31 protein-coding genes, 2 tRNA genes and 2 pseudogenes are annotated in these 57,671 nt (G+C 25.8%); 29 read left to right on the top strand and 6 right to left on the bottom strand.

Annotated elements, in window-relative coordinates; translation table 11 throughout:
- The first annotated feature begins 335 nt into the window (after positions 1–335).
- The 12 genes from NSA50_RS09590 to NSA50_RS09535 all read left to right on the top strand — a co-directional run bounded on the left by NSA50_RS09590 (position 336) and on the right by NSA50_RS09535 (position 29,042).
- Positions 336–3,533, top strand: coding sequence for an immunoglobulin-like domain-containing protein (locus NSA50_RS09590; RefSeq protein WP_257444701.1), 3,198 nt, complete (start codon positions 336–338; stop codon positions 3,531–3,533).
- A gap of 230 nt (positions 3,534–3,763) precedes the next feature.
- Positions 3,764–8,866 (top strand): M60 family metallopeptidase, encoded by a 5,103-nt coding sequence (locus tag NSA50_RS09585; RefSeq protein ID WP_257444699.1) that lies wholly within the window; start codon positions 3,764–3,766, stop codon positions 8,864–8,866.
- Positions 8,867–8,890: 24 nt separating this feature from the next.
- Complete coding sequence (locus NSA50_RS09580; protein ID WP_257444697.1) at positions 8,891–9,808, top strand: membrane-attack complex/perforin family protein; 918 nt, start codon at positions 8,891–8,893, stop codon at positions 9,806–9,808.
- 225 nt (positions 9,809–10,033) lie between these two features.
- Positions 10,034–12,520, top strand: a complete 2,487-nt coding sequence (locus NSA50_RS09575) for a DUF5011 domain-containing protein (RefSeq protein ID WP_257444695.1) — start codon at positions 10,034–10,036, stop codon at positions 12,518–12,520.
- 36 nt (positions 12,521–12,556) lie between these two features.
- A complete protein-coding gene (locus NSA50_RS09570) occupies positions 12,557–12,757 on the top strand; it encodes a hypothetical protein (RefSeq protein ID WP_257444694.1) in 201 nt (66 codons plus the stop codon).
- Positions 12,758–13,106: 349 nt separating this feature from the next.
- Positions 13,107–18,197: an immunoglobulin-like domain-containing protein gene (locus NSA50_RS09565; RefSeq protein WP_257444692.1), complete on the top strand. Its 5,091-nt coding sequence runs from the start codon at positions 13,107–13,109 to the stop codon at positions 18,195–18,197.
- 273 nt (positions 18,198–18,470) lie between these two features.
- Positions 18,471–21,569 carry a cell wall-binding repeat-containing protein gene (locus NSA50_RS09560; RefSeq protein WP_257444690.1) on the top strand — a complete coding sequence of 1,033 codons (3,099 nt, stop codon included), beginning with the start codon at positions 18,471–18,473 and terminating at the stop codon, positions 21,567–21,569.
- 302 nt (positions 21,570–21,871) lie between these two features.
- Positions 21,872–24,382, top strand: coding sequence for a bifunctional lysylphosphatidylglycerol flippase/synthetase MprF (mprF, locus tag NSA50_RS09555; RefSeq protein ID WP_257444688.1), 2,511 nt, complete (start codon positions 21,872–21,874; stop codon positions 24,380–24,382).
- A 364-nt stretch (positions 24,383–24,746) separates the two neighbouring features.
- Positions 24,747–24,896: a hypothetical protein gene (locus tag NSA50_RS09550; protein ID WP_257444686.1), complete on the top strand. Its 150-nt coding sequence runs from the start codon at positions 24,747–24,749 to the stop codon at positions 24,894–24,896.
- A gap of 501 nt (positions 24,897–25,397) precedes the next feature.
- Entirely contained in the window at positions 25,398–26,351 is a 954-nt protein-coding gene (locus NSA50_RS09545) for a polysaccharide deacetylase family protein (RefSeq protein ID WP_257444684.1), read from the top strand.
- Positions 26,352–26,979: 628 nt separating this feature from the next.
- Positions 26,980–27,531: a C40 family peptidase gene (locus tag NSA50_RS09540; RefSeq protein WP_257444682.1), complete on the top strand. Its 552-nt coding sequence runs from the start codon at positions 26,980–26,982 to the stop codon at positions 27,529–27,531.
- Between the two features lie 584 nt (positions 27,532–28,115).
- Positions 28,116–29,042, top strand: coding sequence for an alpha/beta hydrolase (locus tag NSA50_RS09535; protein WP_257444681.1), 927 nt, complete (start codon positions 28,116–28,118; stop codon positions 29,040–29,042).
- A 335-nt stretch (positions 29,043–29,377) separates the two neighbouring features.
- Here NSA50_RS09535 and NSA50_RS09530 read toward each other — a convergent pair.
- Positions 29,378–29,452, bottom strand: a tRNA-Lys gene (locus NSA50_RS09530).
- Between the two features lie 299 nt (positions 29,453–29,751).
- Positions 29,752–29,826 (bottom strand) — tRNA-Lys (locus NSA50_RS09525).
- A 274-nt stretch (positions 29,827–30,100) separates the two neighbouring features.
- On the opposite strand from NSA50_RS09525, the pseudogene NSA50_RS19930 reads away from it, so the two are divergent.
- The 5 genes and pseudogenes from NSA50_RS19930 to NSA50_RS09500 form a co-directional block, all read left to right on the top strand.
- Positions 30,101–30,429: pseudogene (locus NSA50_RS19930) on the top strand (IS5/IS1182 family transposase); the annotation flags it as partial.
- 278 nt (positions 30,430–30,707) lie between these two features.
- A complete protein-coding gene (locus NSA50_RS09515; protein ID WP_257444680.1) occupies positions 30,708–31,622 on the top strand; it encodes a glycosyltransferase family 2 protein in 915 nt (304 codons plus the stop codon).
- 21 nt (positions 31,623–31,643) lie between these two features.
- Positions 31,644–33,125: a murein biosynthesis integral membrane protein MurJ gene (murJ, locus tag NSA50_RS09510; protein WP_257444679.1), complete on the top strand. Its 1,482-nt coding sequence runs from the start codon at positions 31,644–31,646 to the stop codon at positions 33,123–33,125.
- Positions 33,126–33,139: 14 nt separating this feature from the next.
- A complete protein-coding gene (locus NSA50_RS09505; RefSeq protein ID WP_257444677.1) occupies positions 33,140–34,240 on the top strand; it encodes a polysaccharide pyruvyl transferase family protein in 1,101 nt (366 codons plus the stop codon).
- Positions 34,241–34,464: 224 nt separating this feature from the next.
- A complete protein-coding gene (locus NSA50_RS09500; RefSeq protein ID WP_257444675.1) occupies positions 34,465–35,403 on the top strand; it encodes an LCP family protein in 939 nt (312 codons plus the stop codon).
- Between the two features lie 168 nt (positions 35,404–35,571).
- Here the strand turns inward: NSA50_RS09500 and NSA50_RS09495 are convergent, their stop codons facing one another.
- Positions 35,572–35,757, bottom strand: a complete 186-nt coding sequence (locus NSA50_RS09495; protein ID WP_257444673.1) for an IS3 family transposase — start codon at positions 35,755–35,757, stop codon at positions 35,572–35,574.
- Between the two features lie 578 nt (positions 35,758–36,335).
- On the opposite strand from NSA50_RS09495, the gene NSA50_RS19925 reads away from it, so the two are divergent.
- From NSA50_RS19925 to NSA50_RS09440, 12 genes are all read left to right on the top strand, one after another.
- Positions 36,336–36,452 (top strand): XdhC family protein, encoded by a 117-nt coding sequence (locus NSA50_RS19925; protein WP_374940971.1) that lies wholly within the window; start codon positions 36,336–36,338, stop codon positions 36,450–36,452.
- Between the two features lie 486 nt (positions 36,453–36,938).
- Positions 36,939–38,234 carry a glycosyltransferase family 4 protein gene (locus NSA50_RS09490; protein ID WP_257444671.1) on the top strand — a complete coding sequence of 432 codons (1,296 nt, stop codon included), beginning with the start codon at positions 36,939–36,941 and terminating at the stop codon, positions 38,232–38,234.
- Positions 38,188–39,516: a glycosyltransferase gene (locus NSA50_RS09485; protein WP_257444669.1), complete on the top strand. Its 1,329-nt coding sequence runs from the start codon at positions 38,188–38,190 to the stop codon at positions 39,514–39,516. Before NSA50_RS09490 ends, NSA50_RS09485 begins: the two co-directional genes overlap by 47 nt.
- A 2-nt stretch (positions 39,517–39,518) precedes the next feature.
- Positions 39,519–40,322: an ABC transporter permease gene (locus NSA50_RS09480; RefSeq protein ID WP_257444667.1), complete on the top strand. Its 804-nt coding sequence runs from the start codon at positions 39,519–39,521 to the stop codon at positions 40,320–40,322.
- A 16-nt stretch (positions 40,323–40,338) separates the two neighbouring features.
- A complete protein-coding gene (gene tagH, locus NSA50_RS09475; RefSeq protein ID WP_257444665.1) occupies positions 40,339–42,801 on the top strand; it encodes a teichoic acids export ABC transporter ATP-binding subunit TagH in 2,463 nt (820 codons plus the stop codon).
- 127 nt (positions 42,802–42,928) lie between these two features.
- Positions 42,929–44,365 carry a hypothetical protein gene (locus NSA50_RS09470; protein ID WP_257444663.1) on the top strand — a complete coding sequence of 479 codons (1,437 nt, stop codon included), beginning with the start codon at positions 42,929–42,931 and terminating at the stop codon, positions 44,363–44,365.
- A gap of 22 nt (positions 44,366–44,387) precedes the next feature.
- Positions 44,388–45,614: a nucleotide sugar dehydrogenase gene (locus NSA50_RS09465; RefSeq protein ID WP_257444661.1), complete on the top strand. Its 1,227-nt coding sequence runs from the start codon at positions 44,388–44,390 to the stop codon at positions 45,612–45,614.
- Between the two features lie 15 nt (positions 45,615–45,629).
- Positions 45,630–48,335 (top strand): bifunctional glycosyltransferase/CDP-glycerol:glycerophosphate glycerophosphotransferase, encoded by a 2,706-nt coding sequence (locus NSA50_RS09460; protein WP_257444659.1) that lies wholly within the window; start codon positions 45,630–45,632, stop codon positions 48,333–48,335.
- Positions 48,336–48,667: 332 nt separating this feature from the next.
- Positions 48,668–51,334 carry a CDP-glycerol glycerophosphotransferase family protein gene (locus tag NSA50_RS09455; protein WP_257444657.1) on the top strand — a complete coding sequence of 889 codons (2,667 nt, stop codon included), beginning with the start codon at positions 48,668–48,670 and terminating at the stop codon, positions 51,332–51,334.
- A gap of 55 nt (positions 51,335–51,389) precedes the next feature.
- Positions 51,390–53,420 carry a CDP-glycerol glycerophosphotransferase family protein gene (locus NSA50_RS09450; protein WP_257444655.1) on the top strand — a complete coding sequence of 677 codons (2,031 nt, stop codon included), beginning with the start codon at positions 51,390–51,392 and terminating at the stop codon, positions 53,418–53,420.
- Positions 53,417–55,354, top strand: coding sequence for a hypothetical protein (locus tag NSA50_RS09445; RefSeq protein ID WP_257444653.1), 1,938 nt, complete (start codon positions 53,417–53,419; stop codon positions 55,352–55,354). Before NSA50_RS09450 ends, NSA50_RS09445 begins: the two co-directional genes overlap by 4 nt.
- Positions 55,355–55,381: 27 nt before the next feature.
- Positions 55,382–56,197, top strand: coding sequence for an acyltransferase (locus NSA50_RS09440; RefSeq protein ID WP_257444652.1), 816 nt, complete (start codon positions 55,382–55,384; stop codon positions 56,195–56,197).
- A gap of 229 nt (positions 56,198–56,426) precedes the next feature.
- Here NSA50_RS09440 and NSA50_RS19920 read toward each other — a convergent pair.
- From NSA50_RS19920 to NSA50_RS09430, 3 genes and pseudogenes are all read right to left on the bottom strand, one after another.
- A pseudogene (locus NSA50_RS19920) lies at positions 56,427–56,564 on the bottom strand (hypothetical protein); the annotation flags it as partial.
- A 56-nt stretch (positions 56,565–56,620) separates the two neighbouring features.
- Entirely contained in the window at positions 56,621–57,064 is a 444-nt protein-coding gene (locus tag NSA50_RS09435) for a cohesin domain-containing protein (RefSeq protein ID WP_257444650.1), read from the bottom strand.
- 411 nt (positions 57,065–57,475) lie between these two features.
- On the bottom strand, positions 57,476–57,671 hold a 196-nt coding region (locus NSA50_RS09430; protein ID WP_257444648.1), incomplete at its 5' end, for a transposase.

The following is a 57,671-nucleotide window of genomic DNA, read 5'->3' as shown; positions in this document are numbered from 1 at the left end:
TTGAAAAATATAAATTTACCTAAGCCATAATTATAATAAATTTAGTAATATATAATAATTAAATTTTATGGTATTTAAAATAATATTATCTAAAAATATTTAGAAAAATATATTATTTAATTTAAATTATTTATTAAAAAATAATATATATTTTCATTAAAGATATGCTTTGATTTTGAAAATAGATTATGAATAGATTTTAAGAAAAAAAACAGCTATTTAACGAAAAATATGGAAAATAGAATTGATTAGTAAGTATAATGAATTTAATGGTTTAACTATAAAAGTTGGACTCAATTAAAGTGAAACTAATTTAAAATTGGGAGGTAAAAATAATGAATAAAAGAAAAGTAGCAGCTATGTTAGCTGGAATGTCGGCAGTTGGAATAGTTAGTAATGCAACTACTACTGCGCATGCAACTGAACTTGATAGTTCAATGAGAAGTATGCAAGGGATTTATGAGCACACTTCTAATGGAAGTGTTACTATGAGTAAAAGGTTTTATGAGTATACTGAGTCTTATATTTGTAAAAATACGAGTACTGGTAATGAGTGGATTAGTTTGGGAAATTCGGATGATGAGAATAATCGTATTAGGTTTACAGGAGCAGTATCTAGAGAGATGTATGACGGTACAGTGAGCCTTTATCTTGTAGAAGATGGATATATTAAGAAATCTGGAAATACTGTAAAAAGTAGATATGTTGATAAGTGGATTAATTTAGGAAATCAGACATATTACGTAGATAAGGACACTAGCTATGAATATGTATGGCATTCAACAGGGTATAAGAAAATAGATGGTAAGCTGTATTATTTTAATGAGATGAGGCAAAGTCTAGATTATGCTACTTTATATAAGACACCTGGTTGGGTAGATAACTTAGGAGGAATAACTGGGAGATTTTATGCTTACTCATCAGGTGAACTTGCAACAGGTACAAAGATTATAAATGGAGTAAGATATGAATTTGATAATTATGGGCGTCTTCAAACTAGAACTATAACATTAAATGTTCCAAGTGCTAATGTAACTATAAATGAAGGACAAGCTTATGATGTTATGACTGGTGTTGCTTCTACAGATACAGCTGGTAGAAATGCAAACAATAAAATTACTACTAACTTAAATGGTTTTAACCCTGATAATCCTAAACCAGGAACATATACTATTGAATACACATTATCAGAAGCAGGACAAACAAAAACAGCAAGAAGAACAATTGTTGTTACACGTTTAGTTGATACAGAAAAACCAGTAATTAATGCACCAGCTATATCAGTGGTTAGGGGAACAGCAGATTTTGACTTAAAGCAAGGTGTAACTATAAGTGATAATGTAGATTCACAAGCTGATTTATTAGGAAAATTAGTTGTTGATAAAGGTAATTTTGATATAAATCAAGCTGGAACATATCAAGTAACATATAAGGTTACAGATTCAGCTGGAAATGAGTCAGATACTGTAACTAGAACAATTACAGTAACACCAAAAACTACAGCTAAGCCAACTATATCAGGGGCTAATGCAGTATCAATAGTACAAGGTACATCATTTAATTCAAAGTCAGGGGTAACAGCTACTTCAGCTGAAAATGAAGATTTAACTTCAAAAATTACTGTTAGTGGAACTGTTAATACAAATACTCCTGGAACTTATGAATTAACATATACAGTAACGGATAGAGACAATAATACAACAACAGTTAAAAGAGTTGTAACAGTAACTGCAAAACCAGCAGCAAATACTCTACCAACAATAAATGTTAAGATGGAACACGAAATATTTGTAGGAGATAAATTTGATCCGTTAGCGATAGCAACAGCTACAGATAAAGAAGATGGAGATGTAACTTCAAAATTAAAAGTAATTACAAATAAAGTAAATGTAAATAAACCAGGGAAATATGATGTTAAGTATGAAGTAATAGATAGTGCTGGTGGAAGAAGAACAAAAGTAATAACTGTAATAGTTAAAGAAAGACTTGTTACAAGTAAGAAACCTGTAATAAGCTTCCCAGAAACTACAGTAATTCAAACAGGTTCAACTTTTGATCCGTTAGCAGGTGTAACAGCTAAGGATTATAAAGGAAATAATATAACTTTAACAAAAGCAAATGTAGCATGGAATAAAGTAAATACAAATAATGCTGGAGAATACCAAGTTAAATATACAGTAACAGATTCAGAAGGAAATAATAAGATTGTTTATAGAACTGTAAAAGTTGAAGGACAAGCTACAGTTAAACCACCAGTAACAAGTAAGAAACCTGTAATAAGCTTCCCAGAAACTACAGTAATTCAAACAGGTTCAACTTTTGATCCGTTAGCAGGTGTAACAGCTAAGGATTATAAAGGAAATAATATAACTTTAACAAAAGCAAATGTAGCATGGAATAAAGTAAATACAAATAATGCTGGAGAATACCAAGTTAAATATACAGTAACAGATTCAGAAGGAAATAATAAGATTGTTTATAGAACTGTAAAAGTTGAAGGACAAGCTACAGTTAAACCACCAGTAACAAGTAAAAAGCCAGTAATAAACTTCCCACAAACTGAATTACAAGTTGGAGATACATTTGATCCGTTAGCAGGTGTAACAGCTACAGATTACAAGGGACAAGATATTAAATTAACTTCATCAAATGTAGAATGGAACAAGGTAAATACAAAGACAGCAGGAACATATCAAGTTAAATATAAAGTAACAGATTCAGAAGGAAATTATAAAATTGCTTACAGAGATGTAGTTGTAAAAGGCTTTACAGGACTAAAGGGTGATGCATCTGTAAGTGCAGTAGTTATGAATAATAATACAAATGAAATTACTGTTAGAGGACAAGTTGATAATTTAACTAGTATAGTAAATGGTACTGAAAGTGATGTATCAACTATAGATAGTAGAGTTAAATACTATTTAGTAGCAAAAGATGCTAATGGAAAAGAAGTATTTAAAAACTATATGGTAAGAGTTAGTAATAATGGATCTTATTCAGGATTTAAAACTAATTTATCTTTAGATGAGTTAGAAAAGATTCAAGATTCAGTAACATTAAGCTTAGTAGTTGAAACGTTAAATACTTCTGGAGAGCTTGAATTAGGAGCAACAGGTTTAAATATAGTTGGAGAAGTTCAAGATACTGCAAATAATGCTAAATATACTTCAACTGTAGAAAATGGAAAATTAAAAATAACTAAATCTCAAATAACAAGAACCTCAACTAATGAAGAAACTGTAACTAATAATGAAGAAAATAAGGTTACAGAAGAAACTAAAGTTGATTCAAATATAGATAATTCAATAGAAAATAATGAAGTTAATAAGGTTGAAGAAATTGTAGTAGAAGAAACTATAGTTGAAGAAACTGTAGTAGAAGAAATTACTACAGAAAATAAGGGTGAAGCTTCAGATGAAAAAGTTGATTCTTCTAATATACAAAATGAAGAATTAACAGAAGATAGCAATATTAAAACTTCAGAAGAAGTTAAAGAGAATATCGATATAAATGAAGTTTTAGAACAAAACTAATTATTAAAAATAATAAAGCTTGAAAAACTTATATGTAAAACATCATTAAGTAATGTGCTTTATAAAATTTAAATAAGATGTATATCAAATTAGAATATATATAATTATGGTAGGAGGAAAATAAATATATCTATTTTCCTCCTACTTATGATTAAATATATTAGGATATGGAAGGTATATCTTAAAAGAAAGTTTTTAGTTAATATAAATAGCGATTGGAGGAATAATTAGTGAAAAGAAAGGCTTTAGCTATTTTAATTGCAACTATGATGGTAACTGAAACATCATTAGCTCAAGTACTACCTGTTTATGCTACAACAAGAAATAGTCAAATAGATAGTAATGTCAAAGGAAAAGGAACACTAGAAGTAAGGTTAAAGTTTGATGTACCACTAAAATTTAGGAAAACAGAAGAAAATAGACTTTATTTAAGTTTAAAATCAGGTAAGGAAGAAATATTAAAAATTCCTGTATTTAATAATGAAGAAAAAGTTAATGCTGGAGAAATTTCATATAGAACAGTAGCTTTAAATGATTTATTAAAGGAAACTTATGATAATGATGTTTATTATTACAATACATTAATTGAGAATCTACCTCAAGGAAAATATACTTTAGAGGTTAATGGAGAAGGCTTTGCACCAATAGTATTAGAAGATAAAATTGAAATAGATAATTACTCTAAAAGAGTTTATATAGGTAATGATAGAGCTATAGCTTTAATTTCAGACTTAGATGGAGATGGTTTTACAACAGAAAAAGATTATCAGCTTCTTTTAGAGAATATAGGAACGAATAACCTATTATATGATTTAAATAGAGATAATGTAGTTGATATTGCTGATTTAGCAATTGTTCATAATAATTTAAATGGAGATAATGAAGCTAAAAAAGATAGTATTTATGATACAAAAGCAATAGTTAATTCAGATAAAGTAACAGTCATTGAAGACAAAAAGATTGGAACAATATCTGGAGAGGTAAAGGACCTTTTTAATGATTCAGAAAAAGGTATTACAATTGAACCAAGTAATATTCCAGAATTAGATGAAAATGGAGAAGAATTAATTGGAAGATTTATTATTGAAGTTCCTGAAATAAAGGCTGAAGAAGTAGTAGTTGATCTTAAAGGGATTACAGATGGCTCTATATTAGTAGAAACTGTAGATGGTGAAATTATTACATATAAGCTTAATGATAGTGCAAGACTTGCTAAAGCAGTTGAAAACAATATAGCAGATAGAGTAGTTATTAATTTAGAAAAGCAAGTGGCTGTAAAGAGGATTACTATAAAGGTTAATTCGGTAGATCCAACTAATAATAATTTAGTTCAAATAGGAAAGGTTGAATTTCTAAATGATGTTTATCAAGAAATTCCTACTGCTGAAAATACTGCACCTACAATTTTAGAGGTTGAAACTGATGATAGTAAGATTAAAGTAAAATGGTCAGAGCAAGCAAATATTGATGGATATGAAGTATCATATAAGAGCTTAACTGGAAAGGATACTTCAGAGAAGTTAACTAAAGTCGGAGCAAATTCTATAGAATTATCGAATCTTGAAAATTTTGAAGAGTATGAAATAAAGGTAAGAAGCTATAGTGGAGAAACTTGGAAGGGAAATTGGTCAGAAACTATAAAGGCGACACCTGCACCAAAGAAAGCACCAGATGCTCCAGAAGATATAAATGTAGTAGAGGATTATAGACAACTTAAAATATCTTGGAAGAATATGAAGGGAGCAGAAGGGTATAATCTATTCTATAGAGTTAAAGGAGAAAGTGATTTTAATAAAGTAGCTAATATATCAGGAGCTTCTTATGTTTTAACTGGACTTCTGGATAATGCTACATATGAAATTTATTTAACTTCATATAATAGTTTTGGTGAAAGTTTAAATTCAAAAACATATACAGGCACTACACTTTCTTTATTAGCTCCAGAAATACCAAATTATAAGCTTCTAAACACAGTTAATAAATTGGGAGAAGTTACAAATCATATTATAGATGTAACATATCCTAGAGGTGGAATAGATGGAGAAGAAGTAACTGATGAAAATAAATTTGCAATAGTTGATGGAGATTTTATATCTTCTTGGGTTCATAATGATTGGGATACTTCAATGTATAGCAAATCAGGTCCAATAGTTGAATTTGATAATGTTTATGAGATGGATACTATAATGTTTTCACCTAGATTTGATAAGCATAATAGAGAGTTTTATAATTATGTAATTAGATATTGGGATGCTGAAGGGAATGTTCATCAAATAGAAAATTCAGATATAAAGTCAGCGAAGAAAGTAAGTAATGGAAAGCCATATTATACAGTTAAATTACCAGAAGCTATTAATGCTAAAAAGATTCAATTAAATTTAAGTGTATATGGTGGAGGAATAGTAACACTTTCAGAAGTTAAATTCTATCATTATGATTCTATTGAGCATGATATAAGAAATTTATTTAAAGATGATTTATTAATAGAATTACAAGATAACGTAACTCAAGATAAAATTAACGAATTAAGAGAAAGGGTAAATACTGCTGATGCAGTAAGTGGAGAGTATCATCCAAATCAAAGTAGTCTTTTAAATGAGCTTAAGCTTGCAGAAGATATATTAAATGATAAAAATATAAGTAAAGCTACATTTACACTTAATCAAAATATAAATAATAGTGGTAATAATCTAGGGCTTTCAAATGATTATCAAGCCTTAGGCTATACAGCAAAAGCTGGGGATGAAATTGTGGTTTATGTAGGTACTGAAGGTAATATATTACCTGAACTTGCATTTACTCAGCATTATGGTGAAAGTGGAAAATTCATTAAAACAGTAAAGCTTCAAAAGGGTAAAAATGTAATAGAGGTACCAGAAATACATAATTTAGATGTAGAAAAAGGTGGAGCTATATATGTTAGATATCCAAATGCAAATCCTTCTAATAATGATATAAAAATAAGAGTAAGTGGTGCTAAAGAAATACCACATTTAAATGTATATGAAAATATAAATGATGAGAGCAAAGAAGATGAAATTAAAGAAAAAATTAGAGAATATATAAGAAACTTAAAATCTCATGTAGCTACTATGGATGATGACTATCCAAAGTTATTTACAAATAAGTCAAAGAATAAGTATAGATATGATGAAAGAACAAGTATTATAAATTCTACAGATATAGAAACTACTAAAGCTACTTTAAATTTACCTGCATCAGCTATATTAAATGGAATAACAGCAGGCCTTACAACAGAAGATGAAGAAGTTGATAGACTTTATGATAGTCTTAAAGCTTTAGAGCAAATAATGGAATTAGTATATGCACAAAGAGGCGTAAGTGAAAATCCTGATTATAATAATGATGGAACACTTGATGCAACAGAGAAGAAACATTTACAACCAAGAACAAGAGTGAATATAAAATATCAAAGAATGTTTGCAGGTGCCTTTATGTATGCATCTAGCCACCATGTTGGAATAGAATTTGATTCTGCAGCGGGCTTAGTAAATGGAAAACCTTATGTTTTAAATGCAGATGGTACTGTTAAAGAAGCTGGCTCATTATTTGGCTGGGGAATTGCTCATGAAATAGGTCACGTAACTGAAATGAATGGCTTAGTTAAAGCAGAGGTAACTAATAATATTATAGCATTACTTGCTCAAACCTTAGATGATACAGCTAAATCAAGATTAGAATTATCAGATAAGTATAAAGAAATATATGAAAAGGTAACTTCTGAAACTATAGGTTTACCTGGAAATGTATTTACAGAACTAGGAATGTTCTGGCAATTACATTTAGCATATGATGAGAATAAAACATCAGTAATGCTTCTTACAGATAGAGATAGTGATTTAACTAATGATTCTTTCTATGCAAAAATGTCTCGAAGAGCAAGAGAAGCTTCAGCAGAGGATTCTAAATTATCTTATGAGCAAAAGATTGTTAGATATGCATCTGATGTAGCTGGAAAAGATTTAACTGATTTCTTTAGAGCATGGGGAATAATTCCTTCTGATGAAAATATAGCTTATATGGCTGAAAAGGGATATGAAAAAGAAATAAGAAATATTCAATATCTTAATGATGAAGCAAGAAGACAAAAGCTTGCAGGAACTGCTCCTATGTCAAAGGATACAAAGGTACAAGCATCATTATCATATGATGATAGTAATAAAGCAAAGAGTGTAGAATTAACACTTGGAACTAACAAGGATTCAGATAAAATATTAGGATATGAAATTTATAGAAATGGAAAAGTAATAGGTTTTACTACTGATTCTAATTTCACAGATTATGTTTCACTAAATAATAGAGTATTAACTTATGAAGTTGTAGCTTATGATTATTACTTAAATAAAACAGAAAAGTTAAGCTTAGATTCAATAAAGATATCTCATGATGGAAGCTTAACTAAGAAGGCATGGGAAGTTGAAACTAATACTTCATCAAATGAAGATATTAATGATGAAAATAACACAACAGGCCCAGTAGATAATCCATCTATAAATAGAATTAAAGATAATGATATATCTACAATATTTAAAGGTGATAAAGAGAATGGCCAAGATCCTCATATAATTGTAAATTTAAATGAAGTTCAAAATATAGTTGGATTAAGATATACAGCAGGGGTTGAATCTGGAGAATTATCTAATAATTCAATTACAAATTATGAAGTATACGTAAGTAAGGATAAGGAAAATTGGACATTAGCCAATATTGGTAGATTTAATTTAAGTTCAGAGAATAATTCTGAAACTGTATACTTTAATAAAGAAGATTCTATAGGTGGAAAACAATTATGGTCATATGAAGCATCATATGTGAAGATAGTTGCACCAAAGGCAAATGGAATATCAATAGCAGAAATTGATATAATTGCACCACCAGGAGATAATGTTGATCTTAAGGAAACTGGTATAGGGATACTTTCTGAAGAGTTTGTTTATGGAAAAAATGATGGGGATGTTATTCCAATGGGTTCAGTTGTATTTACTGGAGAATATAGAGGAAACCCAGCATTTAATGCAGTACTTTTAAGAGACAAAAATGATAATGTAATTGAAGGGGAACAAATTCTTCTAGCAGAAACTCCTGAAAATGGTCATCTTGGAGAAATAAGCAGTGGTACATGGATATTTTATTTAACTCCAGATAAGTTATCTACACTACCAAAGCAAATAAGAGCTGAATTATATAGAGTAAATAATGCTGAAACTTTAGAGGGGCAAAGATTAGTAAGTGATACACTATATGTAAATATATCTGATTCATTACCTGAAATAAAATTTGAAGGTGGAATAGTTCCAGAAAATAACAGATAAATAAAGCTTTATAAGGAGGTCACAATGATAAGCATAAAAAAAGTATTTGGAATTTTTATGTTAGCTTTATTGATGTTAGTCATGCCCTATAAGGTAACCTCTGCATCAGTAGAAACTAATATAAAAAGAATTGAAGAGAAAGCAAACACTATAGAAATATCGGTTGATAAAATAAATTATGAAATTAAATCCTTTAGTATTAGTTTAAAGATAAAAGGAGATGTAACTCTTGATACTTTAACATGGAGTGATACTTTAAGTGACCAAAGTATAAAAAAGAATTATAAATATAATGCTTCGGAAAATATAATAGATATCTATATAACTTCAAAGAAGAATTTGGTTGAATATAGTAATCTTAAAGTAGCCTCTATTACAGTTAAAGGAGATGGGGATACTAACTATAGTATAGATAGTAATGGTAAATTTAAATTTATCTATTCTGATAAAAATAAAAGTGCTGAAATGAACAATTTAAAATCAAATAATAGTGATGAATTTAGATTTATAAAGATGAATAATATTCCAGATAATGATAATAGTTCAGAAAAAGAAGAAGATAAATCAGATGGTGAAAGTAACTCAACTAATACTGAAAATAATGGAACTAACAATGAGAATATAGCAAATAATTCTGGCAATAAGCAAGATAAAGATAATAGTTCTAATAAAACAGAAGAAGTAGCAAAAAATGATGGAAGTAATAACTTAGCAAGCAGTGAAAGTGGAGCAACTAATTCTGATAATAATCAATCTAAAGATAATAGTTCTGGTGGTAGTGAAGATAAGTCTGTGGCTGAAAATAATCAAAGTAAAGAGGAAAATTTATTATCTAATCAATCTAAAGCAAAGGGATTTTTATGGGGAAGTATTTTAGTTATTGTAATTATACTTTCAGCTGGAATTGCATTAATATATAACTATAAAAGGAAGAAATCTTAACTAAAGTGAAAATATAAAGAGTTTCTTTGTGAGAAAGTTACATCTATAAATAAAGCTTTGAAGTAGAGTAGAGTTTTTCTGCTCTACTTTTTCTAGTTATAGTTACTTATGAGATTAGAGTTTAGGAATAATTAAATATACTTTAAGAACTAAAGCTACTATTTTTCTTGTGTAGTATTATTATAGAAGAAATTGCTTATAAAATGGAGTGTTAGGAGGAAGCTTATGAGAATAACTAAAAATATCATAATATCAATTTTATGTTTAATAATTTTCAGTTTTAATATGACAGTTAGTGTATTTGCTGAAAATATAGTAATGGATGAAACTATAAAGTCTAATAGTATAGTGTTTGTAACAGAGGGGCAAGGAGGTGAAAGTGCTGGAGATGGATCTATGAATAACCCTTATAGAAATATTAAAACTGCTCTAAAAAATGTAAAGCCAGGAGGAACTATTAAAATTATTGGACTTTTAAATTTTTGGAAATATGAAGAGCATGTAACTTTATTACCAAAACCATTAATTATAAATAAAGAAGTTACTATAGAAGGGATAGATAGTAATTCAGTTTTTAGAACAAGAGCGCCAATTCAATTAGCTGCAAATGTTACTTTTAAAAATATAAAAATGGAGTTTTGGGCATCTAATGAATTAATGCCAGGGGTACCAGATTCAGGGTTACCTGGAGCGCCTGTAGATACAGGAACAGAATTTAGAAGTGGAAGATCTATTTATTTAGCAGGGCATAGCTTAACCTTAGACAATGTAGATACACGTATTAATACTGTTTCTTTTCAAAAAGCTTATAGACCTTATATCAGTGGCGGGGCATTTTTAGGTGAAAACTCTACAGGTAATAATGCAGTGCTTAATGTAATAAATCCTAATGTAGGAACAGAGCTTGCGGGGATATATGCAGGTGATTATTGGGTTGAGAGAGATTATCCAGTAGAACTTAATATTAGAGGAAAAGTTTTGGATACAACTGTTTATACAGGAGGAATAACAAAGCCTTTTAATGGTAATGTTGTAGTTAATATCTATAGTAAAACAGGAGTGGCAGGAATTGATAAGAGTAATCATACTGGTATTGTTGATGTAAATATAAAGGAAAATACAACTGTTATTAATGGAAAGTTTGATGGCGTAAGAAATTTAACTTTGGAAGATGAAGCAGATGTAAGTATTGGAGATAGTAAAGACTTTACAGTAGAAAAGCTAACTATAAACAGTAAAGCATTGTTAGATTTAAGAAAAGTTACTAGAAATGCAATAGTAAATGATGATTTTATTGGGTATACTGGTAATGCTGATAAGGATACTTCATTATTAGGAGCCATATTTTTACATGATAACCAGACTCTTGATGTAGGAGGTGATGTTAAAGGAGTAACTAAATTAAATAGTAAAAATAATATTAACAAAGTCAGATTAAAAGAAAATCATATATATATTAAAGCTAAAGAAAATGCAACTGGTAATTTTATAATAGAGCCAGATAATTCACAATCTGATTATGTATTAGAGAAGGATAGCAATAATTTACAACGAACTACTTGGACAACTATCAGAAATAAAGCTATTTTTAAAGATTTAATGTGGAGTGGGAATATAGATAATACAATTATAGACCCAGGAAATACTTCAGAAGTTACATATCCTATTGAGTATATCAATGAGAAGGATGAAGTATATACACCATTTGGGGAAGATTGGATTGACTTTGCAGCAACGCTTGAAAAGCCTGATGGAACTATATTAGATAGTAATAATAATAATAATAATAATAATAATAATAATTGGGATATGGATTTAGGAGTATATCTAGATGAAACTGGAGCGATAATAGAGATTATTAATACTAGCTTTTCAGGTGAAGTTATATTAACAGTTACTCATAAAAGTGGGAAATCTATTACAAAAAAAATTCAAATAGGTCAAGGTCAAGTAGCTAATACACTTCCAACAATACATGTTAAGTTAAGACATGAGATATATAGTGGAGATAGTTTTGACCCATTATCTATAGCTACAGCTACAGATAATGAAGATGGAGATATAGCTTTAACAGATAAAAATGTAGTTATAAATAAAGTAAATACAAAAAAAGCTGGAGAATATACTGTTAAGTATGAGGTAATAGATAAGAATGGTGGAAGAAGAACAAAGACAATTACTGTTGTAGTTAAAGAGCGTCCTATTACGAATAAGAAACCAGTAATAACCTTCCCAGAAACTACAGTAATTCAAACTGGATCAGTTTTTAATCCATTAGATGGAGTAACAGCTAAGGACTATAAAGGACAAATATTATCATTAACAACATCAAGTATTGCTTGGAATAAAGTAAATACTAATATAGGGGGAGAGTATCAAGTTAAATATATAGTTACAGATTCAGAAGGAAATAGTAAAATTGCTTATAGAACTGTGAAAGTTGAAGGACAAGATATAGTTACACCTCCATTTACAAGTAAAAAGCCAGTGATAACTTTTGAAACTACTGAATTACAAGTTGGAGATGTCTTTAATCCATTAGATGGAGTAACGGCTATAGATTATAAAGGACAAGCTATAATAATGATATCAGCACATATAGCTTGGAATAAGGTAGATACAAGCAAAGTAGGAACATATCAAGTTAAATATAGAGTTGAAGACGCAGAAGGAAATTATAAGATTGCTTATAGAGACGTAATTGTAAAATAAAATTACTATAATTAGGATAGGTGTGAAAATAAAAATATGTTTGATAATATAGGAATAGTAAGAGAAGCAATAAGTGATACCGAATTAAAAGTATTAAGCTTTGGTGAAGGAAAAGATATCGTGGTAAAAGCTTCAAAAGAGTATATAGCATCAGTAAAATCAGAGTTAGATGATGAAGATGGAGAGGCTATATTATTGGAGTACGATTTAAAAACTAGAGTCGTAAGTGAAAATTAAACTCAAAATATGCTCCGAATATTAGTAGTATATAGTGATATGAAGTATTAATATGACTTTTATTCACAATATTATCTAAAGTTTTATTAAAATAGTACTTAGTATAAACTAGGTACTATTTTTAATTTTCTATTAAAGAAAATTAAAAATAGTGAAATATTTATACGTACTAGAGAATTTGATCTGATTAATAGCAGAGTTTAATTTTGCAATAATAGGAATAATTAAATATATTTCATGAATTTCATTAGCATATTATTATTAAGTATGTCAAAATGAATTATTAGTAGATTTTACTTTAAAAAAGTATATAACTAATATAATTAAAATAAAGTAGGAGGAATATATTTTGAATTGTAAGAGAAAAATTGCACTGTATTCATTAACATGTGGAATGGCAGTTAACATAGTTTCAACAAATAGTGTTAAAGTTATGGCGGAGACAAATGATGAGTTAAATTCTTTAACAATGGAAAAACAAACAAATAATAGTAAGTATATTTATCTATCAGATTTGGACTATATTAGCAATATGTCTAATACTTCTTGGGGATCAATAAAAAAAGATACTAATCTAGATGGAAGAACAATAACTCTTAATTTTGATGGAGAAATTTTAGAATTTGAAAAAGGAATAGCAGCACATGCTACATCAAATGTTGTTTATGATGTTTCAGCATATTCTAATGATTATTCGAGGTTTACAACATATGTTGGAGTAGATAGAAGTCAAGGGGGGAATGGAAATGGCGTAAAGTTTAGTATTTTAACTTCTCAAGATGGAAATGAATGGGAAAAACGTCTTGAAACAGAGCCTTTGAAGGGAAATAGTAATTCTGTTTTTGTAGATATAGATATTAGTAATGTTAAATATATAAAGTTGCATGCACATGATAATGGAAGTAATGGAAATGATCATGCTGTCTATGGAGCGCCAAGAATTATGAAGCCTGACTACGATATATCAACTGAATATATAGTACAGCTTAAGACGGTTCAAGAATATGATGAAATAATTAAAAATACATATAGTATTAATGATTCTATTGTTGGAAATTATGAAAAGCTATTATTGCAAAGAACTTTTGTAAAAAGAGTAGGATTTAATACTATACAAGCAGTTGCAAAGATGGATGAAAAATATGCAAAAGCAATTAATTGGCTTGTTAATGATGAAAAAGTACTTAAGTTATATGTAACTGGAGGAGAAATTGAGAGTGCAGGTAATTATCGAAATTCTCTTAAAGCCATAGGAGATATTTATGATGCGCATAAAGAAGACTTTAATGATTTTGCAAATGGTGAAGTTTATTTAAAAATGGCAATTTCTACAGCACTAAGTCATGCAAAAGATATTAGGCTTTGGACAGGTAATGCAGAGATTTCAAATCCAAGAGTTAGATATGAAATTTATAAGGATCTTTATACTAACGGAAAGATGGCATCAGGTGGAAATACAGAATTGTTTAAAAACTTACCTATTGAGTTAATGAGATGGGTAATGGATAATAAAATTGATGATGAAGAAATTAATTGGTTAGTTGATAATGCTTTGGATAGAAAAAATAAGGGGCAAAACTATTTAGATGCATACACTTACATAGAGTATACTTCAGGATTTGACTATAATAAAGATAAATACTATGATCAAGCTAGATATGATGAGTGGAATCAAAAATATAATATAGATAGTTTAAGTGGATATGGAACAAGAGGAATTCATAAATTATGGATGGTTTTTGAAGAAGGTTCAGTTTGTGGAGGTCTTGCAAAGACTTATGCTAATCTATCACAAGTTTTTGGTATTCCAGCAGGTGGTATAGGACAACCGGGTCATGCTGCAACTTTAACTTATAGTCAAAATGAGCAAGGTAAAGGAATTTGGAGTATAAAAAATGATATATCAGGATGGACAGAGTCTGAAAAAGGAGAAAGATTACCTCTTGGTTGGGGGTCAAAGGATTGGGATTCCTACTATAATGTAAGCTATATTCTTTTAGCTCAAAAAGCACTAGATGATTATGATAATTTAATAAAATCTCAATATTATAACTATTTAGCAGATGTATATAAAGGAGATACAGAAAAGCAAATAGAAATATATAATAAATCACTTGCTATTCAAAGCTATAATCTTGACTCTCTAGTTGGATTAATTGATTCTTATAAGAGTGCTGGAAATAAAACAAGTAAGGACTTTTTAAGTCTTGCAAATAGAGTTGCTGATGCCTTAACTTTTTTCCCATTGCCATTTGTTGATGTAATGAAACTAATAGAGCCAAATATAACTGATGATACTGATAGAGTTATGTTTGACATGTTAAGAACTAAAACACTTAAAAGAGCAACAGAAGCAACAGAAGCAGATACTCTTCAATATGGAGCATGTATTTCTATGGCGAGATATCTTTTAGGAGAGAATAGTGTTGATACTGCAACTTTTTCTTTTGATGGTGAAAATGCAGGAAAAATTATGATGAATGATAGGTATGCTGATTCATCTATCAGATGGGAATATAGCTTAGATGGCTGGAAAACAAAAAAAGAAACTGATTCTAAGGAAGTAACTTTAACAAAAGAGGAGTTAGAAAAAATAAATCCTGAAAATGATATCCAGATATCATTAGTTGGAACTTCTGAAATTTATACTATAGATATAACAAAATTTGAAACACCTTCAAATTTATATTTGAATGATTTAGAAAATCAATTTAGAGGGGTTGAAGGAATTTTAGAATATAGTGATGATGATGGAAATACTTGGTGTAAATATAGTCCGGAAAATACGCGATTTACTGGGGATAAGAAAGTTATTGTAAGGTATTCTGCTTCAGGGACAAAGATGCAAAGTGACCAAGTTGAGTATAACTTTACAGAAGATAACCAGCCAGAGAATAGAAAGTATATTCAATTAAAAAATATAAGCCTTCATGAATATTCTTCACAAGAAAATAATACAAATTCAGCAGCAATTAATATGATAGATGGTAATATAAATACTATGTGGCATAATACATGGAGTGGAGAAGAAGATAAATATTATTCTGTAGAATTTGATAAACCTAGATATATAACATCAATAGAATATAAGCCAAATGGAGGCAATGGAACTTTAAAAAATGCTAAGATATATACAAGTATGGATGGAGTAGAATGGACAGAGTCTGGAGCAGTAAATAATCTTGCAAATAACGTAGAGTTAAAGGTATTAAATTTAGATAAACCAACATTAGCTAAGTATGTAAAGATAGAAGCTGTAAATACCTATGGATATCCTAATGATGTATTTTTTACTGGAAAAATGTTTAACTTTTTTGAAGATAGTACTTATAAGGATACTTCTGTCAATACATTACCAACAATAAATGTTCCGTTAAGACATGAAATATATGTTGGAGATACCTTTGATCCATTAGCAATAGCAACAGCAACAGATAAAGAAGATGGAGATATAATTTTAACAGATAAAAATGTAATTATAAATAAGGTAAATACAAATAAAGCTGGTGAATATACTGTTAAATATGAAGTAATAGATAGTGACGGTGGAAGAAGAACAAAGTCAATTATTGTTGTAGTTAAAGCTGTTACCAATAAAAAGCCAGTAATAAGTTTCCCAGAAGATACAGTTATTAAAACAGGGGCAACTTTCAATCCGTTAGAAGGAGTAATAGCTAAGGATTATAAGGGAGAAAATATCACATTAACAACATCAAATGTAGCATGGAATAAAGTAAATACAAATAAGGCTGGAGAGTATCAAGTTAAATATACAGTAACAGATTCAGAAGGAAACACTAAGATTGTTTATAGAACTGTAAAAGTTGAAGGTGAATCTATAGTTACGCCACCAGTTATAAGCAAGAAACCGATAATAAGCTTCCAAGAAACTACAATAATTAAAACTGGTTCAAATTTTGATCCGTTAGAAGGAGTAGCGGCTAAGGATTATAATGGGGAAAATATCAAATTAACAACAGCAAATGTGCTAAGAAATGAAGTGGATACAACTAAAGAAGGCACATATCAAGTTAAATATAGAGTTGAAGATTCAGAAGGAAATTATAAGATTGTTTATAGAACTGTAAAAGTTGAAGGAGCAACTGTAGTTACTAGTAAAAAACCAGTAATAACTTTCCCACAAGTTACTGAATTACAAGTTGGAGATACATTTGACCCATTAAAAGAAGTTACAGCTAAAGATTATCATGGAAAAGATATTAAATTAGATGCTTCAAATGTAGCATGGAATAAAGTAGATACAAATAAAGTTGGAACATATCAAGTTAAATATAGAGTTGAAGACTCTGAAGGAAATTACAAGATTGTTTACAGAGATGTAGTTGTAAAAGGATTTACAGGACTAAAGGGTAATGCTTCTGTAGGTACAGTAGTTATGGATACAGCTAAAAATCAAATTACTGTTAGAGGACAAGTTGATACTTTAACTAGTATAGTAAACGGAACTGAAAGTAACGTAATAACTATAGATAATAAAGTTAAATACCATTTAGTAGCAAGGGATTCTGATGGACAAGAAGTATTTAGAAACTATATGGTAAGAGTTGATAATAGTGGATCTTATTCAGGATTTAAGACTAATTTAGATTTAGCTGAATTGTCAAAGATTCAAGATTCAGTAACATTAAGCTTAGTAGTTGAAACATTAAATACTTCAGGTGAGCTTGAATTAGGGGCTACAGGCTTAAATATAGTTGGAGAAGTTAAAGATGATACAAATAATGTTAAATACACTTCAACTGTAGAAAATGGGAAATTAAAAATAACTAAATCTCAAATGACAAAAACTTCTATTGAAAAAGAAACTATAGTTGATAATAAGCTAGAAAATGAAGTTAATGAAATTATAGAAGAAAATAAAATAGATATTGATTTAAATACAGATAATTCAATAGAAAATAATGAAGCTAATAAAGTTGAAGAAGTAATAGTAGAAGAATTTCCTGCAGAAAATAAAACTGAATCTCTAGAATCAGAAATTTCTAATGGTAAAAAAGAAATTAAAGGAACTATAGAAAAAGTTAAAGTTGATACTGATAAGAACTTAATTAAATTTGAAGGACTATTAGAAGCAAGTGATATTTATAGTGAAGGTAAGAATTACTTAATAGCAAAGGATAGTGAAGGAAAGGAGTTATTTAAAGCTGAAAAAGAAATAGAATTAGATTCTGATGGAAAGAAATTTAATGCTAATTTGACTTTTGAAGAATTAGAAAAAATAACTGAAGAAAAAGAAGCTATACTAAGCTTAGTAGTAGAAAAAGAAGGTAAGTCAGTTGAAGTAGAATTAAAAGCTGATAAGTTAGCTAAGTTTGATAAAGTTGTAGATTCAACAAATAAATTTGAATATACACTTATAGTAGAAGATGAAACAATAAAAATAATTAGAGCTTTAATAGAAGATAAAAGTATTGAATAAAAAAGCTATTATAGATAAAAATTAGATATTATCAGAATATAATTAGCAAGTAAGTTTAATTTGAGTTATTTAATTTTATTATAAATATAAAATTAAATAACTCTTATATGTATGATTATCATAGAAGTTATATTGAGGATAATGATTTATAAGTTAGTCTTGAAAGAGATATTAGGAGTAACTTTTATTAGGGAGAAAAGCCTAATAATAAAGAAAGTAAATATTTATTAAAATTAAAAGGTAAGAGTAAAATAGTTTGTTAGGAGGAGGATTATGAGAAATGGTAAGAATGTTATAATATCTTTTCTGTGTGTAATAATTTTAATCTTTAATTCTACAGTTAGTTCATTTGCTATTAATAAATCTAGTGATGAGAAAGAAAAATCAAAGAAAGTTATTTTTCTTACTAAAGGGCAAGGAAGCGAGAGTGCTGGAGATGGGTCAGAAAATAATCCTTATCTAAATATTAAAACAGCACTTAAGAATGTAGATGTAGGCGGGACTATCAAAATTATTGGAACTCTTAGTTATTGGAAGTATGAAGAGCATCCAAGTTTATTACCACTTCCACTTATTATAAATAAAGAAGTAACTATTGAAGGGGTAGATGATAACTCGGTATTTATGACAAGAGCTCCAATTCAGCTAAGTGAAGATGTTATTTTTAAAAATATAAGAATGGAGTTTTGGGCATCTAATGAATTAATGCCTGGAGTACCTGATCCAGGATTACCTCAAACTCCTGTAGATGAAGGAACAGCATTTAGAAGTGGAAGAACTATTTATTTGGCAGGAAATAAATTGACATTAGATAATGTAGATACACGTATTAATACTGCTGCTTTTCAGCGTGATTATAGACCATATATTTGTGGAGGAACATTTTTAGGAGAGGATACTGTAGGACCTAAGGCTATTCTTGAGGTGAAAAATCCAAATAATGGAACAGAATTTGCAGGAGTATATGTAGGAGATTATTGGGTGGAAAGGAGCTACCCAGCAGAAATTAATATTAATGGGACAGTGATTGGAAATACTATTTACGCTGGTGGGATAATGAATTCTTTTAATGGTGATGTTGTAATTAATATTTATAATAAGAGTAATGTTAGAGAAGTTGATACTAAGAATAATAATGGTAATGTTGATGTAAACATAAAAGAGAATACTGATAGAGAAAATTGCCTATTTGATGGAGTGAGAAATTTAACTTTGGAAAGTAATGCAAGAATATCGCTTAGAAATAGTAAAGATTTTAGAATAAATAATCTTATTATTAACAGGGGTGCTCTATTGGATTTTAGAAAAGTTAATGGGAATGTAGAAGTAAAGGGCGAATTTATTGGAGATATTAATAAAAACTATAGTGAGGATTTAGTAGGCGGAACTGTATTTTTACATGATAAGCAGATGCTTGATATAAGTGATGATGTTAAAGGTATAACAAGATTAAATAGTCAGAGTAATATTAATAAAGTTCCTTTAAAAGAAAATCATGTATATATTAAAGCAAAAGAGAATGCAACAGGTAATTTTGTAATAAATCCTTCATATTCACAATCAGATTATAAATTACAGAAGAATATTAGCGATTCATATAGAACTACTTGGACAGCTATTAGGGAAAAGAATATTTTTAAGGATTTTAGATGGACTGGAATAACAGAGGATAAAATTTTAGTACCTGAAGAAGATAAAGATTATATATATCCGATTGAGTATATTAATGAAGAAGATAAAGATTATATACCATTTGGTGAAGACTGGGGAGATTTTACAGTAACTCTTAGAAAGCCAGATGGGACTATTTTAGATAGTAATAATAATTGGGATATGGATTTAGGAATTTATTTAGAGGAACAAGGAGTGGTATTAAATATTTATAATACTAGATTTTCTGGAGAAATTACTATGACGGTTACTCATAAAACTGGAAAAGTTATTTCGAAAAAAATTCAAATTGGACAATTAATAAATTCAAAGCCTCCAGTTATAGAAGGTGCAAATGATATTATAATAAAAGTTAGTGAAGTTGATAAGTTTAATAAAAATTTATTAGACGGGATAACAGTAAAAGATGATAAGGATATAATAGATGAAACAAAGATAAAAGTAGTAGGACAGGTAGGAAAACCTAAACCAGGATATGATGAGAAATATAAAATAAAATATGAAGCAATTGATAGTGATGGAAATATTACAGTTGTTGAGAGAATTGTAACGGTGACAAATAGGTTACCAGAGATATCTGCAAATAATGTAACAATAGTAGTAGGAGAAAAATTAAATTTATTAACAGATTCAAGAATTGATTTAAATGCGATAGATTATGAGGATGGTAATATAAAATCTAATATAACTATAGAAAGTACAGGAGGTTTAAATCAAATAAATCCATTAGAAGGAATATATAGTGTCAAATATGAAGTTATTGATAGTGATGGAAATAGAGCTACTAAGACTATTAATGTAACTGTGAAATCACAAAGTATGACAATAAGCAGATTAGGTGGAAGGACTAGATATGAAACTGCAGCAATAATAAATAATAAAATGAAGTCAGATACACTTATATTAGTAACAGGGAAGGATTTTGCAGATGCATTAAGTGCAACAGCATTGATAAAACATCATAATGCTGAAATACATTTAGTAAATAATGAATTAGATAGAAATACAATAGATTCACTAAATAGTGGAGAGTTTAGTAAAGCAATAATAGTTGGAGGTACAGGAGTAGTATCGAAAGGAATTGAAGATAATGTTAAAAGTATTTTGGGGAAATATAATGTAAAAAGAATTGGTGGAAGAACTAGATATGAAACATCAACAATGGTAGTAGCTTCAATTTCTACAAACAAATACCCTTATGCTTTTGCAGTTACAGGAAAGGATTTTGCAGATGCGTTATCTGTAGCACCAATAGCTGCACTGACAGGATCGCCTATAGTTTTAACAGAGGGAGATAGTATTAGTGATTCAGGGGCTTTAGGATTATTAGGAGCACAAGAAGGATGCTATAAGATAGGCGGGGATAAAGTCGTAGGTAATGAAATAGATAAAATAATTGGAAATAGATATAAAAGACTTTCAGGAGCTAATAGATATGAAACGAATGCAGCTGTAATAAACGAATTTGAAAAGTTATTTACTGGAAATAGTGTATATGTAGCAACAGGACTAGATTTTCCAGATTCATTAGCAGGAAGTGCATTAGCAGGAAAAAATAAATCACCAATAGTATTTGTAGGAAATAGGATAGATAAATCGACTAAAAAAATAGTAAGTAGATTAAATAAAACTAATCTAATTGCATTAGGTGGGATAGGCGTTGTACCAGACTCTATATTGAATGAATTAAATCAAAAATAATTTATATAAAAGTAGATTGGACTGCAATGTGAAAATGATAGTCTAGATAATATAGGAATGAAAAGTGATAGGAGTTTTTTATTAAGGAAGTATTATTTTTATTAGAATAAAGAAGAAAAGAATTATAAAAATATTTATTTTATAAGGAAAAACTGTTAACAAAATATATTAGTAAGGAGTGGAAAATAAATTATAGAGTTTTTATATGTTTTTACTAATCTTTAAACTATAAGAAAATAAAAAATTTAGTATTTGTGTCTATGTATAAAATAAAATACTAATTTTAGAAAGGTGTTAAATTAATGAAAATAAATAAAAAAGTTGTAAAAGTTATTCAAATAGTAGTTATTAGTGTTATTTTATTTTTTGCATTTAGAGAATTATATATGATTTTTAAGAATATAGATAAGGAGTTGTTTTATACATATTCAGATAGACTTAAAAATTTTAACATATTTACTATTGCTATATTAGGAATAATATCGTATGTACCATTAACCTTTTATGATTTATTAATTAAAAAGAAAGTAGGTATCAAATTAAGTTGGAAACAAGTTTATAAATATTCATGGATTGCGAGTTCTATAGCAAATATAGCTGGTTTTGGGGGAAGTACAGCTATATTTTTAAAAAATTATTTTTATAGAGACTATGTGGAAGATTCATCAAAATTAGTTAAAGAAGTATCAAAAGTTGTTGGATTAAATTTGTCGGGATTTTCGTTAGTGTGTTTAATATATTCTATTTGGAATATATTTGGTGAAAGAAAACTTGATATTGTTTTTGGGATATCAACTGCAATAGGATTATATATACCAATAATTTTATGTTGGGCAACATATATATTATATAAAAATAGAAATAAAGAAAATTATTTTTTTATATTAAAAATAATGTCTATTTCAATTTTAGAATGGTGCACGACAATAGTGTTGATTTATGGGTTAATTAAAATTTTAAAAATAAATATAACAATAACACAATTTTTCCCAATTTATGTTATGGCTATAATATTTGCAATGATCAGTATGATTCCAGGAGGATTTGGATCTTTTGATTTAACATTACTATTAGGGTTAAAAGAGTTTAATATTCCATCAGAACAAGTATTGTTATTAATTCTTTTATATAGATTAAGTTATTATGTAGTTCCTATAATTATTGGAATAGCTCTATTTGTAATAGATTTATATATGAAAATAAATCATGAGGCAAGAGAAGTAATATCTAGAATAAATTCTAAGATAGCTCAGTTTACCTTAAGTATGCTGATATTAGCTAATGGGTTATATTTAATTTTTTTTGATTATAGTTATGTAGAAAGATATTTACCAGATAAAGATAAAATATTAAATATAGATATAGCAATTTTTTCGATATTTATAAGTGTTTTTTTAGGATTCATTTTAATAGTAATATCAACTCTGATTTCATCTAAATCAAGAGTTATATACTATGCAATGATAGGAGTATTAGGAGCGATTACATTTGGTGTGTTTTTTGATAAGTATATTTATCATGAGTATATTTTATTGGCAATTACGTGGGTTTTAATTATTTTTAGCAGAAAGAGATTTTATAGAAAAGGATTTATTTTTACTTGGAAAAGTGCTATAAAGTGTATTATTTTTATTTTAATAATACTGTCGCTATATATTCTTTTAACAAATAAAATGGAGAGAGAATATATTGTAGAGGCAGAGTTAGAAAATTTAATTTTGGCTTTTGAGGCTTATAAAAATAAAGAAATATGTTTAGGTATTACAGGTGCTATAGGTTCTATATTATTAGTAATATTTTTTCTTAAATTCAATAAATTTAATAAATTTCCTAAGGAAAAATTAGATATAGAGAGAGTAGAAGAATTAATACAAAAATATGGGGGATCTAGACTTATACATTATGTATTTTTAGACGATAAGTATATTTATATAAATGAAAATGAAGATGTACTTTTTCAATATCAGATTTCAGGAGATAAAATTATAATATTAGGAAATCCAGTTGGTAATAGGAAAGAGTTTTTTGATGCAATAAGAGAATTTTTAGAAAAAGCTGATTTATATGGATATACATTAGCGTTTTGTGGAATAGATTCAGATATTATTCCAGAACTTCATGATTTAGGGTATGAATTTATGAAAATAGGTCAAGATGCAATAATTGAACTAGATAAGTTTTCGTTAGAGGGAAAAAAGAATAAGAGTAACAGACAAGCAATCGGAAGAATTGAAAAGGCTGGGTATAAATTTTCTGTAGTTAGCCCTCCATTAAGTAGTAATTTATTTGAGGAATTAAAAGATGTATCTGATGAATGGCTTAATGGACAAGTTGAAAAGGGATTTTGTGTTGGATTTCTTGATAGAGAATATATAGAGAGGGATAAAATAGTTACAGTAAGAAATTCAGAAGGTGAGTTAAAAGGCTTTGCATCTATAATGCCTATGTATGATGATAAAACATTATCTGTAGACCTTATGAGATTTAAAAAAGTTGAAGTTAATGGAATAATGGATTATATGTTTGCAAATATATTTTTATATGGAAAGCAAAATGGATTTGAATATTTTAACTTAGGACTTGCACCATTAGCTGATGTAGGTAGAAGCAAATATGCATTTTTAAGAGAGCAGGTTGCATATCAGATATTTGTTTATGGAAATAGCTTCTATTCATTCAAGGGGTTAAAAAGGTTTAAGGATAAGTATGCGTCTAAGTGGGATGATAGGTATTTAGCATATAAGAAAGGAAGCTCAGTAATTATAACAATAATACAACTTATGAGAATAATATCTAAAAAAAGAAAGAGTTAAATATATAATTTTTTATATCTAATATATGAGAATATATTAGAAAGTTACTGAAATAAAAATTTTAAATATCATAGATAGAGTAATATAAAAACAACTAATTTAGAAGTTTTTAAGATATTTATTATTAAATTATTAAGAGGGAGAAAAATAAATTTTTAAGTTAAAAATATATCTAATTTAGACAGAGAATTTTATGGTGACTATCTTATAATGGAAGATAGTCGTTTATAGTAATAAATGATATAACATATTTACGTAAGCAATATGTATTAGAGAAAAATAGGGAGTCAGTTGGATACTTTAAAGGATGAATAAAATCTGAACAGAGTATGATTGACACCTTAGATGAATAGGAATGGAATGTTTGGCAAGTTTAGAATATCAATTAAAATATAGAGTGACTATAAAAAATGAAGAAATATTCACTAATGAATTAAAGCGTTGTGTTGAGGAAATAGGCTTAATAGATATAGCTTTACAAATAATTAGAGGTTTGATAGAAAATGAAAATTAGATTATTAGCAAAAGATTAATTTGATGATAAAGTGGATGGATTAAATGCTTATTCGGATGATTATCTGACTAAATCATTCCAATTCTTGAGGAATGTATAATTTTGTAGATGAAAGTGTAATAAATATCTATATCTTATATTTAAAGAGTAATATATTATCATTGAAATCTGATGTTAATATTTTAAGAACAGATAATGGATATATACTTGAGGAGATATATGATTGAAGAATTGATAAAAATTTATTTTTATGATATCAGTTGCTTTAATAATAGTGATTAGTACAATACTTATAAATATTTTTGTTAAAATAAACCTAGATAATTATTTAGAGTTTAAACTTTTTTGAATAGATAATAAAGATAGTCATATTTTAGAGAATATATAATTTCAAGATAATTGGGAGAGGCCTTTACTAATTTAAATGAATCCAGAATTGAGATGTGTAAAAAAATTATATTTATGAATAACTATAGTTATGGAATGGGAGTTTTAATTTAAATGATAAAAATAATTTTACGTATAGTTTTAATTCTATTGATTTTAATAGGAGGATCTGGAATAATATCAAGATTTAATAGTAATAATGGGCGTGATAGTGTAAATGCTGAAGTAAAGAGAAATATAGAACAGTCAGGAATGGAAAATGATAAGAATTTAGATAAAACTCAGAGTGATAAAGATGAAACTTTAGAGATAGAAGATCTTAAAAGAGATAATAGTGGATACTTATCTCTTGAAGAAGACATTAATGCGGAGGATGCAGTTGTTGTATCAGAGAACATAAATGCATTAGTAACTGGAAGGAAGAGGTATCCAGTAAGAACAGATGGAAAAAAAGTTGTGTATTTAACATTTGATGATGGACCATCGATAACGAATACTCCAGAAGTATTGAAAGTTTTAGATGAATATAATGTTAAGGGAACGTTTTGTATTTTAGGAAAATCTATAGCGAAGAATGATGATTCAAAAAAAATATTGAAAGATATTGTAAAAAATGGACATGCTGTGGCAAATCATACATATAGTCATGACTATAATAATTTATATCCTAATGGAGTTATAAATGTGGAGAATTTTATTAAAGACATAGAAAAGAATAATGAATTAATGAGGAGTATTTTAGGAAAAGATTTTTTTACTAGAGTTATAAGATTTCCAGGGGGATATTGGAGTTGGGATGGAAGAGAAGAAATTAAAGAAGTACTTCTTGATAAGGGGTATGTAGATATATTTTGGAATGCTTTGAATAAGGATGCAGAAGGGTGCATGAAAAATGCTGAACAATTATTAAGTGAAGTGAAGAATACTGTAGAAGCTTTAGGAGCAGAAGCAGATAGTATTGTACTTTTAATGCATGATACTTATGGTAAAGAAGAAACTGTTAAGTCATTGCCACTGGTAATAGAATATTTTAAGCATAATGGTTTTGAATTTAAGACTTTAAAATAGAGATAGTAACATAAATAAAAAATTAGGGTTAAATTAATATGTAAAAGAGATTTTCCTTTTGTGAACATATTGTTAGTAAAAATAAAAAATCTTAATTTAAAACTTTTTTAGCAACATCTTTTATTTGAGTTAATGATATAAAAATTGTATATGGTATTAATGTGTATAAGTATTTATATAGGTATCGTGTTATTAGAATTTAAATTTTGGACTTGAGTGATATAGAAGTGAGAGTAATGAAATTAGAGCTGAAGAAAGAATGTAAAAGAAAAAAGAGAGTTATTTATTGAATATGTGAGCAATTTAAAAGAGAGTATAACAAATGATGAAGGAGTTAGAGAGGGAAGAAGAGTAAAATATAAGAGATGAAAAAATCGAATGATTTCGAAAATATATTATAAGAAAGATAAAATAACTTAGAAGAATAAAATATGAAATTATTGAAGGCTATTTTAAAATAATAATTATTATATTTAAATAAGTCGAATTCATATATGATAGTAAAGGTTATTTTTAGGTAATAAATAGAATGGTACTATATTTTTAGGTACTATTATATTGAGATTTTAAGTTTTATGTAATTATATAATATTTAATTACATTATATGCATACGGAGGAAATGATATAATGAAAAGTAAAGAGGTATATCTAATTTTTTCTAATACAGGAACTTTTCTCTCTAGATGTATAAAATTTTATTCAAGGGATCCATATGTACATATTTCATTAAGTTTTGATGACTCATTTAAAAAAATGTATTCATTTGGAAGAATATTTCCGAATAATCCTTTTATAGGTGGATTTGTAGTAGAAAATTTATATGATGGAGTTTATAAAAAATTTAGAAAGAGTACTTGCTTAATTTATAAAATTTATATAGATGATACTGAATTTATCCTTTTAAAAAGAGAGGTTGAAAAATTTTTAAAGGATCAGAAAAAATATAGATATAATATTATTGGGTTATTTGGAGTTGTTATTAATAGACCTATGTCTTTAAAAAATAGCTATTTTTGTTCAGAATTTATATCATATTTATTAATAAAGAGTAATATTTATAAAACAGATAAAAAACCAGGCCTTATAAAGCCTAGTGATTTATTAAATATTGAGTTAAAAGAATTTATTTATGAAGGGCTAGCCTGTGAGTATAATGGAGATATCTATAATGCAATATAGAGCTTGAAAGTAAATACTTAATAAAATTTATATTAAAAATAGTCTTAAAATGAGAAAAGAATAGATTATCAAAAAAATTTTTTAATAAAGATGATATTATAAAATAATTATGAAATCTCAAAAATAATTAAAGATACGCTTTGAATGAGAAAAAAAGGTTATTATGTAATATATAATAACCTTTTTTATTATTTTTAGTTTGCTTATGGTAGCCTATATATCATAAGAGTGTTTTCAGATTAAATATTAATGATTTTAGTTTTACAAGAATAAGTAAAATATGAAGGTGAGTATGTAGAATATAGAGATACAAATAAAAAGTGGAGATTAATAAATTAATATTATTGGTAGGGTTAAAAAAGGATATTTAGTGTAATTCGAGAGATAAATATATTTAATACCTTTAGGTAATATATGAAAGTAATAAAAAAATTAGATAATAATGACATAGTATTGTAATAAAATATAGTTATTATTAAATTACAAGATAATATTGAAATATATATATAGTTGAATATGAGTAAAAATAACTATATTAAACTAGAGTTAGAAAATTAGAATAATAATTCTTGAAGGAGTGTTTTATGCTACAAGTAAGTGAATATATTTTAATAAGAGGATTAGAACAATATATTTTAATATCTGGAAATGAAAAGAAGCCAGTAATGTTATTTTTACATGGAGGTCCAGGAACATCACAGAGTGGGTTTATAAGGAAATACCAAAATAAATTAGAAAAGGAATTTTTAATTGTAAATTGGGATCAAAGAGGGGCAGGTAAATCAAATATAAAAAAATTTTCAAGAGATGAATTAACAATAGAGAATATTGTTAAGGATACTGAATGTTTAATAGAAGTTTTACTTAAGAGATTTAATGTAAAAAAAATTTATTTAGTAGGGCATTCTTTTGGAACTATAATTGGAATCAGAGTAGTAAAGAGGATTCCCCAATATATAGAAGGATTTATATCAATAGGACAGATAGTAGATATAAATGAGGGAGATAAGATAAGTTATAACTATTTAAGTGCTATAACAAAAGAATATAATGATAAAAATATAATTAGAAAATTATATAAATTAGGTGAGCCGCCATATAAAAATAAATTAGATATAAATGCTTTGGAAAAAATTATATCTAAGTATAAAGGTGATATTTTTAAATTAAGTAAAATGAAATTTATTTTAAAAAGCTTTTCTTTAGAATATTATAGTATGTTAGATTGGATAAGATTTTTAATAGGGATGATTAGATGTAAAAGATTTATGTATGAAGAGTTATATTCAATAAATCTATTTCAAGAAATTAAGGAAATTAAAGTTCCTATATATTTTTGTGTAGGAGATAACGATTATCATACGCCAGCTAAGCTTATAGAAGAGTATTATAGATTTATTAAGGCACCTAAAAAAAATATATATAAATTCAAATGTTCGGCTCATATGCCTAATATAGAAGAAGTCGATACCTTTTATAATATGTGTAAAAGTATTATTAAAAATAAATAATTAATATAATATAATATATTATATAGGGATTTATTATAAAAAAGAAGTATTTTCCTGAATAACGGGAGTGTATAAAAAATAATTTAATAGGTAATTTTAGAATATATATAGGAGTAAATGAGCTGAATTAAAAATACAATATTAGTATTAACTAATTGTATATAGTTAATGTGAATAATCAGTATGAGTATAAAATAGTATAAGGAAAATTTGTGAAATATATAAGACTAATAAGAATGAGTAGTATTTAGCTTAAAAAACTAAAAAAGGACATTTATAATTTAATAAAGAATTGAATAAAAAAAAGAACAATACAAATTGTTCTTTTTTTAGAGTGGTGCGCCCTCAAGGACTTGAACCCCGGACTCCCTAGTAAAAAGCTAGGTACTCTTTCTCTGAGTTAAGGGCGCCTGACAATTATTATTTTATACCATTATAATGATAAAGTCAATATTTATTTTTAGACTAAGATAACTAGTTAAAGATATAGACACTCCACAAAAATATTTGATAATATAGTTCTTCAAACTATGGAGAAAGGGTTAGGTAGGATAAGAGTTTTTACTCTGATTCAAAATATAAATTTGTGAAATATATAAGACTAATAAGAATGAGTAGTATTTAGCTTAAAAAACTAAAAAAGGACATTTATAATTTAATAAAGAATTGAATAAAAAAAAGAACAATACAAATTGTTCTTTTTTTAGAGTGGTGCGCCCTCAAGGACTTGAACCCCGGACTCCCTAGTAAAAAGCTAGGTACTCTTTCTCTGAGTTAAGGGCGCCTGACAATTATTATTTTATACCATTATAATGATAAAGTCAATATTTATTTTTAGACTAAGATAACTAGTTAAAGATATAGACACTCCACAAAAATATTTGATAATATAGTTCTTCAAACTATGGAGAAAGGGTTAGAAGGGATAAGAGTTTTTACTCTGATTCAAAATATATAAAAGCTAATGATAATAAGCGTAATTTTGAAAAATTTGAAGTTAAAGTAATACCTAAAGAGTACATATAACAACTAGGTATTGATGTAAATTTAGATAGAGAAAAGTTAAATATAAAATGATTAGACGACATGTTTGGGAAATTCATAAAGATGATAATAAGAACTTTTTTATAACTGAGAAGGGAAAAGCAATTTATTATATAAGAAAAGGAATAGTTGAGAAAATCTTCGTAGACTCAAAAAATCTGAATTGGCTTTGCTATGCTATGCTATGCTATGCTCACTTTCGCGGATGTGAAAAAGTATCAGAGTAATGACTACTAAATATATAAATACAGAATATGAAAAGATAGCAATAAGATTATCTATGTTATTTTTAGATTATATTTATATTATTTTCTATGATATTATATATAAGTTTTATCCGTAATAATAGAGAAAAACTCTGCTTTTAACAGTGAGTTTTCATAATCATTCAGTTAGTTACTTTTTATAACATTCAATTTATTTTTGAAAATGATAGTATGTGTATAATATAAAACCTTCTTTATAAATTTAGGGATAATTAAACGTGATTTAAGAACTAAGACTACTTTTTTTTTTTATTATTATTATGATAAAGAAGTAAAATGCTTATTAAAATAATTAAAATAAAAATAATAGAATAGGGGATATAGTATTATTTTATATAGGAAGGTAAATAAGTTTATGAATGATATAGAAATTAGTATTTTAATGCCAGTATTTAATGGAGAAAAGTTTATAGAAAAAACAGTAGATACTATAATAAAGCAAAGTTTTAAAAATTGGGAATTGATAATTGCAAATGATGGCTCAACAGATATGACAGATGTAATATGTAAAAAGTTATCGGAGAAGGATAGAAGAATTCGAATAATAAATAAAAGAAATACTGGAGTCGCTAATACTAGAAATATATTACTAACTCAAGCTAAAGGTAGATATATAGGGTTTGTAGATAGTGATGATGAAATAGATAAAGATATGTATATGAGACTTTATTCACAAATAAAAAAAACAGAAAGTCAACTATGTATTTGTGGTTTTGTTAAAAGAAAAATTATAGATGAAGTAGATATAAAAGAAAAAAACTATGGATTAGAGATTAAGGATTTTATAGAAGTAGCAGAATTAAAAAAATATTATGGAGAAATTTTAAATAATAGATTATTAAATCCTTTATGGAATAAGTTATATGTTAGAGAAATAATACAGAAACATAATATTCTATTTATTGATAAATTGACGACAGGAGAAGATTTTTATTTTAATATTGAATATTTGAAGTACATTCAAAAGGTAGCATTTTGTAAAGAGTTATTATATATATACTGCACTTATACTAATTGTAATAGTAATATAACGTCAAAGTATATAGAAGATATGTATTCAGTGATACTAGAAAGAAAATTGATAATGAAAAAATATTTGAAAGAGATAGATTGTTATAGTATTAAAAATAAAATTGCAATAAATAAACGATATTTTTATGGAGTAGCTTTGGTAATAAAAAATTTATTTCATGAGGATAGTAATAGTAATTTGGGAGAAAAAACAAAATATATATTAAAAACTATGATAAACATAATGAAATTAAAGTAGCTTTATAGGAAGGAAAGCGATATGAAGATAAGAAATAAAAATATATATAAGAAACTTTTAATAATGATTATGATTACATTTTTGACGCAATTATTTACATTATTTAGAGTATCAATAGTAGCATCAAATTTTGGTGTGTCTGTAGAGCTAGACGCGTTTAATTTTGCAAATACAATGGCAGTTTTAATTTTTAGTTTTATAACAACAGGTGTCACAACAGTATTGATACCGAATTTAAATAAAGAAGAACGACAAGAATCAATAAATTCATTTTTAACAATAGTTTATGGTGCAGGTACTTTTTTATTAATAGTCTTTTTATTGTTTAATAAACAAATTATAAGTATTACATCTAATAATAAGAATGAATATTTTATTGAATTAAGCAGTAATATACTTAGAATATTACTAATATCACAGTATTTAACTACATATTTAGGATTATCAAATGCAGTTTTACAAATAAATAATCAATTTAATAAATCAAAGCTAGCAATATTAATTACAACCGCTATATCAACAACTATTATTATTATAAATAGCCAAGTTAATATATATGAATATGCTTTAATAATAAATATAACAGCTATAATAAACGTTGTTTTACAGTATATTTTAATGATTAAAACAAGTAAATTTAAGTTTAAAATTAAATTTAATTATAAAGATGAAAAATTAAAAAAACTACTTAAAAATTTTATACCAATTATTTTTAGCACAGGAGTATATCAAATATCTCTAATGATTGATACGTTAATTGCATCAGGACTGGGCGTGGGGCAAATTTCGATTTTAAATTATTCAAATAATATAATAGGAATGATAAATGCGATAATAGTAGGGAATATTATAACATTTTTATTTCCTAAAATAGTTAAAGATATAGAGATTAATGAATCAGAAGAAAATATTTTAAAATATATAACTATAATAAATTCTATATTATTTTTAGTTGTAATAGGTTTTTTTGTAGTGGGAAAGGATTTATTAAAAATTTTATACTATAGAGGTAATTTTACTAGCTTAGCAATAGAGGTAGTATATACATGCACATTAATATATGTTATTGCTACTCCAATAAGTGCATCAAGAAACATTATATATAAATATTTTTATGCTAATAATGATACATATACACCATTTACTAATAGTTTATTCATAAGTTTATTAAATATTATAATAAGCGTGATTCTTTCGAAATTTATTGGGCTATATGGTGTAGTCTTAGGAACGACTATTAGTAGTATAGTCTCATTTATTACTATAAGCATCAAACTTGAAAAAAAATTTGGAGTAAAAGTTAATACTTTTAAATTTTTTATAAAAAATTCAAGGGTTTTAGTAGCAGCTATAATGACTTTAATAATAGTTAAATATTTACAAAGTGTAGTTTTAATTAATAATATATTGATAAATATACTTATAACATCTATAATAACAGTATTTATTTATATTGTTATTTTAAATATTTTAAAAAATAAAATACTAAAATATAAGTTATGATAGATAGGGGAAAAATGAAGAGAGTAAGAATATTTGCGTATACTAAAGTGAATTTAGGCGATGATTTATTTATTAAAATATTATGTGAAAGATATAATAGTAGTATTTTTATAATATATGCACCAAAAATATATAAAAAGATTTTTGAAAATATTAATAACTTGAAGGTAATACCTTCAGATAAGATATTTAATAGGGCATGGGGATTTATATGTAGAAAAATCAACAGGGTAAATTATTTAGATAGAAAATTATCAATGGATGTTGATGCTATTGTACAAATAGGTGGATCATTATTTATTCAAAATAATTCTTGGAGAAATAAATTTGATTTGATAACTAAACCTAAGGTTATTGAAGGGAAAGAAGTATTTTTATTAGGAGCTAATTTTGGGCCATATACAGATAATGAATATTATGAGTTGCATAAAGAGTTATTTAGAAAGTATTCAGATATTTGTTTTAGAGATAAATATTCATTTAATAAATTTAAAGATTTACCTAATGTAAGAATAGCAGATGATATTATATTTGGAATAAAGGGAAAAGATGAAAAAGGAGAGAAGAAAAATAATAATGCACTTATATCAGTAATAAAACCATCTTTAAAAGGTGTAGATGGATATGATGATATTTATTATAAAAAGATGAAAGAAATATCAGAGAGATTAATAGAGGATGGAATGGATGTTACTTTAATGTCCTTCTGTAAAGGAGAAGGTGATGAAGAGGCAATTCAGAAAATCATTTCTATAGTTGATAAAAAATATAAGTGTAAAATAAGTACTTATAACTATAGAGGTGATTTAGATGAGGCATTAAAAATTATAGATAATAGTAAATTAGTAGTTAGTAGTAGATTTCATGGGATGATATTAGGGTTTGTATATAATAAGCATGTATTACCTGTGATATATAGTAATAAAATGTTAAATGTTATAAAAGATTTGAAATTTATGGGCGATTATACAGATATTAAAAATATAGAAGATTTTAAAGTTGAAAGCATAGATTTTTTTTCAAATAAGAATAAATTAGATATAGAAAAAGCAAGAAAGACCTCTAATAATCATTTTCTAAAATTAGATATATTTCTAAATGATTCTATAAAATAGGAAAATATTTAAAGCAATATAAATTTATTTAGAAGATATGGTAGAGAGAATTATAAAGAGAAATGAATTAGTATATAAGAAGTAGATGAGAGATTCAGATTATGCTTCAATGGAAAAGCATCGGAAAGAAGCAGATTTAAAACTATAAAACTTTAATAGAAGAATGATTAAAAAATTTATGGTAGTATGTGGATTATTACAAAGTAAATTTAGGAGGAATTAAAATGGGGAAGAATAGAAAAAATAAATCAAGAAAGAGAAAAGTTATTATTTGGAGTTTAATTATATGCTTGATTCTTATTGTTTCAACTTATGGTATTGGATATTTATATATAGATAATATTCTTAAAAAGGTGGAGACAATAGAGGTTAATACTGAACCTAATAATATTGGGATTAATCCAGAAATAGAAGAAGAGTTTAAAGAAATAAGAAACATAGCTTTACTTGGGATAGATTCAAGTGAGGATGATTTAGTTGGTAGATCTGATTCAATTATGATACTAACTTTAGATAGCATTCATAATAAAATAAAGCTTACATCTATAATGAGAGACTCTTATGTAAATATTGATGGGTATGGAATGGACAAAATAAATCATGCTTATGCATATGGTGGTGCTGAATTAGCTCTTAAAACATTAAATGGAAATTTTGATTTAAATATTAAAGAGGTTATAGCAATTAATTTTAGTTCACTTATAAATATTATTAATAAAATAGGTGGAGTTAATATTGATATAACTGATGAAGAAGTTTCTCATATATCTGGAATATCATCTTCAGGTAATCATTTATTAAATGGAAAACAAGCATTAGCTTATTCTAGGATAAGATATGCTACCGGTGGAGATTATAAAAGAACGGAGCGACAAAGAACAGTTATAAAAGCTATTTTTAATAAATTAAAAAATACTGAATTAACAAAATATCCAGAATTAGTTAATGAATTTTTACCATATGTTAAAACTAATATATCATCTACAGATTTATTAAAATTAGGAACTGAATTTAGTAGGCTAGCTTCAAAAGAGTTAGAGCAAGATAGATTTCCAAGAGATGAACAAGGAAAAGGAAAAACTATAGATGGGATTTATTATTTAACATTTGATTTAGAAACAGTAAAAAATTCTATTAAAGATTATATTTTTAATGATAAATAAAATATATGTTATAAATATTTTATAAAAAGCTTCAAGAGTTTTTTGTTTTGATGTTTTCATATAATAATTTATCAAATAAAAATGAAAACAAAGGAGCTAACTAAATAATCCTATATCTATGTCAATGATATTATAAAAAGATTATGCACAAAGAAGATGATTTCTGTATTAAACAGGGGTCATCTTTTTTTGATCCCATTTATATCTGTAGTTATTATAATAAATTATATAGTTATTAATTTTGTTTTTAAGTTCTTCATATGAATTACACTTCTTAGATTTAACAGAGTCTTTCAAATGACCAAAGAACGATTCCTGCGGGGCGTTATCAAAATAGTTTCCACGGTGAAACATAGATCGTCTTAAGTTGTTTTCCCTCTGTAAGGCTTGAAATATAAGACTTGTATAATGTGATCCTTGGTCGGAATGGATAAATGAATTAGCAGTTAATTTTACTTTCTTCTGTTTTTTAGTTTTAATATTGCTTCTTTCGCTATATCTAAAGTGATTCTCTTAGACATATGATGAGTTAAGATTTCACCTGTTAAGGAATCTAGGATGGTTGACAAATAAGCTATACCGTTTTTTGTCGTATGGCAAATATGTAATATCAGTTAATAAAACTAAACCAGGAGTTTTTTTCTTGAAATTTCTTTCTAAAAGATTTGGCACAGTTCTATGTTATTTAGTTGCTTTTGTTATTTTTATAAGGGTTAGCTTTTCTATGTGCATATAAATTCATATTTTTTCACTATTCGTTGTATCTTTTTAAGCTATAAATTACATTATATTCATTTTCTAAGATCATTTTAATAGGTCTAGCCCCTTTTTTGTATCCATGTCGGGTAAAAGCTTTTAAAATTAGATTTTTAGAAAATAAATCTTGCTTATTATGTTGCTTTCGTATATCTGCTGAATTTATATTCTAGTCTATAGGTATTAGTTTAGTTATAGTAGTATCCACTGAAGGGTCAACCCCAAGAGGAGTAGATGCTAAAATGATAGTTTTTGAAGATGGAAGAGTACTTAAGCATAGGTGGAGGAGGTAGAGAAGGTGAGGTAATTCTTATGACAAGAGATTTAATAGAAAGTGGAGAAAAATGAAATTTTATAAAAGTGCAAATTGATATGAGTGGAGATGTAGCTGAAGACAAAGGCATGGTATGTAGTGGAATAATGAATGTGATTATAGAAATTTAATAAATTAAAAAGATGAGTGATTAAGTTATGTTATATAATTTCATCATTTATCTTTTTTACAAAAATTTAATTTAACAAATATGAGTAAAATGTTAAAATTAAGTGTACAAAATGTTTTGAAAATATCACAAAATTATGAAAAAAAACTATAATTTATGTGTTAAAATATGTTGAATAATATGATATACTAAGTAAAGTCAAAAGTTGAATGATAAATTAATATAATTAAAATGAATTTAATAAAATTTTATGTAATTTACATATATAGTTTTAATAGAAAATAATCGTGTTAAATCATATTCAATTAAAATCATATATTTAGGAGTAAATTAGGTATGATTAATAAAAGTATGAAAAGAATTCTAATAATATCGGAGGTGTTCTATCCTGAAATAGGGAGTGGAGCTAATAGGATAACTAATTTAGTAATTCAATTAAAAAAGGAAGGATATATTGTTGACGTAGTAACTTCGGAACCATCTTATCCGAATAAAGAAATGTATGAAAAAGATGGATATAGAGATTTAGAAAAAGAAAAAGACATATATGAAAAATCTAAAATTCATAGGATTAAGACAAGCAGAGCAAAGAGTACTACTAATTTTGTAGTCAGATTATATAAATATATTTTTTTCTTTTTTAAAAATATATTTACCATTGTTTTTAGAAGAACTAAATATGACTTAGTTATAGCAACTATTCCATCTCCTTTTGTAGGCCTTCTAGGGGGGATAGCTAAAGTTAGGTTTAGATGTAAGTATATATTAGATATAAGAGATTTGTGGCCAGAATGTATAAAAAATATAGGATTATTTAGAAAAAATAAATTCCTATTGAAAATTGGATATATTTTAGAAAAGATAATGTTAAAATTTGCTGATGCCATTGTAATTAATAGCAATGGATTTAGAGACTATTTAATTAAAAATAAATATAAGAAAAATATAGTCTTTATTCCTAATGGCTTACAATTTAAAGAGGTAGAAGCCTATAAGGAAATACGTCAGAATATAGCAAAACACAAGAAGTTTACAGTTATATATACAGGGATGATTGGATTACCTCAAAATGTAACATCTCTTGTAAGGATTGCTAGGAACTTAAGGCATATTAAAGAAATAGAGTTTAAAATAATTGGTGCAGGAATACAAAGGGATAAAGTTTCAGCGCTAATAGAGCATTATAATTTGAAAAATATAAAATTATATGCTCCAATGCCTAAGAATAGAGTTGTTAAAGAAGTAGCTAAGTGTCATGTAGCTTTAGCTCATTTAAGAAAAGATAGTGGGTTTGATTTGGTTATACCAGGTAAAGCAATTGATTATATGGGGATAGGAATACCTATAGTAGCAGGTGTTGAAGGTTATGCAGCTGAGGTAATAAGAAAGAGTAATTCAGGTTTAGTGGTTGAGCCGGATGATCATGTTGAATTGGCTAAATCTATTATGAAAATATATGAAGATAGTAAACTACAAAATGATTATTCGATAAATGGTATAAATTATTGCTTGAATAATTTTTGTATTGAAAATAATTTTACTAAATATGTAAGTTTAATTGAAAAAGTTACAAGGAGAAATGATTATGTCAAAGAAGATAGGGATGTTTGTATGGAATCACTTTACCAATGATGCAAGAGTATTAAGAGAGTGTACTGCCTTAGCTGAAATGGGATATGATGTTAAGCTTATAGCTATTCATGATAAAAAACAAGAAGGATTAAAGAAAAAAGAATATAGAGATGGGTTTAATATAGTAAGAGTGAATAGATATCCTAAATATATATTATTAATTAATAAAATTATAAATAAAATCAAAAAAAATAAGATCTTTACAATACCGTTACTTACTCTTATAGGACTACTTTTCTATTTTAGTAAAATAATTGGACTTGCTGTAGTATTATTGATATTACTAATGTCTCTTAAAAAAGTGAGAGTTTTTTTGATAAAAGTACATATATTTTTAAATATGATAATTGAAGGGGTAAAGTTTGACGCTGATATATATCATAGCAATGATTTAAATACGCTTCCTCAGGGGATAATATGTAGTAAAATTTTGAAAAGACGATATTTAGTATATGATTCTCATGAAGTTCAAAGTTCTAGAACAGGATATGGAAAGCAAATTTATTATTTAGAAAAGATATTAATTAAGTTCATTGATAAAATGATTATGACAACTAGAACAAGGGCAGAATATGTTAAAGAGCTATATAACATAGAGTTACCAGCAGTTATACATAATTATCCGTTCTACACAAAGGATGATTCTATAGAAAATAAATGTGATTTATATACTATGTTAGATATTCCAAAAGATAAACCAATTTTGCTATATCAAGGGGGAATTCAGGTTGGTAGAGGTCTTGATAAAATAGTAGAATCTATAGATAAGTTTAATGATGGAATTACTGTTTTTATAGGAGATGGGAAATTAAAATCTGAAATAATGAAAATGGTAGAAGAAAGAAATCTTAATGAAAAGGTAAGATTTTTAAATAAGGTACCAGTGGATGAATTAAAATATTATACTGCTAATGCTTATTTAGGATTTCAAGTCTTAAATAACGTTTGCTTCAATCATTATTCAGCATGTTCAAATAAGCTTTTTGAATATATGATGAGTAAAGTCCCAATAATAGCATGTGATTTCCCTGAAATAAAGAGGATTGTAAAAGAAGAGCAAATAGGAATAGTTATTGACTCCCATAATCCAAATGAAATAGCAGAGGCTGTAAATACATTATTAGAAAATAAGGAATTACACGCAATGTTTAAAGAAAACTGTGTTGAAGCAAGAGAAAAATATAATTGGAACAACGAAAAGGAAAAATTTGTAAAGATATATGATAGTTTATTATATAAGCAAGATATAAATGTAGAGAGAGATACAAGTATAGGGGTATAAGTATGAGAGATTTATTTTTTATTTTAAAGGAGCATAAAGCTAATTTTTATAAATTATATAAATTAGCTTTATATGATTTTATAGCTCCCTTGAGAGATACATATTTAGGCGTTATATGGATAATACTAAATCCATTACTTCAAATAGGCGTTTATTGGTTTGTTTTTGGACTTGGAATTAGAAATGGTAGGGCTGTAGATGGGCATCCATTTTTATTATGGATGTTAGCTGGATTAGTGCCGTGGTTTTATATTAGTAGTTCAATAAGTAGTGCTACGTTATCTATATATTCTAAATCATCAATATTAACAAAGATGAAATTTCCAACTAGTATAATACCAACTTGTACTATAACAACTCAATTATTAAATAGTATACCAGTGATACTTATAATGATAATAGTATATGGATTTAATGGATATAAAGCAACTATATATTATATTCAAATACCATATTATATAATTTCAGCTAGTTTACTATTGATAGGGATATCACTTATTACATCAGCAGTAATTATGGCTGTAAGAGACATAAATAGAATAGTAGGAACAGTTTTAAGGTTTATGTTTTATTTAACACCGATTTTATGGACTACTATAAATTTACCACCGATAGCTTTGAAAATAATAAGATTAAATCCTTTTATTTATATTATAGAAGGCTTTAGAAATACGTTTTTATATAATAAGTGGTTTTTTGAAGATATAAGCTTTACTATTTATTATTGGGCGGTAACAATAATAATACTTCTAATTGGAGCATTAGTACATATGAAGTTAAGAAATAGATTTTCAGATTTAATTTAATTACAAAGGGGAAGTCATGGAAGAGAATAAGTATTCGATTGTAGCTAAGAATGTTAGCAAGGGTTATAAAATGTATTCTAGTCCTAAGCAAAAATTAATGGATTTAATTTTACCCAAAGGAGCAGGGAAAACTTTTTATGCTCTTAAAGATATATCCTTTAAGGTTGAAAAGGGAGAAGTGGTAGGATTATTAGGACTTAATGGTTCGGGAAAGTCAACATTATCTAACATATTAGGTGGAGTATCTATGCCAACAAGTGGAGAAATAGAGATAAATGGAGAATCTGCACTTATAGCAATAGGTCTAGGTATGAATAATTTTCTAACAGGAATTGAAAATATAGAGCTAAAAGCTCTTATGATGGGATATAAAAAAAGTGAAATAGAAGAAATAAAGCAAGAAATTATAGATTTTGCTGATATAGGTGAATTTATAAATCAACCACTTAGGACATATTCGAGTGGTATGAGATCTAGACTTGGATTTGCAATATCTATATATACTAATCCAGATATATTAGTAATAGATGAGGCTTTATCAGTTGGAGACCCAACATTTACACAGAAATGTTTAGATAAAATGAATGAGTTCAAGGAAAGTGGGAAAACTATTTTTTTTGTTAGCCACTCTTTACCTCAAATAAAACAGTTTTGCAATAAAGCTATGTGGCTTGAGTATGGAGTACTTAGAGAATATGGATCTATAGAAGAAGTATTACCTAAATATCAAAGATATATAAATGAAATAAATAAAATGACAGATAAAGAAAGACTAGAACATAAAAAAAAGGTTCTAAAAAATCAGGATCATTCACTATTAAAAGAATTTAAACTTATAGATAACAATTTGAAAAAATTTGTACCAAATGGGAAGTTTATAAAAAATGTAACATTAATAAATGATAATAACAAGATTAAAGAAACCTTCTTTAATATAGACGTAAGCACTTTTGCATTTGGATTTATTCCATCAATATTTAGAAAAAGATATGAGACAGCTATATTTATATTAATATCCCAAATTTTAAACTTTTTTATAGTAAGATTTCCTATTTCAATATTTACAAATTTCATAGTTACAGGTATAGCATCAATATTTACAGCTAAGGGCTATTTAAATTATTTAGTTGAATATAAAAAATTTATACCATATACAATATGGAAAAAGGTTAATTTAGAAGATGAAGATATAGAAAGAAAAATAACTATAAATAAAAGAAAAAATAAAAGGATAGTTGCAATTTCTATAGTGTTTATTCTTTTTACTTCATTAACTTCACTGGGATTCACATATAAAGATGTAATAGGAAGTATCATAACAAGTAGTAATAGTCAAATGAAGGTTAAAAACTATGCGATTATAACAGTTAATAATGATAAATTTGAAAGTATATTAATATTAAATTCTAAAAGTAATAATGACTTAGATGGTATAGTATATCCGGGAAAAATACAAGTTAAAATGAATAATAAAATTGATGAATTGAATAAATTGGTTAATATAAATGATGTTGAGACTTTAAAAAAGGTTATTAAAGATAACTTTGCTATTCAAATATCAGATTATGTTCTATTAAATAAGGATGATATTAAGAGTAGTGATAATATTAAAGCAGTAGATTTATATAAAAATATTTTTACAGGTTTATTCGAATTAAGTGAAAGTGATTTTAATAATAAAGTTAAAGAAATACAAAAAAAATATCCTAATATAGATAAATCATTAGTGAAGGAATTTTATGATAACTTTAAGGATAGTAATGTTAATATATCAAATTTAAAATATGAGATTGTATTATTAGGAGATATAGTAGATGGAGAAATATTGCAAGCTCTTAATTTATCAAGTAAAGCAAATTATAAGTTTTTAACAGTAGATAAAAGAATCCTACAAAATAATGAATTAGTTAAGAATATAAATAAAAAATATAATGAGTATTTAGAGAAAGAAAAAAAAGATTTGGAAGAAGATTTGGAAGAATCAATGTGGAATGAAGATGACGAATTGCAAGAAGAAAATAGTGTCGGTGTAGGAGAAACTATAATGCCACCTTCAAATAGCGGAGGAAGCGGAGGAAATACAACGCCGCCTTCAAATAGTGGAGGAACCGGAGGAAGTACAACACCACCATCTGATAATGGAGGAAGCGGAGGAAGTACAACGCCACCATCTGATAACGGAGGACTCGGAGGAAGTACAACGCCACCATCCGATAACGGAGGAGCCGGAGGAAATACAACGCCACCATCCGATAACGGAGGACCCGGAGGAAGTACAACGCCACCATCTGATAACGAAGGACCCGGAGGAAGTACAACGCCACCATCTAATAATGGAGGACCCGGAGGAAGTACAGCACCGCCATCTGATAATGGAGGATCAGGAGAAAGTACACCACCACCATCTGATAATGGAGGAACCGGAGGAAGTACCCCACCAGCATTCGATAACGGAGAATCTGAAGGAAATACAATGTAGGTATTACTTGAAAATGGATGTATGGAATAAAGTACAACCACTCCGGCAAATTCAAATTAACAATATTTATAAAAATAATAATCTTGTTGATTTGTGAAATTTTAATAATGTAGAGAAGGTTAAGATTATGAATTTAGTTACTTATTTAGAGGATCATATAAATGATTTGATAGAGAATAGTTTAAAAGAACATAAAGTTAAAAGAATAAAAAATCAATCATTATTATTATTCTCTAATGATCAGTATAAAGTAAATGAATTAGGCTTAGATAACGATATAAATACTTTTGGAAATATTGATGTTAATGGTGACAAATTTATATTTGATCTAATAAAAGAAATAGATAGCCTCTATAAGAAAAAAGAGTTTTATTCCTATACGTCTAATTTAAAGATAGGAGGAAAAGAAAGTCTGATTGATACAGTAAATATAGAGGATTTAGAATATAAAGAAATAATAAAAATTTTTATAAATAAATTATCTAAGCAATTTCATAGCTCAGATATAATACTATTAAATTTTTTCTTTGATGAGGAATTTAAAACAATAGGTAATGAGTTAATGGCTTTATCTGAGGATGAAATTAAATATATTCAAAATATGAATTCTCATTTAAATAGATTAGTTGGGATATTTAAGGAATTATATCCTGGTATAAGTGTAGTTACATTTGAAAAAGCAATAGTAATAGATGACTTAAAAAATAAAACATTTAAATTTAGAGATGATGTAAATCAAGAAATAATAAGAATGATTAATAAAAATATTAATAGGAAGAAGTTTCATGGTGAAAAGATATTTTCATCAATACATCCTATTAAATATTATTTTGAAAAAGCTAAATTAAACAATAAAAATAAACTTATGATTATTTTTTCAGCTTTTTCAACAGACGACGCTAAATATAATTATATAAGTACATTAAAGACTTGTGATTGTAATAAACTTTTTATACTAGACGACTTTGGAAGCAAAGGTACTTATTATCTAGGTCTGAAAGGTGATTTTAACATAGAAACATCTGTTATGGCACTCCTTTCCTATATTATGTCAAAAAATAAGATATTATTTTCTAATGTTATATCTATTGGTTCATCAAAAGGTGGAAGTGCAGCAATTTATTACGGATTGAAATATAATTTTGGAAATATAATAGCAGGTGCACCGCAATATAAAATAGGAACATATTTAAGTGATTTATCAATAAGTGATTATGCTTTGGAGATTTTTGGTGAAATAAGTGATTGTAATAGAATCAAATATAATAATTTAATAAGATTGTCTGCAAATACTTGTACTAATATATATTTACTTACTAGTGATGGTGATAATCAATATAAGAAAGTATTAAAGGAATTTGAATTTGTTTCTAGAGAGTTAAATATTAAGTTAAATATAGATAAATGTGAAATAAATAATCATGGTGAAATATCTAGAGAGTTCCCCAAATTTTTATATGATAAGTTAGATTTAGTATTAAATAAGTCTTTAATTAATTTCAACAAAGCAAATAAAAGTATTATACTCTTTAAAAACTTCATAAGAAAATATTTGAAAAAATAAATTAATTTGGTAGTGGTGAAAAATGAAAAGTATTAATGTAGTAGGATTAGGATATATAGGGCTTCCAACCGCTTTAATGTTTGCAGCAAATGGAATTAGGGTTAGAGGAACTGATTTAAATATAAATATAGTAAATAAATTAAATTCTGGAAAGTTAACCTTTAAAGAAGATGGGTTAGAGGAATTATTTAAAAAGGCCCAAAAAAATGAAATTGAATTTTCAACGAATTATTTAAAAACAGATATGTATATAATAACTGTACCAACACCATATATTAAGGAAAGTAAAAAGATAGATCCTAAATATGTGATTTCAGCCGTTAATAATGTGCTAAATTTTTGTGAAAAAGGTGCAATAATAGTAATAGAATCAACAGTATCTCCTGGAACAATAGATAAATTTGTAAGACCGCTAATAGAAGAAAAGGGGTTAGGGTTAGGAAAAGATGTTCATTTAGTACATGCACCAGAAAGAATAATTCCAGGAAAAATGATATATGAATTGGAGAATAATTCTAGAACTATAGGAGCAGATAGTGAAGAAATAGGAAATAAAGTGAAAGAAGTGTACAGTTCGTTTTGTAAGGGAGATATTATAGTTACAGATATAAAAACTGCTGAATTAAGTAAGGTTGTAGAAAATACTTTTAGAGATATAAATATAGCTTTTGCAAATGAATTAGCTAAGATATGTAGAAGAGAAAATATCGATGTATATAATCTTATAGAAATAGCTAATAAGCATCCAAGAGTTAATATTCTTAATCCAGGTCCAGGAGTAGGTGGACATTGTATATCTGTAGATCCTTGGTTCTTAGTAGGTGATTATCCAGATACTGTTAATATAATAAAGAGTGCTAGAGAAGTAAATGATTCTATGCCAAGATTTGTTATTAATAGAATTAGAGATATAATGGCAGAAAATAATATTGAAGATATATCTAAGGTTGGATTATATGGAATTACATATAAAGAAGATGTTGATGATACAAGAGAAAGTCCAACACTTCAATTATTACAAAAACTAAATGACTATGAAGCTAATTCTATAAAGATTTATGACCCATTTATAAGGGAATTACATTGGGAAAGTCAATATTTAGATTTTGAAAAATTTATAAATGATATAGATATGATTGTTATAATGGTTGGACATGCCCATATAAAAGAAATGAGAAATACAATAAAAAATAAATTAATTTTAGATACTAAAAATATAATAAAAGATTGTGAAATATATAAATTATAAGCTTGGAGAGTAAAAATGATAAAAGTAAGTGTTATAATACCAGTCTATAACTCAGAAGCGTATTTAGAAGAAGCTATAGAATCAGTGTTAAAACAGAATTTAAATTATGTAGAAATAATTTTAATAGATGATGGCTCTACCGATAAATCATTAGATATTTGTTATAGTTATTCTAATAAACATGACAATATAAATGTTATATCTCAAAAAAACTTAGGGCCTGGAGCTGCTAGAAATAAGGGCATTGAAGTGTCTAAAGGGGAGTATGTAACTTTTTTAGATAGTGATGATTTAATTCATAAAAATATATTTAAAAAAGTATATTCTATTTTAAAAGAAACACAATCAGATATTTTTATAGGAAATATATTATGCTTTGATGATGTAAGACAATGGCATTTACCTTATATGAAAAAGGTTTTTCTTAATAGTAGAAAAATGAAGGTTGGAAATGCGGATGAAATGTCTGAGATTAATTATACTCCATCTGTATGCAATAAATGGTTTAAACTTTCAATGGTGAAAAAGAATAATATTTTATTTAATGAAAACATAAAGGTTGGAGAAGATTTATTATTTACTCAAAAGTCTTATATAAGTGCAAAAAAAATAGTTACTAAAGATATAGATATTTATAATTATAGAATTATAAAGAAGGAGTCGTTAGTAAAAAAAAGTGATATTAAATTTTTTGAAAACTTATTAGAAGTAGAAAAAGAGCTTATTAGGTTATATGATAATAAATATTTAAATAACACAATAATATTAAGACAAATTGAATTTTGGATTGATAGCATATTTTTAAAAATAGAAAATATCCAAGAGAATGAAATAGATAAAGTTATAAACTTAGGCATAGAGTTTTTAGAAATATCAAAAGAAGTTTGCTTTGAAAGAGAAAATTTTAGAAGTGTTGAAAGATATTTATTGGCAATTTTATTTAAAAATAGAGATAAAGAAAATATACTTAAGCTAATAAATAAATATTTATTAATTAAACCTAGGAAGTATTTAATTTTAGAAAACGACAAATATTTTAGTTATTTATATAAGGATTTTAAAGAATATAAAGATTTTTTAAATCAGAAGCCTGAAATTGAGAATAAGGTTGAGAATTCATATATAAATGAGAAAAATATATTAGTTCTAAGAGGCTACGCTTTTGTAAGGGGATTAGAATTAAGTAATAAGGATGTAATTAAGCGAGAATTAATTTTAAAAGGGAAAAAGCATGAAATTATAAAAAAAATAGAAACTGATTATAGAACTGATTTGACATATTTATTTAGAGGAGATTCTATTAATTATAATTGGGGCGGATATAAACCGATAGAAATTAATTTATCAGAATTAAAAGATGATGAGTATGAAGTATTACAAAGAATTACAATAAATAAAAAAGTTTTTAATATACCATTTGAGTTTAAGTTAGCAGAAATAAGAAACAAGCTTAAAGTTAGGTACATAAAAAATAGAGAAGTATTTTGTAGATTTACAGATGGTAAATATCTAAACATAAGAATTAAGGCATTAAGTAAAAAATCATATATAAAGTCAAAATTAAGAAAGATTAAAAGAGATGTAAAATATGATGTAAGTTTATTAAAGAGAAAAAAGTACAAGTCATTTTTGGTTTTAATTCTATATAAATTATTTGGATGGTATTTTAGAAATCAACAAATATGGCTAATGGGTGAAAGAAAAGATACGGCACAAGATAATACTTATCATTTATTTAAATATATAAAAGATAATAAAAAGAATGTAAATGCAAAGTATATAATTACAAAAGATTCTCAAGATTTAACAAAGATAAAATCATATGGAGATATAGTATGGTATGATAGCATATTACATACATTATATCTTTTAACTTGTAAGTTTACTATAAATAGCTATGCTGAAAAACCAAATATGTACACTAAGGAATATATAGATATCGTTAAGTATTATCCTGATTTTGTGAAAAATAAAAAAGTGTTTTTGCAACACGGGGTAATAGGAGTAAGTAGGGTAAATCATGTACTTCATAAAAATAAAGTTAATTATGATTACTTTATAGTTAGCTCAGAATTTGAAAAAAGACATATAGTAGAAGAGTTTGGCTATGATGAGAAGGAAGTTATAGTTACTGGTTTAGCAAGATGGGATAATTTAAATAATGAGGCAAAGAAAAATAAAATTTTATTGATGCCAACATGGAGATCCTGGATAAAGAGTGAAGAGGAACTACTTAATTCTAATTATTTTAAAACATATTTAGATTTTCTTAATAGTGAAGAATTACATAAGATTTTAAAAGAAAAGAATTATGAGTTAACATTCTATCCTCATTATCAAACACAGAAATTGTTAAGTAAAATGAGCGATAATTTTGGTGAAAATATTACTATAGTAAGACAAGGTGAGAAAAGTGTACAAGATCTAATAAATGAAAACTATATATTAATAACAGATTACTCAACAGTTGCTTTTGATTTTGCTTATAGTAATAAACCGGTAATATTTTATCAATTTGATTATGATGAATTTTATTCTAAGCATTATAATGAAGGACCTATAAATCATAAAAAGGATTTGTTTGGAATGCAAGCCGAAAATTTAGATTATATTTTAGATTTATTGGATAGTAAAATAAGTCCAAATTTAAATAATAGAAAAAAATATATATTGGATTCAAATAATCACTGTAATAAAATATTTAGAACTATAAATGAATAATCTATTAATATAATATGCTAATAGCACATTATATCTTAGATCTAGTGAATTTAGAGTATTTAAGAAATTTTTTAGTATTTTTTATTGATTATTTTAGGAGCAAATTACTGATTACAGCTGCAAAGTAATATTTTTGATTAACTTGCTTTTTATTAAGCTTATATGAGTTTTGAAAGTGATGGCGAATAAATATAATGTTTATTTATTGCCATATCTTTAATTTTTGCGGTTAATTTAGTTGTAGTAAACCTATTATTTCTTAAGACTTTAAAGCTGAGAAAATAAATTTTTATATATAACTTTAACAGATAGTAGATAAAAGGAGGTTATGGATGGAAAATATAAGTATTATAAATATTGATGATTGTAATATAAATATTGAAGGAATATATAATATAAAAGATTATGAATCTATAGACTCTTTAATGAGATGTGTGGAATCTAAATATGTTTTATTTACTAAAAATATATCGAATTTAAATTTGAAAAAGCTATATGACTTTAGAATTTTAGAAGAAGATAAAAATGCTGATATTATATTGTTTTTAGATAGTATGGATTTTTTACCTAATAAAGTTGAAATTAATTATTTTAAAAAAAGATTTTTAGAAAGTCTGTTTATAAATTTTGAGAATATGCTATTTAATAGAGATTTAATAATAAATAGTCATATAAAAAAAGATGATCTTAGGAGTTTCTTTAGTTTTAATAACAAGGTTTTTAGTGGAAAGCTAGCTATACATTTAGTGGAAGAGAGTATTTGTAAAAATTATAATAAGCTAGAATTTAGTATATCGGATATCTTTAAATTAAATAAAATTTATAATAAGCAAAAATACATATATATATATAATGCAATTAATAGCATTATATATAATATTAATAATTTAGATAAAAAAAATATTGGAAAAATTTTAGATATTTTAAAAAATGAAATTAATAGTATAGATAATGAAGACTTTATAGATTTTTTAAAAGCTATACTTAATGATAAGGACTTTGATTTAATAAGCGGTTTACTTTTAATTATTAATTATGGAAGTGAATCTCAAATTATATTTTTTCTAGAGCAAACAAGTAATGAAAGAGAAAATAGAAATGAAATAAAAAAGTTAAATTTAGAATTTGACAAACTATCATTTATTATAAAATCAAAAGGCCTAAAGATTATAATAGTTTATGACAAAATAATAACAATGATCAAACAATTTTTTACTTTTATACAATATATATTAAGTAAGCCATTTTTTATTAAAAAAGATTTATGGCTTATAGGTGAAAGAAGAGATCAAGCTGAAGATAATGCATTCATATTTTTTAAGTATGTTAGAGAAAATTATCCTAATGATAAAATATATTATTTAATAGATAAAAATAGTATACAGTATGAAAAGGTTAAAGAATTAGGAAATGTTATACCTATAGATAGTTTCAAACATAAAATATATTTAATGCATGCTAAAAAGCTAATTTCAGCATATGACTTTTTTAAATTTTTATTACCAACTGATCAAAATAATAATTTTAAACAGTATTATATGAAATATATGAATTCCGTAAGAATATTTTTACAACATGGAGTTTCTATGAATAAGGCCAATTATTATAATAAATATATTAATAAATATGATTATTTATTAGCATCAACAAATAAAGAGTTTAATATGTTTACAAAAGAATATAGTTATGATGAAGATAAGATAATAAAAATAGGCTTACCTAGATATGATCAATTAAATGATATATCTAATAAGAATATAAGAAGAAAAATACTTTTTATGCCAACATGGAGAAGTAGTTTAGTTGATTTAAGTGAGAGTGATTTTAAAAGTACAGAATATTATAATGCGATAAATGATTTAATAAATGATGATGAATTAAATAAATTCATAGAGAAAAATAATTTAGAACTTATAGTATATTTACATTATGAAATGCAGATATTTAATGATTGTTTTAAATTTAATGGAAAAAATATATATTTTAAAACGAGAAATGATTCTATAGTTCAAGAGTTGTTAAAAGAATGTAATTTATTAATAACAGATTATTCATCAGTAGGTGTTGATTTTGCATATTTAAATAAACCAGTTATTTTTTATCATTTTAGTAGACATAATTTCCATTATGATATAAATAAAGAAGAAGAGTACACTTTATATAGCGATTTTGGAAAAGTTATAACTAAAAAAGAAGATATAATAAAAAATTTAAAGGAATGGGAAAGTAATAATTTTAATAATTTCTATAAAATAGATGACAATTTGTTTTTTAATAAAAATAGATCTCAAAATTGTAAAAAAATTTATGAATTTATGAAAGAAATACCTAATAAAAAAAATAAAAATTATAGTATAGAAATATCAAAAGAAAGTAATCTAAAGGAAAAAAGAATTTATGATAAAAATTATAATTTCATAGAAAGAGAATTTTACAATAATAAAATTAGGACAAGTAAATTAATATATAAAAATGGATTTATAAACAAACAAATTGTATATTATTCTGGCAACAAAGTTATGAAAATGGTCAATTTTTATAAGGATATAAAAATTTCAACTAAATATAAAAATGTCTATGATAAAAAAGGTAATTTATTAATTAAGCACGATGTTATGAAAAATGGTGTCCTAAAGAGAAAAACAATATACTATGCAAATAGTAATAATATAAAATCTATATCAAATTATAATGTAGATAATGAAAAATTAAGCTCTATAGAACATTTTTATAAAAATGGATTTATAGAAAGTAAATTAATATATACAAAAGATGGAATTGCTCAAAAGTACTATTATTATTCCAATGATGGTAATAGGATAAGAGAATATGATTATTATGAAAGTGGACATGTAAAATGTAAAAGATTCTATTCTAATAATGGAGAAAATATTATTAAAATTCAAATAATATCAGAAATAAATCAAAAAGTTATATCAGAAGAAATATTTGATGTAAGTGGTAGAAAAATTGAAGATATTAAATATGAAGATTTTTAATATTGAAAAATTATAGAAAATATAACTATTAAAAATAAAATAGGGAGTGGTGAGTTTGAATTGTGAAGTTTTATTGACAATTATTATTACTAGTATGAATAGAGAGTATTTTAACAATGTTCAATACAAACAAATAATTTCAAAAAAACTAAAGTATAATAATTTATTTAATGTTGAATTTATTTATGAAGATAGTAATTCTAAGGATTTTGATATTAAATTAAAGGAATGTATAAATAAAATAGAGTCTAAATATTTTTTAGTAATAGATACAAAGCATATTTTTACTAAGGATTATATAGTGGAAATCATTGAATATTTAAAATGTCGTGATATTTATTTGTTAGAACCATATAAATTTTTAGGTGATATACCAAAAAATTTTGTTAAAGAATTATTACCTAAAGACTATTATTTAAAAGAAACTTCTATTTTTGGTGTTATACTTAATACCAATATGTTTAAAGAGTTTTTAGTTGCAAATGAATATTTAGATTATGGAACATGGTATATAAATTATAGACTATATTATTCGATTTTAAAGATAACTCCTTATAGAATAGGATATTCAGTAAATTCTGATACATTTATTGTTAATGGAATTGATTATAATGAAGGAATTGAGAGTATTTTTATTGAAAACACTTTATCTAGTTTAGAATTAAGGCTATATAAGTTAAGGTATATAGTTTTAATGCTAAGAAGAATTAAAATTAAAGAGCAAACTTATTTACCTACATATGCATTTATGAATGTAATTAAAGATTTAAAGATTGAAGACATAGAAAAATATACTTTAATTACAGATAAGTTGGAATTAGGATTAATTAATTATTTCAATAATTCGAAAAACAACTATGAAATGCTTTATAAAAAGTTAGATAATTATGATGTGATTTTTAATATTACTAATAATGATATGAAGTTTAATTCATTTGTAAAACTTTATGATATAAAATTCTTAAATGAAAATGTAAAGATATTTAAGGAGTATAGAGAATTAAAAGTAACAAATGATATACAAGATTTAGCTAATTTTGAATATCATTTTAATAAGATTTCAAAAGATTCAATTCTAATTTTTATGGATAGATCTTTAAATGCAGATGATAATGCAGAACATTTATATTCATATTTTATAAAAAATTATCCTGAGTTTAAAAATGCATATTTTGCGTTACATAAGAGTTCTAAGGACTGGAATAGACTGAAATTAAAGGGCTTTAAATTATTAGAATTATGGTCTAAAGAATTTTATGAAAAGTTCTATTTATCAGATGCTTTTATTAGCTCACAAATTTATAATATTTCATATAAAGATAAAAATTTAGCTAATTCTAGATTTGTATATTTACAACATGGTGTAATGTTAAATGATATGAAAGACTGGATTATAAGTAAGTATTGTGACTTGTTTATAGCAACAGGGGAATTAGAAGAAAATTATTTAAAAAAATATAATCTAATAGAAACAATTAATACAGGATTACCTAGATTTGAAAATTTAGGAAAAAAGTGCGATAGCAATAAAATATTGTTTATGCCTACATGGAGATTTGAATTAAATAAAATGAATGATCTTCAATTCATAAAATCAGGGTATTTTAAGGCATTAAATAACTTAATTAATAATAGAGTTTTATTAAATTATTTAGAAAATAAAGATTTAGAATTAGTAATAAAATTACATCCTAATATTATAAAAAGAAGTAAATTATTTAATATATCAGAAAGAGTAATATTATCAGAAGAAAGCTATTCTGAATTAATATCTAATTCAAAGTTTGTATTAACTGATTATAGCTCAGTTGTAATTGATGCTGCTTTTGTTGACATTCCTATTGGTTATTATCAATTTGATAAGGAGTCTTTTTTTGACAATCAACCTTATAATCAAAGAATGAATTTTGAAAATGAAGGTTTAGGTGTTGTTTTATATAGTGAAGATGATATAGTTGATTATTTAGTAAATGAAAAATATTATGATGATCGTGAAAAATATAAAGGCAGAAATGATAAATTTTTTAAAGGTGTTGATAAAAATAATATAAATAAAAATATTATTGAAAGGATATTAGCGCTATGATTAATTTAATAAAAGGGTTTAATAATAAATTAAAAGAAGATATAAAAATTGCTTCAGATATTGAAAAAGAAATAGCTATAAAGGAAGAGATAAAAGTTTCTTCAGATATTAGAAAAGAAAAAGCTAAAGAAATTATTGTTGAAAAGAAACATAAAAATATTTTTTATTTAAAATTAACTATTCTCAAGCATGAAAATTATATTGGTAAAAGAATTAAGTTGCTTGAAAAAGGAAAACTTATATGGGGAAATGAACTTGAACGACCTCAAGTTGGTTTTCCATTAGAGTATCGTAATATAATAGTAAGTAGTAATAATCCTAATGATTTTACTTTAGATATAGATATTCCTAATAAAATTGAGATAAGTGCAAATAGCTTTACAACAGAACAACAAAGTGTTTATGATAAAAGATTCAATATAATTCAAGATAATGATTTCTTTTACTCTATAAGAGGGAATAAAGTAAATCCAAATAAAATAATTTTTACTTTTCCAGGTTTTGGACCATCTACATCAAGAATATCTTATAGTGTAACAGCATTTCAAAATATAGATAGTATTGTTACAGAAAAGGCACTTATTATTGCTTTTCAGGATAGGTATCAAACAGCAGGAACATATATGATTGAGGATAATTTCGGAGAAAAACTATATCCTAAATTTGTTCAATTCGTAAAGAAATTAAAAGATAAATATAAATTAGAAGATAAGGATTTATTATTCTTTGGGGCATCTAAGGGTGGGTCTATTGCATTAATGTATATGAAAGATTTTAAGGATTCTACATTACTTATTTCAGCACCACAAGTAAATCTATTGTATTATTGGCAATCCAAAGCTTTTTTTAGAAATAATCTATTCCATTATTTTAAAAATAAAATAGATGGAAATTTAATTTTATTGTTACAGCAATATCTTAATGAAAATAGGAAAATTCATTATTTTTACACACATGATGATGAGTTGAGCAATTATAGTTTTATTGAAATTATAAATGGTTATTCTGAACTACATAAGTACCAGGTAGATGGAAAACATGGTGAAATAACTAAAAAGGCACAAGCCACCATGGAAAATATAATTATTAATTTTGTATTAGAAAATGAAAATAAAGAAATAAAAAAAGCATCTATATCCAAGTCTATTAAAAAAGATAAGAAAATATATTTTCAAGTTATTATGGGTAAAGATTTGAATTTGTTAAATAATATAGAAAATAATAGATATATTGTATTAAATGAACATGGGACAAAGCATTATATATATCTGAGCAATCATAGTAGAGGTGATATTGCATATTCAAATGAAATGCAATATTTAGATTTAGAGGTATCATCTATATCCAAAAATGAAATATTGGCAATATATTATGATAAAAGTGGTAGTAGGTTTGAACATAAGGTTGAAAAACATGATTTAGAGATAGTTTCTGAATTCAAATTAGATAATAATACAATAAATATTCAACATTCTATACCATTGCAATATAAAGTTATTGAAAAAGATGTAACTAATGAATTTAATTATATATATTTTGATAATTCACCAAATAAAATATTACATATTAAGTTTGTAAATTCGTTACCAATTTATTCTAATTTGAATGAAAAATTACTATATATACGAGAACCAGAATATATAGATAATATAAGTATTTTTATTAGTAGAGTAATTAAAAAATTGAAAATAACTGATTTAAATATTGTATTAGAGGGAAAACAGTTCGAGCATGTTTTTTACCTTATTAATTTAGATTTTCCTAATTTGACATTTGAACTATTAGATCCTATTTTTGATGCAAATGATTTAGCAAGTAAAATTACAAGTAAAGAATTAAATAAATTTGAAAAAATATATGAATCAAAAAAATGTATTATTAAATTTATAAATAATATACCAAATCAATATTTTAGAAATTTATTATCTGAATAATAATATTGAATTTTAAGGAGAAGTAAAATGGAGCAATGTATAGTTAGTTTAAATGATATTTCAAAAATAAAAGATAATACAATAAATATTGATAATAATATTTTTTGGGAAAATACTAAAATATTATTCAGAGGAAAAAATAATATTTTATATATTGAAGAAGGAGCTAAATTAAAAAATTGTACAATAAAATTTTTAGGAGATAATTCTGTTGTATATATTTCAGGATCAAATAGATATACTCAAATAAATAGTAATATATTTCATGATTCTGCGTTATATTTAGGTAAAAATAATTCTTTCAATGGTCAAGCGGTATTATCGTTATCAGAAAGAAAGCATATTATTATAGGTAATGACAATATGTTTTCTTTCAATATAAATATTAGATTAGCTGATCCACATTTAATCTATTCAATAGATACGCATGAAAGAATAAATTTAAGTGAATCTGTTATAATAGGTGATCATGTATGGATTGGAGAGTCTGTTAAGATATTGAAAGGAGCTTGTATTGGTTCAGGAAGTATTTTAGGTAGTAATGCTATTGTTACAAAAAAAGTTTTTTCAAATGTATCAGCAGCAGGAATTCCTGCAAAAGTAATAAAAGAAGGAGTTTTTTGGACAAGACCCTGTGTTCATGCCTATAAAATGGAACAGACAAGAAATTCTATGGTTAATAAAAGTGATGAGTTTATTTATAAAAAAACAAATAATCTCGACATTTTTAGCTATATAAATAGTAAATTAGATGAAGCAAAGTCATCAGTTGAAAAATTAGAAGTATTGTTATGGATATCAAAAAATAATGATAAGAATAGATTTTTTATTGGCAAGCAATAAAATATTATAAAAGTAAAATGTCTAATACAGATAGAAGAAAATTTTCAAGTGTTTTTTTACTTTATAAAATCTAAAACTTAGAAATTATATTCTGCTGTACGGTATAATTATTGAAAATATTAAAATAAAAAATAAGAAATAATTTAATCCAAGTAAAGCTATTATTAAGCCTTACTTGGATTTTTCTGTGAAAGTTATAAAATTATACAATATTTCTCAAATTTCATACTTACTTAGTAATCTTAAAAGATAAATCTTTATAAGTTCTGTTAGAAGTATTATTCTTATCTCTAACCCAAGCTCTAACTTGGTAAGTTCCAGCTTTAGGAGCAGTATAAGTTAAAGTATTCTTAGAAGAATATGATTGAACTAACTTCCAAGCTCAATCAATATGAATATAAAAAGCATATTGACTATTAGAAGCTAAATTAGAAGAAGCAGTAAAGGCAATGATTCTCCTAAAGGTTTACTAGCTCCATTAGAAGATAGATTGATTGATATTTTATTTCCTTTCATTGAAATAGTAAAAGAAGCTTGTCTGTTTTTGATTTTTCCGTTAGAACCTATAGAGGTAAGGGCTTCATTACTATCAAATATATTACCTTTAGTAACACTTTGCACTACTATAAGATTCGAATCATAAACAAAATCAATGGATCTACCATATAGATTTGTTACATTTGCTACATTTACAGCAATTGTAATTATGTTTCCAACTTTTGCTTCGCCAGTTATTGTATATGAAACAGAAGGAGTAGTGGCTGCAAATACTGTATTATCTGTATTAAATAATACTAATTTAAATAAAAATAAAATAGAAAAAAATAATGATAACTTATGTTTATAATATTTGAACTTATTTTTCAATTATAATCCAACTTAATTTATACATTTTTCTAATGTAATTTTACTATATATGTGATATTATGTAAATGATTTGTATAAGTAAGAATCTTTGCATAGTTAAATATTTCACCAATTAATAAAATAATTTTGCAATATATAAAGAAAGTGAAATTATATTAGTGTATAAAAATAGTAGCTCAGATTTATTTTGTAAAAATGAAGAAGTTATAAGTAAGTATGGTATATAGAAGGGGCTGTTGCAAAATGATTTTTAATCATTTTGTAGCAACCTCTTTTTTTGCATTTTAAAATTGATATTTTAGGGGTTATAATAAAAATATACTATGAAATATCTGGTTAAATATTTATTTTGTTGCATGACTAAAAGAGGTAAATATACCCCTTTTTTAAAAAAGTTACGGTTATAGTTTTTTATAATATTTCTTTTATAAAAATACTACATCCTAATCTATTACTAATAATTTTGTTATGTAACTTAGCAATATTATATGCTAATGCTTTAAGTAGAAATTCTATTTTTACATTGACCGAACCACGAAGTAAAAATCTTCTGAATCCATGATCTTCCTTAATTACTCCAAATGTACCTTCGGCTTGAATAGACCTA

The sequence above is a fragment of the Clostridium mucosae genome (genome assembly GCF_024622765.1).
Classification (GTDB): Bacteria; Bacillota; Clostridia; order Clostridiales; family Clostridiaceae; genus Clostridium.
Note: the sequence above shows the minus strand (reverse complement) of the source record. Positions and strands in the feature narration are given on the sequence as shown.

Excerpts from the sequence above, each read along its gene's own strand:
- NSA50_RS09455 (WP_257444657.1), top strand. The coding sequence starts at position 48,668 with ATGGAAAATATAAGTATTATAAATATTGATGATTGTAATATAAATATT.
- NSA50_RS09495 (WP_257444673.1), bottom strand. The coding sequence starts at position 35,757 with ATGTTTCACCGTGGAAACTATTTTGATAACGCCCCGCAGGAATCGTTC.
- NSA50_RS09490 (WP_257444671.1), top strand. The coding sequence starts at position 36,939 with ATGATTAATAAAAGTATGAAAAGAATTCTAATAATATCGGAGGTGTTC.
- NSA50_RS09480 (WP_257444667.1), top strand. The coding sequence starts at position 39,519 with ATGAGAGATTTATTTTTTATTTTAAAGGAGCATAAAGCTAATTTTTAT.
- NSA50_RS09590 (WP_257444701.1), top strand. The coding sequence starts at position 336 with ATGAATAAAAGAAAAGTAGCAGCTATGTTAGCTGGAATGTCGGCAGTT.
- NSA50_RS09540 (WP_257444682.1), top strand. The coding sequence starts at position 26,980 with ATGAAAAGTAAAGAGGTATATCTAATTTTTTCTAATACAGGAACTTTT.
- NSA50_RS09515 (WP_257444680.1), top strand. The coding sequence starts at position 30,708 with ATGAATGATATAGAAATTAGTATTTTAATGCCAGTATTTAATGGAGAA.
- NSA50_RS09485 (WP_257444669.1), top strand. The coding sequence starts at position 38,188 with ATGTCAAAGAAGATAGGGATGTTTGTATGGAATCACTTTACCAATGAT.
- NSA50_RS09500 (WP_257444675.1), top strand. The coding sequence starts at position 34,465 with ATGGGGAAGAATAGAAAAAATAAATCAAGAAAGAGAAAAGTTATTATT.
- NSA50_RS09560 (WP_257444690.1), top strand. The coding sequence starts at position 18,471 with ATGAGAAATGGTAAGAATGTTATAATATCTTTTCTGTGTGTAATAATT.
- NSA50_RS09460 (WP_257444659.1), top strand. The coding sequence starts at position 45,630 with ATGATAAAAGTAAGTGTTATAATACCAGTCTATAACTCAGAAGCGTAT.
- NSA50_RS09445 (WP_257444653.1), top strand. The coding sequence starts at position 53,417 with ATGATTAATTTAATAAAAGGGTTTAATAATAAATTAAAAGAAGATATA.
- NSA50_RS09440 (WP_257444652.1), top strand. The coding sequence starts at position 55,382 with ATGGAGCAATGTATAGTTAGTTTAAATGATATTTCAAAAATAAAAGAT.
- NSA50_RS09470 (WP_257444663.1), top strand. The coding sequence starts at position 42,929 with ATGAATTTAGTTACTTATTTAGAGGATCATATAAATGATTTGATAGAG.
- NSA50_RS09465 (WP_257444661.1), top strand. The coding sequence starts at position 44,388 with ATGAAAAGTATTAATGTAGTAGGATTAGGATATATAGGGCTTCCAACC.
- NSA50_RS09580 (WP_257444697.1), top strand. The coding sequence starts at position 8,891 with ATGATAAGCATAAAAAAAGTATTTGGAATTTTTATGTTAGCTTTATTG.
- NSA50_RS09570 (WP_257444694.1), top strand. The coding sequence starts at position 12,557 with ATGTTTGATAATATAGGAATAGTAAGAGAAGCAATAAGTGATACCGAA.
- NSA50_RS09535 (WP_257444681.1), top strand. The coding sequence starts at position 28,116 with ATGCTACAAGTAAGTGAATATATTTTAATAAGAGGATTAGAACAATAT.
- NSA50_RS09505 (WP_257444677.1), top strand. The coding sequence starts at position 33,140 with ATGAAGAGAGTAAGAATATTTGCGTATACTAAAGTGAATTTAGGCGAT.
- murJ (WP_257444679.1), top strand. The coding sequence starts at position 31,644 with ATGAAGATAAGAAATAAAAATATATATAAGAAACTTTTAATAATGATT.
- NSA50_RS09545 (WP_257444684.1), top strand. The coding sequence starts at position 25,398 with ATGATAAAAATAATTTTACGTATAGTTTTAATTCTATTGATTTTAATA.
- tagH (WP_257444665.1), top strand. The coding sequence starts at position 40,339 with ATGGAAGAGAATAAGTATTCGATTGTAGCTAAGAATGTTAGCAAGGGT.
- NSA50_RS09575 (WP_257444695.1), top strand. The coding sequence starts at position 10,034 with ATGAGAATAACTAAAAATATCATAATATCAATTTTATGTTTAATAATT.
- mprF (WP_257444688.1), top strand. The coding sequence starts at position 21,872 with ATGAAAATAAATAAAAAAGTTGTAAAAGTTATTCAAATAGTAGTTATT.